General features: G+C 63.7%; 50 protein-coding genes. 31 read left to right on the top strand and 19 right to left on the bottom strand.

Translation table 11 applies throughout. The annotated features are described in order from the left end of the window. Window positions 1–124: 124 nt before the first annotated feature. Window positions 125–496, bottom strand: coding sequence for a helix-turn-helix domain-containing protein (locus tag AC0L3C_RS14920; protein WP_211382658.1), 372 nt, complete (start codon window positions 494–496; stop codon window positions 125–127). A gap of 29 nt (window positions 497–525) precedes the next feature. Beyond that, window positions 526–1,572 carry a LysR family transcriptional regulator gene (locus AC0L3C_RS14915; RefSeq protein ID WP_473263498.1) on the bottom strand — a complete coding sequence of 349 codons (1,047 nt, stop codon included), beginning with the start codon at window positions 1,570–1,572 and terminating at the stop codon, window positions 526–528. A gap of 515 nt (window positions 1,573–2,087) precedes the next feature. Between AC0L3C_RS14915 and AC0L3C_RS14910 the strand changes: the two genes are divergently transcribed. Both AC0L3C_RS14910 and AC0L3C_RS14905 read left to right on the top strand, forming a co-directional pair. Then, window positions 2,088–2,354 carry a hypothetical protein gene (locus tag AC0L3C_RS14910; RefSeq protein WP_007593979.1) on the top strand — a complete coding sequence of 89 codons (267 nt, stop codon included), beginning with the start codon at window positions 2,088–2,090 and terminating at the stop codon, window positions 2,352–2,354. 206 nt (window positions 2,355–2,560) lie between these two features. Continuing rightward, window positions 2,561–3,292: a cytochrome c biogenesis CcdA family protein gene (locus AC0L3C_RS14905; protein ID WP_473263499.1), complete on the top strand. Its 732-nt coding sequence runs from the start codon at window positions 2,561–2,563 to the stop codon at window positions 3,290–3,292. Here the strand turns inward: AC0L3C_RS14905 and AC0L3C_RS14900 are convergent. The 3 genes from AC0L3C_RS14900 to AC0L3C_RS14890 all read right to left on the bottom strand — a co-directional run bounded on the left by AC0L3C_RS14900 (window position 3,289) and on the right by AC0L3C_RS14890 (window position 6,586). Then, entirely contained in the window at window positions 3,289–4,425 is a 1,137-nt protein-coding gene (locus AC0L3C_RS14900) for a mandelate racemase/muconate lactonizing enzyme family protein (RefSeq protein WP_473408335.1), read from the bottom strand. The two genes, AC0L3C_RS14905 and AC0L3C_RS14900, sit on opposite strands and share 4 nt — an antisense overlap. 13 nt (window positions 4,426–4,438) lie before the next feature. Further along, the gene (locus AC0L3C_RS14895; RefSeq protein WP_473408425.1) at window positions 4,439–5,896 is read right to left on the bottom strand and encodes a sensor histidine kinase; all 1,458 of its coding nucleotides are present in this window, start codon (window positions 5,894–5,896) and stop codon (window positions 4,439–4,441) included. Between the two features lie 345 nt (window positions 5,897–6,241). Then, entirely contained in the window at window positions 6,242–6,586 is a 345-nt protein-coding gene (locus tag AC0L3C_RS14890) for a DUF1236 domain-containing protein (RefSeq protein ID WP_085362447.1), read from the bottom strand. 138 nt (window positions 6,587–6,724) lie between these two features. Here AC0L3C_RS14890 and AC0L3C_RS14885 point away from each other — a divergent pair, with 138 nt between their 5' ends. The 4 genes from AC0L3C_RS14885 to AC0L3C_RS14870 all read left to right on the top strand — a co-directional run bounded on the left by AC0L3C_RS14885 (window position 6,725) and on the right by AC0L3C_RS14870 (window position 10,250). Beyond that, a complete protein-coding gene (locus tag AC0L3C_RS14885; protein ID WP_007607722.1) occupies window positions 6,725–6,958 on the top strand; it encodes a hypothetical protein in 234 nt (77 codons plus the stop codon). Between the two features lie 377 nt (window positions 6,959–7,335). Next, window positions 7,336–8,334 carry a TRAP transporter substrate-binding protein gene (locus AC0L3C_RS14880; protein ID WP_473408334.1) on the top strand — a complete coding sequence of 333 codons (999 nt, stop codon included), beginning with the start codon at window positions 7,336–7,338 and terminating at the stop codon, window positions 8,332–8,334. 84 nt (window positions 8,335–8,418) lie between these two features. Next, entirely contained in the window at window positions 8,419–8,934 is a 516-nt protein-coding gene (locus tag AC0L3C_RS14875) for a TRAP transporter small permease (protein ID WP_473408333.1), read from the top strand. Next, window positions 8,931–10,250, top strand: a complete 1,320-nt coding sequence (locus AC0L3C_RS14870; protein ID WP_473263504.1) for a TRAP transporter large permease — start codon at window positions 8,931–8,933, stop codon at window positions 10,248–10,250. The genes AC0L3C_RS14875 and AC0L3C_RS14870 overlap by 4 nt, the downstream gene beginning before the upstream one ends. 49 nt (window positions 10,251–10,299) lie before the next feature. Here the strand turns inward: AC0L3C_RS14870 and AC0L3C_RS14865 are convergent, their stop codons facing one another. Beyond that, window positions 10,300–11,574, bottom strand: a complete 1,275-nt coding sequence (locus AC0L3C_RS14865; RefSeq protein ID WP_473408332.1) for a serine hydrolase domain-containing protein — start codon at window positions 11,572–11,574, stop codon at window positions 10,300–10,302. A gap of 171 nt (window positions 11,575–11,745) precedes the next feature. Here AC0L3C_RS14865 and AC0L3C_RS14860 point away from each other — a divergent pair, with 171 nt between their 5' ends. Further along, complete coding sequence (locus AC0L3C_RS14860; RefSeq protein WP_473408331.1) at window positions 11,746–12,663, top strand: intradiol ring-cleavage dioxygenase; 918 nt, start codon at window positions 11,746–11,748, stop codon at window positions 12,661–12,663. A gap of 21 nt (window positions 12,664–12,684) precedes the next feature. Here the strand turns inward: AC0L3C_RS14860 and AC0L3C_RS14855 are convergent, their stop codons facing one another. Continuing rightward, window positions 12,685–13,578: a LysR family transcriptional regulator gene (locus tag AC0L3C_RS14855; RefSeq protein ID WP_473408330.1), complete on the bottom strand. Its 894-nt coding sequence runs from the start codon at window positions 13,576–13,578 to the stop codon at window positions 12,685–12,687. A gap of 103 nt (window positions 13,579–13,681) precedes the next feature. On the opposite strand from AC0L3C_RS14855, the gene AC0L3C_RS14850 reads away from it, so the two are divergent. Together AC0L3C_RS14850 and AC0L3C_RS14845 are read left to right on the top strand one after the other, a co-directional pair. Then, on the top strand, window positions 13,682–14,551 hold the full coding sequence (locus tag AC0L3C_RS14850; protein ID WP_473281242.1) for an SDR family oxidoreductase: 870 nt from the start codon (window positions 13,682–13,684) through the stop codon (window positions 14,549–14,551). Between the two features lie 42 nt (window positions 14,552–14,593). Next, window positions 14,594–15,268, top strand: a complete 675-nt coding sequence (locus tag AC0L3C_RS14845) for an NAD(P)-dependent oxidoreductase (RefSeq protein WP_473408329.1) — start codon at window positions 14,594–14,596, stop codon at window positions 15,266–15,268. A 24-nt stretch (window positions 15,269–15,292) separates the two neighbouring features. On the opposite strand, the gene AC0L3C_RS14840 is transcribed toward AC0L3C_RS14845, so the two are convergent. The 3 genes from AC0L3C_RS14840 to AC0L3C_RS14830 form a co-directional block, all read right to left on the bottom strand. Beyond that, window positions 15,293–17,029 (bottom strand): bifunctional protein-serine/threonine kinase/phosphatase, encoded by a 1,737-nt coding sequence (locus AC0L3C_RS14840; protein WP_473408328.1) that lies wholly within the window; start codon window positions 17,027–17,029, stop codon window positions 15,293–15,295. 55 nt (window positions 17,030–17,084) lie between these two features. Beyond that, window positions 17,085–17,924 carry a formate/nitrite transporter family protein gene (locus AC0L3C_RS14835; RefSeq protein ID WP_007607755.1) on the bottom strand — a complete coding sequence of 280 codons (840 nt, stop codon included), beginning with the start codon at window positions 17,922–17,924 and terminating at the stop codon, window positions 17,085–17,087. 381 nt (window positions 17,925–18,305) lie between these two features. After that, entirely contained in the window at window positions 18,306–18,476 is a 171-nt protein-coding gene (locus tag AC0L3C_RS14830) for a hypothetical protein (RefSeq protein WP_473408327.1), read from the bottom strand. Between the two features lie 137 nt (window positions 18,477–18,613). Between AC0L3C_RS14830 and AC0L3C_RS14825 the strand changes: the two genes are divergently transcribed. From AC0L3C_RS14825 to AC0L3C_RS14775, 11 genes are all read left to right on the top strand, one after another. Then, window positions 18,614–20,077: a CmpA/NrtA family ABC transporter substrate-binding protein gene (locus tag AC0L3C_RS14825; protein WP_473408326.1), complete on the top strand. Its 1,464-nt coding sequence runs from the start codon at window positions 18,614–18,616 to the stop codon at window positions 20,075–20,077. 79 nt (window positions 20,078–20,156) lie between these two features. Then, the gene (locus AC0L3C_RS14820; RefSeq protein ID WP_007607757.1) at window positions 20,157–21,245 is read left to right on the top strand and encodes an ABC transporter permease; all 1,089 of its coding nucleotides are present in this window, start codon (window positions 20,157–20,159) and stop codon (window positions 21,243–21,245) included. A 7-nt stretch (window positions 21,246–21,252) separates the two neighbouring features. After that, window positions 21,253–22,968, top strand: a complete 1,716-nt coding sequence (locus AC0L3C_RS14815; RefSeq protein WP_473281232.1) for an ABC transporter ATP-binding protein — start codon at window positions 21,253–21,255, stop codon at window positions 22,966–22,968. A gap of 326 nt (window positions 22,969–23,294) precedes the next feature. Beyond that, complete coding sequence (locus AC0L3C_RS14810) at window positions 23,295–24,674, top strand: MFS transporter (RefSeq protein WP_473408325.1); 1,380 nt, start codon at window positions 23,295–23,297, stop codon at window positions 24,672–24,674. A gap of 119 nt (window positions 24,675–24,793) precedes the next feature. Continuing rightward, entirely contained in the window at window positions 24,794–25,222 is a 429-nt protein-coding gene (locus tag AC0L3C_RS14805; RefSeq protein ID WP_354056597.1) for a globin family protein, read from the top strand. A gap of 10 nt (window positions 25,223–25,232) precedes the next feature. Then, entirely contained in the window at window positions 25,233–26,450 is a 1,218-nt protein-coding gene (locus tag AC0L3C_RS14800) for an NAD(P)/FAD-dependent oxidoreductase (protein ID WP_473263520.1), read from the top strand. Between the two features lie 15 nt (window positions 26,451–26,465). After that, the gene (locus AC0L3C_RS14795; protein ID WP_473408324.1) at window positions 26,466–29,171 is read left to right on the top strand and encodes a nitrate reductase; all 2,706 of its coding nucleotides are present in this window, start codon (window positions 26,466–26,468) and stop codon (window positions 29,169–29,171) included. Window positions 29,172–29,403: 232 nt separating this feature from the next. Then, window positions 29,404–30,306: an SMP-30/gluconolactonase/LRE family protein gene (locus AC0L3C_RS14790; RefSeq protein WP_473408424.1), complete on the top strand. Its 903-nt coding sequence runs from the start codon at window positions 29,404–29,406 to the stop codon at window positions 30,304–30,306. A 45-nt stretch (window positions 30,307–30,351) separates the two neighbouring features. Continuing rightward, complete coding sequence (locus AC0L3C_RS14785; RefSeq protein WP_473408323.1) at window positions 30,352–31,191, top strand: aldo/keto reductase; 840 nt, start codon at window positions 30,352–30,354, stop codon at window positions 31,189–31,191. A gap of 185 nt (window positions 31,192–31,376) precedes the next feature. Beyond that, window positions 31,377–32,318, top strand: a complete 942-nt coding sequence (locus AC0L3C_RS14780; protein WP_473408322.1) for a DMT family transporter — start codon at window positions 31,377–31,379, stop codon at window positions 32,316–32,318. A gap of 59 nt (window positions 32,319–32,377) precedes the next feature. Continuing rightward, window positions 32,378–33,457, top strand: coding sequence for a zinc-binding dehydrogenase (locus AC0L3C_RS14775; protein ID WP_473408321.1), 1,080 nt, complete (start codon window positions 32,378–32,380; stop codon window positions 33,455–33,457). A gap of 4 nt (window positions 33,458–33,461) precedes the next feature. Here AC0L3C_RS14775 and AC0L3C_RS14770 read toward each other — a convergent pair whose 3' ends face one another. Beyond that, complete coding sequence (locus AC0L3C_RS14770; protein ID WP_247342718.1) at window positions 33,462–33,923, bottom strand: Lrp/AsnC family transcriptional regulator; 462 nt, start codon at window positions 33,921–33,923, stop codon at window positions 33,462–33,464. Between the two features lie 133 nt (window positions 33,924–34,056). On the opposite strand from AC0L3C_RS14770, the gene AC0L3C_RS14765 reads away from it, so the two are divergent. After that, window positions 34,057–36,420, top strand: coding sequence for a transketolase (locus AC0L3C_RS14765; protein WP_473408320.1), 2,364 nt, complete (start codon window positions 34,057–34,059; stop codon window positions 36,418–36,420). A 203-nt stretch (window positions 36,421–36,623) separates the two neighbouring features. Beyond that, window positions 36,624–38,054: an aldehyde dehydrogenase family protein gene (locus AC0L3C_RS14760; RefSeq protein ID WP_473408319.1), complete on the top strand. Its 1,431-nt coding sequence runs from the start codon at window positions 36,624–36,626 to the stop codon at window positions 38,052–38,054. 154 nt (window positions 38,055–38,208) lie between these two features. Here the strand turns inward: AC0L3C_RS14760 and AC0L3C_RS14755 are convergent, their stop codons facing one another. After that, on the bottom strand, window positions 38,209–39,177 hold the full coding sequence (locus tag AC0L3C_RS14755) for an SMP-30/gluconolactonase/LRE family protein (RefSeq protein WP_473408318.1): 969 nt from the start codon (window positions 39,175–39,177) through the stop codon (window positions 38,209–38,211). Between the two features lie 89 nt (window positions 39,178–39,266). On the opposite strand from AC0L3C_RS14755, the gene AC0L3C_RS14750 reads away from it, so the two are divergent. Further along, window positions 39,267–40,088 carry an NAD-dependent epimerase/dehydratase family protein gene (locus AC0L3C_RS14750; protein WP_473263528.1) on the top strand — a complete coding sequence of 274 codons (822 nt, stop codon included), beginning with the start codon at window positions 39,267–39,269 and terminating at the stop codon, window positions 40,086–40,088. A gap of 34 nt (window positions 40,089–40,122) precedes the next feature. On the opposite strand, the gene AC0L3C_RS14745 is transcribed toward AC0L3C_RS14750, so the two are convergent. Next, on the bottom strand, window positions 40,123–41,394 hold the full coding sequence (locus AC0L3C_RS14745; protein ID WP_473408317.1) for an MFS transporter: 1,272 nt from the start codon (window positions 41,392–41,394) through the stop codon (window positions 40,123–40,125). A 289-nt stretch (window positions 41,395–41,683) separates the two neighbouring features. On the opposite strand from AC0L3C_RS14745, the gene AC0L3C_RS14740 reads away from it, so the two are divergent. After that, entirely contained in the window at window positions 41,684–42,097 is a 414-nt protein-coding gene (locus AC0L3C_RS14740) for a hypothetical protein (RefSeq protein WP_473408423.1), read from the top strand. Between the two features lie 126 nt (window positions 42,098–42,223). On the opposite strand, the gene AC0L3C_RS14735 is transcribed toward AC0L3C_RS14740, so the two are convergent. From AC0L3C_RS14735 to AC0L3C_RS14725, 3 genes are all read right to left on the bottom strand, one after another. Continuing rightward, window positions 42,224–44,518: a PAS domain-containing protein gene (locus tag AC0L3C_RS14735; RefSeq protein ID WP_473408316.1), complete on the bottom strand. Its 2,295-nt coding sequence runs from the start codon at window positions 44,516–44,518 to the stop codon at window positions 42,224–42,226. Window positions 44,519–44,639: 121 nt separating this feature from the next. Beyond that, the gene (locus tag AC0L3C_RS14730) at window positions 44,640–44,813 is read right to left on the bottom strand and encodes a hypothetical protein (RefSeq protein WP_473263531.1); all 174 of its coding nucleotides are present in this window, start codon (window positions 44,811–44,813) and stop codon (window positions 44,640–44,642) included. Window positions 44,814–44,843: 30 nt separating this feature from the next. Beyond that, window positions 44,844–45,548, bottom strand: a complete 705-nt coding sequence (locus AC0L3C_RS14725) for a GntR family transcriptional regulator (protein ID WP_473408315.1) — start codon at window positions 45,546–45,548, stop codon at window positions 44,844–44,846. Window positions 45,549–45,723: 175 nt separating this feature from the next. Here AC0L3C_RS14725 and AC0L3C_RS14720 point away from each other — a divergent pair, with 175 nt between their 5' ends. The 4 genes from AC0L3C_RS14720 to AC0L3C_RS14705 all read left to right on the top strand — a co-directional run bounded on the left by AC0L3C_RS14720 (window position 45,724) and on the right by AC0L3C_RS14705 (window position 50,602). After that, entirely contained in the window at window positions 45,724–47,454 is a 1,731-nt protein-coding gene (locus AC0L3C_RS14720; protein ID WP_473408314.1) for an IlvD/Edd family dehydratase, read from the top strand. 62 nt (window positions 47,455–47,516) lie between these two features. Beyond that, window positions 47,517–48,512, top strand: a complete 996-nt coding sequence (locus tag AC0L3C_RS14715) for a TRAP transporter substrate-binding protein (RefSeq protein ID WP_473263534.1) — start codon at window positions 47,517–47,519, stop codon at window positions 48,510–48,512. Window positions 48,513–48,683: 171 nt separating this feature from the next. Further along, a complete protein-coding gene (locus AC0L3C_RS14710) occupies window positions 48,684–49,265 on the top strand; it encodes a TRAP transporter small permease (protein ID WP_473263535.1) in 582 nt (193 codons plus the stop codon). Then, on the top strand, window positions 49,262–50,602 hold the full coding sequence (locus AC0L3C_RS14705) for a TRAP transporter large permease (RefSeq protein ID WP_473408313.1): 1,341 nt from the start codon (window positions 49,262–49,264) through the stop codon (window positions 50,600–50,602). Before AC0L3C_RS14710 ends, AC0L3C_RS14705 begins: the two co-directional genes overlap by 4 nt. A gap of 3 nt (window positions 50,603–50,605) precedes the next feature. On the opposite strand, the gene AC0L3C_RS14700 is transcribed toward AC0L3C_RS14705, so the two are convergent. Beyond that, the gene (locus AC0L3C_RS14700) at window positions 50,606–51,400 is read right to left on the bottom strand and encodes an enoyl-CoA hydratase/isomerase family protein (protein WP_473263537.1); all 795 of its coding nucleotides are present in this window, start codon (window positions 51,398–51,400) and stop codon (window positions 50,606–50,608) included. A gap of 227 nt (window positions 51,401–51,627) precedes the next feature. Between AC0L3C_RS14700 and AC0L3C_RS14695 the strand changes: the two genes are divergently transcribed. After that, complete coding sequence (locus AC0L3C_RS14695; RefSeq protein ID WP_473408312.1) at window positions 51,628–52,848, top strand: NAD(P)/FAD-dependent oxidoreductase; 1,221 nt, start codon at window positions 51,628–51,630, stop codon at window positions 52,846–52,848. On the opposite strand, the gene rbsK is transcribed toward AC0L3C_RS14695, so the two are convergent. Then, on the bottom strand, window positions 52,849–53,766 hold the full coding sequence (gene rbsK / locus AC0L3C_RS14690; RefSeq protein ID WP_473408311.1) for a ribokinase: 918 nt from the start codon (window positions 53,764–53,766) through the stop codon (window positions 52,849–52,851). 32 nt (window positions 53,767–53,798) lie between these two features. Next, complete coding sequence (locus AC0L3C_RS14685) at window positions 53,799–54,692, bottom strand: sugar kinase (RefSeq protein WP_007593904.1); 894 nt, start codon at window positions 54,690–54,692, stop codon at window positions 53,799–53,801. Window positions 54,693–54,902: 210 nt separating this feature from the next. Between AC0L3C_RS14685 and AC0L3C_RS14680 the strand changes: the two genes are divergently transcribed. Next, entirely contained in the window at window positions 54,903–55,751 is an 849-nt protein-coding gene (locus AC0L3C_RS14680; protein WP_473408310.1) for a VOC family protein, read from the top strand. A 231-nt stretch (window positions 55,752–55,982) separates the two neighbouring features. Further along, window positions 55,983–56,642, top strand: a complete 660-nt coding sequence (locus AC0L3C_RS14675) for a TetR family transcriptional regulator (protein ID WP_473263559.1) — start codon at window positions 55,983–55,985, stop codon at window positions 56,640–56,642. The last annotated feature ends 222 nt before the right edge of the window (window positions 56,643–56,864 follow it).

Raw genomic sequence — 56,864 nt, 5'->3', positions numbered from 1 at the left:
CGCCCCGAGAAGTCCGCGCGAGCGCGCGGGCCGGATATATCTCGTCCGGGTCTCGTCCAATCCAGCCGCGCCCCGTGACGCGGCGGATTGAACATCGGGCGGAAAGGCGCGAACGCCGATCGGCTCAGGCTTCGTTCGCTGCGATCGATTCCATCAGCGAGACGAGCTGACGCTGCACCGTCTGGTCCTTGATCTTGCTGTAGGCGCGCAGCAGGCGGAGGCTGAAGGCCGAGTCCAGGAAGAGCAGGCTCTCGACTTCACGCGCCTTGTTGTCGCCGTCATAGAAGAAGGTCACGGGCACGTCGAGCGAGGTGGCGATCTGCTGAAGCCGAGCCGCGCCGACGCGATTGACGCCCTTCTCGTATTTCTGAACCTGCTGGAAGCTGACGCCGAGCTTCTCGCCGAGCTCGGCCTGCGAGATCTTCATCTCGACGCGCCGCAAACGGATGCGTTTGCCCAGCTCAATGTCCGGCTTGCCGGCACTGCGCTGCTTCATTCTCTTCGCCGCTGTCTTCATCTTTTTTCTCATCGGTCTTCGGTTGAAAACCCCCCGAAGAGCTGGGTCAGGGGTTCGCCCATATACTCGTCCTTGAATTCATGCGGGTGCACGAACTCTTCCTTAAACCACGGGAAACGCGCCGGATTGAAGGCTTCGATCAGCCAGTCAATCATGTGCCGCACTCTCGGGATCCGGCCGCTACCAGGATGGTAGGACAACCAGATATCCAGCGGTCTGTTCAGCTCGACCTCCAGTGGAATCAACTTCCCGCCAAGCGCAATGGCGTAGCTCGGGAACACGCCTATTCCGGCGCCATTCGCGACCGCCCAGTAGTTGGCGCTCGAGACGTTGGTCTTCATGACCAGAAGGTCACGTTCCGGAACGCCGGGGAAGAAGCTCTCGAAAGTTTGCTTGGCGGCGAGCTGGTCGGCGAACTGCAGCACCAGGCGGTGCTTGATCAACTCCGCTGCCGAGCGCGGCGCGCCATGCTTCGAAATGTATTTCTCGGAGGCCCAGAACATCAGATGCATGCGGCCGAGCCGCACCAGCTTGACGTCGAGCGCCGAAGGCCGCGACAGGTGAATGGCGACGTCGGCCTCGTGGCGGGAGACGTCGGCCGAACGCATCGCGCAATGCAGATCGACCAGGATCTTCGGATAGGTCTGCTGGAATTCGACCAGCCGGGGGGCGAGCCAGAATGTGCCCAGTCCCTCGGTCACGGCGACGCGGACCTCGCCGGACAGGGCATTTGCCGTCGAATCGCTGGTGCGCAGCACGTCGAAGGCAGCTGCCTCCATTTGCTCGACGGCGGAGACCACCAGCGCGCCTTCGTCGGTCAGACGGGTACCGTGGACGTCGCGGGTGAACAGGGTGGTGCCGGTCTGGCGTTCGAAATCATCGATCCGGCGGCGGACGGCGTTGATCGACAGGGACAGACGCTCGGCCGCCGAGCGGAAACTTCCGCATCGGACAACTTCCAGGAAAATGCGCGCTGCATCCCAGTCCGACAGGCCGCTGATGTTTGTCTTTGGGCGTTCCTCCAGAGGAACGCCCCTTTCCGCCAAGGAGTGCATACAAGTCCCTTCGGGTCGCTAAACTGGCAGAATCTGGGGCAAACCACAACCACGGCGGGTTGGGGAACGACGAGTTTTGAACGTCATCCTTACTACGCCGAAGGTGGTATTCGGGTGCTGCCAGCGCTGGAACAAGGCTGGGAAACGGGCAAATGATCGCCCGTATGAGGGGTGTGGCGTGAGTTCCGTTGTGAGCCGTGACATGGCTACGGGATCGTCGGCGCTGTCCGCAATGAACGTCCTTGCGCGAGAGCCGGTGCCGTCTTCCGCGATGGATCAATTGCAGCACGCCAGGCGTTTTACGACTGAGCTTTTTACGATCGGGCGCTTTACTCCTGAGCGTTTGGACGGCTGGCGGCGCGACGCGATACGCGCCGGAACCGCGGTTTCAAGGCAGAAACACACTGAAATCATGTACGGGGGCGCAGCGGCCTCGTGTTATCCTCGATGCTTCATGGGGGCCAAAGAGGTCGTCACAATCACGTCTCACAGGCCGAATTAGCGGAAAGAACGCCGTGTCGCATTCAGACGAACAGTTGCAGTCGGTGCTGGAAACGCTCGAAGAGTGCCGCAGGGTGCTGAACGAGAGCAACAGCCGCGAGTCGGCCGAGCTGCTGTCCATTGTCATCCTGGACGTGAGGATGAAACTCAAAGGAATTGACAGTGCCGATCTCAAGGCACTGTGCGACGAAATGCTGCGGACCGCCACGAACGAACCGCAGCCCCCCTCCAAGCAGACGCAGGACCAGCCCCGGCGTCCGCTGCTCCGCGTGGTGAAGTAGCCGCGCCGCCGAGTTTCGCTTTTTGGCGAGATTTGTGCGTGTCCCGGTGCCGCATCTGTGATCACAGACGGCATCGGGAGGAGCCCTGGTTTTGTGCGCCTCTGTTGCGCATTCGCTGACATCGGCTACACCAGAGCCGGTTCGGCTCCGGGCCGCGCGCATTCCCCGCGCGCCGCACCGGCGCCTGAGATGGCTCCGACTGCATCATGCAAAATGTTTCGATCCCGGCGGCGCTGATTGCCGGCCTCGTCAGCTTCCTCTCCCCTTGCGTCCTGCCGCTGGTCCCGCCCTACCTGATCTATCTGACGGGCGCGACGATCGAGCATGTCGAAAGCGAAGAGCCCGCATCGGCCTCCAAACGCGCGATCATGATGTCGGCGCTCCTGTTCGTGCTCGGCTTCTCCACGGTATTCGTGGCGCTCGGCGCCAGCGCCTCGCTGATCGGCGGGCTGATCCGCGCCTGGTCGGCCGAACTCTCGATCCTCGCCGGCATCGTCATCATCGTCATGGGCCTCCACTTCCTCGGCCTGACGCGCATCGGCCTGTTGATGCGCGAGGGACGCTTGACCGCGCCCAAGCCGGTCGGCCTCTGGGGCGCTTATGTGATGGGGCTGGCCTTTGCCTTTGGCTGGACGCCCTGCATCGGTCCGATCCTCGCCGCGATCCTCTCGGTCGCCGCGGCCGAAGCGACGGTGACCAGGGGCGCCGGCCTGCTCGCGGTCTATTCGGCCGGCCTCGGCATTCCCTTCCTGATCGCCGCCCTCATGATCGAGCAGTTTTCCACCCTGTTCGCGCGCATGAAGGGCCATCTCGTCAATGTCGAGCGCGCCATGGGCGTTCTGATGGTGATCACCGGCATTGGATTTCTCACCGGCGCGGTCTCGAATGTGAGCATCTGGCTGCTCGAGACGTTCCCGGCGTTGCAGACGATCGGTTAGGCGTCCGCCGCAAACCGCGCCAGCGCCTCGCGGTCGATCTCGATGCCGAGGCCCGGCCCCTCGGGCACCCGCACGACGCCTCTCTCATGCTCGATCGGCTCCTTCAAAATCGCCTGCCGGATCGGATGTTCGGTGCGGTCGAACTCGAGCATCGGGTCGAGCGACGACAGCGAAGTCGGCGTGTGCGAGGGCAGCACGGCGAGCAGCTGGAGCGAGGCGGCGATCGCAATCCCGGTGCCCCAGACGTGCGGATTGTAGCGGATGCCGAACGCCTCGCTCATGTCGGCGATCTTCTTGCATTCACTCAAGCCACCCGCCGCGCAGGTGTCGGGCTGGGCGATGTCGAGCGCATGCGAGACGAACAGCTCACGGAAGCCGAAGCGCGTGAATTCGCACTCGCCGCCGGCGACCGGAATCGTGAGCGCGGATTTCACCGCGCGATAACCCGCGACGTCCTCCGGCGGCACCGGCTCCTCGAACCATCCGATGTCATGGCGCTCGATCAGGCGGCCGAGCCGGATCGCCGCTACAGCGTCATAGGCGTGGTTCGCATCGACCATCAGCGCGACATCGGGGCCGATCGCCTCGCGCACCGCGCGGGTGACTGCGGCATCCTCCGCGATGCCGAAACCGACCTTCAGCTTCACGGCGCGGAATCCCTCGGCGGCATAACCGGCCGCTTCTTCCGGCAGATATTCGAGCGGATCGCCTGACTTGCGCCGGTAGAGACCGGTCGCATAGGCCGCAACCTCCTTGCGCGCGGCGCCGCCGAGCAGCTGGTGCGCGGGCACGCCAAAATGCTTGCCCTTGATGTCCCACAATGCGATGTCGATGCCGCTCATCCCCTGGATCACGACGCCCTTCTGGCCGTGATCGCGCAAGCGCGCGTAGACCATCTGCCACAGCACGTCGGTGCGCAACGGATCCTCGCCGATCAGCCACGGCGCGATACTCTGCACCACCGCGGCCGTGATACGTGCCGGACCGTAGCATTCGCCCCAGCCGACAAGGCCGTTATCGGTCTCGATCTCGACCAGCATCGCGGTGCGCGTGTCGTACCAGGCGCGCGAATAGGCGAAGGGCTGCGACAGCTTTGCTTCGAGAATGTGCGTGCGAATCCTTGTGATCTTCATTGCCGGCCTCCGTTCATCGCACCTCGTCCAGCGCGCAAATCACCGTGCAGACCACGCCGCGCGGCAGGAAGTCGACCGTTGCCTCGCCGCCGAGCTGGTCGCGCGCGCTGCGCTCGATCAGGCGTGAGCCGAAGCCGCGTTGCACCGGCGCCGTCACCGGCGGTCCGCCGATCTCGGTCCAGATCAGGCGCAGCCGCGGCTTCGGCGCGTCGGCGATGACCCCCCACTCGAGCGTCACCCGGCCGGTCTCGTTGGACAGGGCGCCGTATTTCGCAGCGTTGGTGGCGATCTCGTGCACGATCATCGACAGCACCACGGCGAGCCGCGGCGACAGCGGCACCGCGGCTCCGGCCATGCGGATGCGCTCTGGATTGTTCAGCAGGAACGGCTGGAGCGCGCGGGCGATCACGTCCCGCAGCTCGGAGCCCGCCCATTTCTCCTGGCTCAACAAATTATGCGCCTCGGCCAGCGCGCCGAGCCGACCCTCGAATTTTGCCCGCTCGTCCCGGCTGGCGCTGCGGAAGGTCTGCACCGCGATTGCCTGCATCAAGGCGAGCGTGTTCTTGACGCGATGGTTGAGCTCATCGATCAGGAGATCGTGCAGCATCTCGCCGCGCGCGATCGTGGTTGCCATCCTGACCGCGAAGGTCAGACCGGTCAGCAGCAGGATGCCGCCGATCAGGCTGGTGATCGCGATGTTGCGCCAGAGCGGAGCGATCAGCGAGCTCTCGGCGACGCCGGCCACGATGGTCCAGCCGGTCAGCCGCGACCTCGTATAGACGGTGGACAACGCGACGCCGTCGAGTGAAACGGTCGAGAGTGCGGCCTCCGGCGTGCGCAACATACTCTCATATAGTGCGCCGGTAGCCCGTTTGCCGAAGATCTCCGTAGGGTTCGGCGTGCGCGCGAACACGATGGCCTTGGTGTCGAGCAGGGAAACCGTCCAATCCCGGTCGGGCCGTTGCTTCTCGACCAAATCCTGAAAGATGCTGACCGGCGGGCTGAAGCAGAGGTCGTAGATCACTTCGCCGTCGCGGACCACCGGAACTTCGACCGTGAGCACCGGCCGCCCGTTGATCGCGCCGGTGAACAGATCGGAATATTGCGGTGACCTGGTCGCAAACACCTTCTCGATGATCTCCAGATGACCGCGTGGCGCCAGGCTTGCGGTGTCCTCGGTCGCGGAGGAGAACAGCGGTCGGCCCTTGCGATCGGAGATTAGCACCAGGCCGCCCTTGCCGTACTGATCGACGAAGCCGAGGGCGATGCGCCGAAAATTCTGGAAGTCGTCGTCGCGCAGCGAATTTGTCAGCGCAAGCACTTGCAGGCCGCCGGTCATCCGCTGCACCTCGGAGTCCAGCACGAGGCGCATGCTGCGCACGTTCTCCAGCACGCGGCGGGTCGCGTCGTTGCGGTCCTGCTTGTAATTGTAGACGGCAATCCCGACCGCGAAGACGATCAGCGGCAACATCGTTCCCGTCACCAGAAGAGCGAGCCGGACCGGCAGGGTGAGCTTTGACAAACGCAGGCGTCCCGGTTCCAGCGCAGGGGAGCGCCGGATTTATGATTTTGGGAGACCATAGGGGCGGGACTTGCGCTGCGCCATAATTTTTCGCGTCCGGACGAGCCGCCCAGGGACGAGATTTTGCAGTGCCGTCCGCGGCGCCGCCTCAGCTCATGCTGATTGCGGTCAGTAGGAGACACATGGCGTACACGGCCGCCAGGCTGAGCCCGGCGATCCGGGCCTCTCGATACGATTTCATAATTTCAACTCCCAGAGAGGGAGGCCGCCTTCAGCGGCCCCCGTACGCCTGGATCAATCAATTTCCTGGACGACCGTGCGCGAACCAGGATCGACGAGCATCACGCGATCGCCGGAGTAGACGTAGCGATACTTGGTCAGCGACGGACCCCAGTCTGCCGGAACGGCCTCGAGTTCGACGTCGCTCGGCACCGCCGCACCGACAACGATCTTTTCCTTCGTCGTCACCGGGCGGACGCGGTGCTCGGTGACGTAGGATTTGATCTTGGTTCGGTATTGCGGCTCGATCTGAACGGCCGCCGCGTGGCCCGTCCCGGTCGTCGTCACGACGGTCGATTGCGCGAAAGCACCGGTCGAAATCAGGACCGCGGCGGCGGAAAGCAGGAACAACTTCTTCATCTCGTTCTCCTCGTTTGAATATGCGCCGCAACAACCCCTCATCGCCGACAGCGTTCCCGGCACTGGGAACCAATTGCCGCTTTTTCCCGTTTGTAGCTCACCGGGCTAAACGGCTCGGGTTCTGGAGGAGGACGACTAATGAAGTTGAAGATAGTAACTGCAGCACTGATGCTTGCCGCAATATCCCTGCCGGCATTCGCCGCCGACGAGTTCTACGTCGTGCAGGACGTCAAGACCAAGAAATGCACGATCGTCGACAAGAAGCCGACTGACACGTCCATGACCGTCGTGAGCCCGTCGGGCACGATCTACAAGTCGCGCACCGAGGCTGAAAGCGGCATGAAGACCGTCAAGGTCTGCACGTCCAACTGAGGAGGATGACAAATGCCAGTTCTGATTCTCTGGGCCGTGCCGGCCGTACTGGTGATCGGCGGCGGCATCTATCTGATCGGCCATTTGCATTAAAGCACAGTAGAAGGCGAGCGGGTCTGCGCGTGCAGCGCACAGGTCCGCAAGCCGTCTGCTACGAGAGGAGGGGGGCGCCCCTCGGCCCGCCACGCGTCGCCAGGAGCGCAAGTTGCAGTGCAGCAGTTCGCGAAAGGGGCGCCCTGCGACGAAGAGGATCTCCCGCGCACACGAAATGACTTCCGTCCCGCCGACGTTTTTCATACGCTTCCCACTCGCAAGCCGCATACCGGCTGCGCTCACGGCCCGGCGACAGGGCCGGAGCATCAAAGGGAGGGGAGACGATGAAGCGAAGATCATTTCTCGCTGGGCTCGGCGCGACCACTGCGGCGGCTGCGATTGGCATGCCGTCGATCCTCAGGGCACAGTCGCCGATCACGCTGAACGGCGCGGTCCAGTTCAACGACGACCACGCCTTCAACCGGGCATTGCTCCGGTTCGAAGAGCTGGTGAAGAAGTATTACGGCAAGCCCGTCAACTTCACGCTGCACAGGAACTCCTCGCTCGGCCTCGAAAAGCAGTATTTCGAGTACATGTCGCAGGGCAAAGCCGTCGATTACGGCATCGTCTCGCCGGCTCACATGTCGACCTTCGCCAAGGCGGCCCCGTTCATCGACGCGCCCTTCGTGTTCAAGGGCATCGAACACATGAACAAGGTCGTCGAAGCCAATATCCTGGCGCCGATCGCTGACGAAGTCGCGGCCAAGGCCGAGGTCGTTCTGATCGGCTATTCCGGCGGTGGCATCCGCAACATCTTCGCCAACAAGCCGCTCAAGAATCTTGCCGACCTTAGGGGACTCAAGGTGCGCGTACAGGGCGCGCCGATCTGGTCTAAGACCTTTGCGGCCGTGGGCATGAGCCCGACGGTGATCGCCTATAACGAAATCTACAACGCGATCCAGAACGGCGTGATAGCGGCCGGGGAGAACGAGGCGGCCGGCGTCGAGGCGATGAAGTTCTACGAAGTGGCTCCGCATCTCAACCTGACCCAGCACGCCGTGTCGATCCGGCCGATCTGTTTCTCGGTGAAGACGCTGAAGACCCTGCCGAAGGAGTTGCAGGACGCGATCATGAAAGCCGGCAAGGAGGCCGGCGACTACGGCCGTCAGCTGGAGTCGAGCGAGGAGGTCGTCAAGCTCGACACGCTGGAGAAGGCGGGCAAGCTCAAGCGCGTTCCCTTCGAAGAGCGCGACGCCATGAAGAAGCTCGCCGATCCCGTGATGGCCACCTACGCCAAGGAAATCGGCGCGGAAGGCATTTTCGAGAAGATCAACGTCGTCTGAGAACTGTCGCCGCCCACGCGACCGGACGTCGGGGCAAGCCGGACGGCTTGCCCCATTGCGTGATTGTGATCCCCCGGAGTCGTAATGACCGAAATATCGATGCCACCGAACCCGTCGCCATGGCGCCGAGCAACGACGGCCTACGCAAAATTGCTGGAAATCCTGCTCGCCGCCTCTGTCGGCATTCTGGTCATTCCGGTCACGTTGCAGATCATCTCGCGCTACACGCCTTTGATTCCGTCCTACATCTGGACCGAAGAGATGGCGCGGTTCATGTTCATCTGGACGATCATGATCGGCGCCATGGTCGGCATCAGGGAGTCGCAGCATTTCGAAGTCGACGTCTGGCCTGACCTGTCACGCCGAAGCGAAGCCATGGTGCGGATTCTCGCGCGGCTCGGCGTGCTGGCGCTGGCGCTGGTGTTCGTATCCGCCGGCATCGAGTTCACCCGCTTTGCCTGGAACAGAACTTCGGAGCTGGCCGATCTGCCGCTTTGGCTGATCCACGTCGCCTGGCCGGTTGCCGGCGTGACCTGGATCGTGTTCGCCGGTGAGCAGATTGTCGACGAGTTGCGGATTCTGGTTGGGGCAAATCAATGAGCGGCAATGTTCTTTCTGCCGGACAGGCCGCAATGGTCCTGTTCGGGACTTTCGTTGGCCTGCTCATCATACGCGTCCCGGTCGCCTTCGCGCTTGGCCTTGCCTGCGTGCCGATCCTGCTGATCGAGCCGCATCTGTCGCTGATGACGCTCGCGCAGGAAACCTTCAACGCCTACAATTCGTTCATCCTGCTGGCGGTGCCGTTCTTCCTGCTCACCGCCAATCTGATGAGCATCGGCGGCATCACCGACCGGCTGGTGGCGCTGTCCCGCTCGATGGTCGGACACTGGCCGGGGTCGCTGGCGCAGATCAACGTGGTGCTGTCGGTGTTCTTTGCCGGCATCTCCGGCTCCTCCACCGCGGACGCGGCGAGCCAGTCCAAGATCTTCATCGATGCCCAGACCAAGGAGGGTTACGACCTCTCGTTCTCCATCGCCATCACCGCGGTCTCGGCCGTCCTTGCCGTCGTCATCCCGCCCTCGATCCTGATGATCGTGTGGGGTGGACTGATCTCCACCTCGATCGCTGCGATGTATCTCGCGGGCATCGTGCCGGGATTGCTGATCGCCGGCGCGCAGATGGCGACAGTGCATATCTATGCCGTGCGACGAGGTTACCCGACCTATCCGAAGGACACCTGGAGGGAGATGTGCTGCGCCATCTGGCGCTCGATACCGGCGCTGCTGACGCCGTTCATCATCGTCGGCGGCATCCTGCTGGGGTGGTTCACCGCGACCGAATCCGCCTGCGTCGCGGTGCTTTATTCCGTGGCGCTGTCGACGTTCTTCTACCGTGAAACCGGCGCGCGCGAACTCTACAAGGCTTTGCTCGACACCGGGCGCCTGGCCGGCGTCGCGCTGTTCTGCGTGGGCACCGCGAGCGCGTTCGGCTGGCTGCTGGCTTACTACAGGATTCCGCAGGAACTGCTGGCCAACGTCTCGACCTGGGGCATGGGCGCGATCGGGGCCGGCTTCTTCATCGCGCTCTGCTTTCTGGTGGTGGGCTGCTTCCTCGACGCCATTCCGGCGATCATCATCGTCGGCACCGTTCTCGAACCCCTGGCGAAATCAGTCGACCTCCATCCGGTCCAGTTCGCGATCATCTCCATCATATCGCTGGCCTTCGGGTTGGTGACGCCCCCTTATGGCCTGTGCTTGATGATCGCCTGCTCGATCGCGGGGGTGCGGCTGCGCTATGCCCTGAAGGACACGGTGATCATGCTGATTCCGATGCTGCTCGTGCTGGCGGCCGTCATCGTCTGGCCGAGCGTGTCGCTGTTCCTGCCGCGTCTGATCGTGCCGGAGATGTTGAAATGAGCAGGGGTTGATCCCGCGGCTCTGATGCCGCGGGATCGGTCCAATTTTCCTACAGATTGCTCTCGGTGATCGCGGCGTAGACCATGCTGCGCAGCTCGCGCCGGAGCGGGTAGGCGCTCGACGGCAGCACCTGCGTCATGAAAATGGTGATCAGCTCTTCGGCCGGGTCGATCCAGAACGACGTCGTGGCCGCGCCGCCCCAATTGTATTCACCGGGGCTGCCGGCGACCAGTGTCTCGGCCGGGCGCATGGTCACGGCGAAGCCGAGTCCGAAGCCAATGCCGTTATAGGTCGCTTCGGAGAACAGCGAGCGCGACACCTCGGGGAGGAAGCGGCCGCCCGGAATGTGGTTGGTCGTCATCAGCGCCAGCGTCTTCGGCCCGATCAACCTGACGCCGCCGAGTTCGCCGCCATTGAGCAGCGCACGGCAGAAGGTGAGATAGTCGGCCGTCGTCGAGCACAGCCCGCCGCCACCCGAGATCAAGGACGGCGGCGACAGGAACGAGCTCTTGGTTGGATCGTCCTGCAGGGTCAGGCCCTCGCGCCGCTGGCCGGCATGGAAGGTCATGCCGCCACCCGGGTCGGCCGAGTAACAGGCGGCGAACCGGTGGGCCTTGGAAGCCGGCACGTGGAAATCAGTGTCGGTCATGCCGAGTGGATCGAGGATGCGTTGTTTCAGGAACTGCTCGAAGGGTATGCCGGAGATCTTGCCGACGAGGTAGCCGAGCACGTCGGTCGAGACGGAGTAGTTCCAGGCCTCGCCCGGCGAGAACTCCAGCGGAATTTTCGCAAGGCTCTCGATCATGGTCTGGAGCGTGCCTGATTTCTCGACCTCGCCGATCTTTTCAGCGCGATAGGCAGCGTCGACGTTCGAACGCTGCTGGAAGCCGTAGGTGAGGCCGGAGGTGTGGCGCAGCAGGTCGACGATCAGCATCGGCCGCGACGGCGGACGGGTCAGGAAGGACGGCGCAGTGCCGGCGACGAACACGCCGAGATCCTTCCATTCCGGAATGTACTTGGCGACGGGCTCGTCGATCGCGACGAGGCCTTGCTCGACCAGCATCATGAAGGCGACGCTGGTGAGCGGCTTGGTCATGGAATAGATGCGGTAGATGGTGTCGTCCTTGACCGGCAGCTTGCGCTCGACGTCGGCAAAACCCTGCACCGAGCTGTGGGCTATCTTGCCACGGCGAAAGACCAGGAGATGCGTGCCTGGGAAGCGGCCGGCATCGATGTACCGGCTCTTCAGATGCGCATCGACGCGGTCGAGCGCGGCCTTGGACATGCCCACGGATTCGGGCGAGGCGGGGGTGGGGGCGAGCATCAGTTCCTCCGGGCAGTTTTGTCCGACGTTGATAGCCGAAAAGGCGGTCTCATTCCAAGCCGGTCGCGCTTAACGCCGGCCGGCTGTTTGGTGTAGGCTTCACCTTGGAACGCCTCCAAGCAGCCCAACAGATCCCCAACGGGCCAATGAGAAAACGCAGGCAAACGCACCATGACCCAGTTCAACGAAACCGAACTCACCGAAGCCGTCGTCCGGAGCTTTGACCAGACACCTGACCCGCGCGCGAAATTCCTGCTCCAGGAACTGGTGAAGTCGCTGCACGATTACGTGAGCAAGACCGGCCTCACCTTCGAGGAGTGGGAATACGCCATCGATTTCCTGACCCGCACCGGCCAGAAATGCACGGACACCCGGCAGGAATTCATCCTCCTGTCCGACGTGCTCGGCGTCTCCATGCTGGTCGACGCGGTCAACCATCGCGAGCGCGAGGGCGCCACCCAGACCACCGTGCTCGGGCCGTTCTATGTCGGCGAGCACAAGGTGACGGCGCACGGCACCGACATCTCTCCGAACAATCAAACCGGAGAACGGATGTTCGTGCAGAGCCGTGTTACTGATCTCAATGGCAAGCCGCTCGCGAATGTCCCCGTCGACGTCTGGCATGCCGACGATGATGGCTTCTACGACTCGCAGAAGCCGAACTATGACGAGGTCGGCGCCTCGGCGCGGGCGCGCTTCATCACCGATAGCGATGGCCGCTTCTTCTTCCGCACCATCTTGCCGTGCAGCTACCCGATTCCGACCGATGGTCCGGTCGGCGAGATGATCGTGCAGACCAACCGCCACCCGATGCGCCCGGCGCATGTGCATTTCCTGGTCAATGCCAAGGGCTACGAGCCGCTGATCACCCACGTCTTCATGGATGGCGACAAATATCTGGATTCCGACGTGGTGTTCGGCGTGAAGGACGATCTCGTCGCGAAGGTCGAGCCGCGCAGCGACCCGGAGATGCCCGACGGCACCAAGGCGAACGGGCAGTGGCACCTGATGAGTTACGAATTCCATCTCAAGCCCGGCGGCGGCATGGCGCCGAAACCGCTCGGAGTGAAGGCGGCGGAGCCGGCCTGACGCATCGCGGACGGGCGTACTTCAGCGCCCGATAAAGGCCGCGAGTTCGTCAGGTGCCCCCGTTGGAAAGGCTTCCTTGATGAAGTCGAGGAAGGCGGATACGCGCGCGCTCAGCAGCCGGCGCGATGGATAGAGCGTCCACAATGCGATCTCCGGTCCGTCGATGTCGCCCCAAAGCACCAGCGTGCCGGCAGCCAGGTCTTGACTGACCAGTGATACCGGAAGGCGTGCGGCGCCGACGCCCGCCCGGACCGCATCGCGGACCATGACGAGCGATGACAGGCGAAGGACCGGATCAATCGCGATGCGCGACCTTCCGCTTGGCATCGTGACTTCCCAGCTGGTCAGCTGGTCGCCCGGTCCGCGCATGACAGCCGGCATAGCGATACCGTCCCGCGGTCGTTTCAGATTCGGGCTTGCCACCACCACCAGCCTATCGCGCAGAAAGATTCGTCCGACAAGGCTGTCATCCGGATCGGGATTGACCCGAATGACGAGGTCGTACCCTTCCTCCACCATGTCGACGGAGCGGTCTTCCGTCGTGACCTCGAGACGGACCTCCGGGTATCTGCGTGCGAACCCGGCCGCGAGGTTTCCCATCGCAGTCTGCGAGAACAGCATAGGCGCGCTGATCCGCAAGCGCCCCCGCGGACTGTCCCCACCCGAAGCGATCGCTGCCGCCGTCTCGTCGAGCTCGGTGAGCAGGGCCCCCGTCCGCTCGTAAAGGGCGCGTCCTTCCTCCGTGAGTTTCAAGGCCCGCGCGCCACGCTCGAACAGGCGCAGGTCGAGGGCCGCTTCCAGCTCGGCGACCCGCCGGGACAGGGTGGCTTTCGGGCGGCCGGCGGCCCGTGCGGCCCGTCCGAACCCGCCGTGCCGGGCGACGAGATTGAAATCGGTGAGTGCCAGCAGGTCCATCGTTCCACCAGTGAGACAGTATGTCCAGATATAGCGGCTATCGGTTCGTTTGTGGATCACTAATTTCCGGGGTGTCTTCTGACCCAAACCCGGAGTGATCCCCATGACCATCCTCGTTACCGGCGCAACCGGCACCATCGGCCGCCATGTCGTCGAACAGCTCGTCAAGCGCGGCGCCGATGTCCGTGCTCTCGCCCGCGAGCCTGCCAAGGCAAACCTTCCGGCAGGCGTCACGGTCGTGCAGGGCGACCTGCTCGACGTCGATTCGCTCCGCAGCGCGTTCAAAGGCGTCTCGACCCTGTTCCTGCTCAACGCAGTGGTGCCGGATGAATTCACGCAGGCACTGATCGCGCTCAACGTTGCTCGCGAGGCTGGCGTCGAGCGGGTCGTATACCTCTCGGTGATCCACAGCGATCGCTACGTGAACGTGCCGCACTTCGCGGGCAAGTTCGGTGTCGAGCGGATGATCGAGCAGATGGGCTTCGACGCCACAATCCTGCGCCCGGCGTACTTCATGAACAACGACGTCACGATCAAGGACGTGGTGACCGGATACGGCATCTACCCGATGCCGATCGGCAGCAAGGGGCTCGCCATGATCGATGCGCGCGACATCGGCGAGATCGCGGCCATCGAGCTCATCCGTCGTGAGCGTGCCGCAGCGCCGCTTCCGCTCACGCGCATCAATCTCGTCGGTCCCGATACGCTGACCGGCGCGAAAGCCGCCGCCGTCTGGTCGGAGGTGCTGGGCCGCACGATTGCCTATCCCGGGGACGATACCGCCGGCTTCGAGAAGAATCTCCGGCAGTTCATGCCGAGCTGGATGGCCTACGACATGCGGCTGATGAGCGAGCGTTTCCTCACCGAAGGAATGGTCCCCGAGTCCGGTGACGTCGAGCGGCTGACAGCGCTGTTGGGCCGTCCGCTGCGCTCCTACCGCGACTTCGTCTCCGAGATCGCGGCCACTGCTTGACGGCACGGGCACGTCCCCATCACGACAACGAGGAATGCTATCATGATCTCTTCAACCGCCACTTCTCCGGCGGATCCGGAAGGCGCAACGAAGATATTGGTGCTTGGAGCGACCGGTGCCACCGGTCGCCTGATCGTCAACCAGGCGGTGGCGCGAGGCTACGACGTCACCGTGCTGGTGCGTTCCGCCGAGAAGGCACGTGACATCACGGGGGCGAAGCTGATCGTCGGAGACGCCCGCGATGAAACAGCCCTGCGCGAAGCCCTCAAAGGCCGTGATGCCGTGGTCAGTGCGCTGGGTACGCCGGTAAGCCCGTTCCGCGAGGTGACGCTTCTCTCGACCGCGACGCGCGCGCTCGTGAGCGCGATGAAGGCCGAGCAGGTCTCGCGGCTGGTTTGCATCACGGGAATGGGCGCCGGCGACAGTGCAGGGCACGGCGGCTTTGTCGCCGACCATGTGATCTTTCCGCTTCTCCTGAAGAAGGTGTACGCCGACAAGAACCGACAGGAAGCGATCGTCAGGGACAGCGGGCTGGACTGGGTCCTGGTTCGCCCCTCGATCCTGAATAACAAGCCCGGCCGCGGCTCGGTCCGGGCCCTGACGGATCTTTCGGGCTTCCATGGCGGCAGCATTGCGCGCGAAGACGTCGCGACATTCGTGCTCGATCAGGTGCGCGCCGATACCTCGCTGCATCGCTCTCCGCTCATCACGTGGTGACGCTTTGCGTGGCTACACTCCTGATCAGCGCGCGTGCAACATCGCAAGCAGGACCACGACGACGCAGGCGAGCGCCGCCGTGGTCAATTTCCAGAACATCAGCGGGCTGCGTTCCAAAAGCGGCGTAATCCGCGTGTCGAGATAGGCCGGATTGGGCGTGCGAAGCTCGAAGACGAATTCGGACAGTTCCTCGTGCCGCTTGTAGGGATCCGGATGGAGCGCACGTCTGAGCGCCCCGTCGATCCAGGCAGGCACGTTGCTGTCGTCGTCGGCCGGGCGATATTTGAGCCTCCGCACGTCCGCCTTGCGCCGGATCCTCGCGATTTGGGTGCCGTAGGGAAGCTTTCCCGTCAGCATCTGGTAGCAGATCACGGCGAGTGAAAACATGTCTGAGCGCGGCGAGCCGCCTTGCCCAAGAAAATATTCCGGCGCCGTGTACTGGACCGTTCCGAGAATTTCATCGGTCTCGTCCAGCGGGGCGGCCTCCGCGACGCCTGCCACCTTGACCGATCCGAAGTCGATGATCTTCGCGGTACCGGTCTTGTCGATCAGGATGTTGTCGGGCCTCAGGTCCTGATGCAGCATTTCCATGCGGTGGAAGGCGCGCAGGCCCGCGGCGATCTGCTCGACCAGTCCGCGGACGGTTTCCAGATCGGGGCGTGGATTGTCCGTCATCCACTGCCGCAAGGTCTGACCTTCGACGAATTCGGTCGCGACATAGAGATAGCCGCGCCGTTTCGACTGTGACAGCGGCTTCAGCACGTGCGGGCTGTCGATCCGGCGCGCGATCCACTCCTCCATCAGGAAGCGCTTCAGGTAGGCGGCATTGTCGCGCAGATCGATCGACGGAAGCTTCAGCGCGACCGGCTCCTCGGTCACCGCGTCGACGGCAAGGTAGATATGGCTGCGGCTGCTGGCGTGGATTTCGCGGACGATCCTGTAGCCGTCGAAGATGGCCCGCGGCTCCGGCAGCGGGGGAAGCGGCAGCTGGGAGGTCTGATTGAAGATCCCGGCCGGCTCACGCTGCGGCAACGCATCGATGCGGAGTATCTGGACGGTGATGTTGTCGTCGCTGCCGCGCCGGTAGGCTTCCTCGACGATCGCCTTCGCCGCCCCGTCGAGCTCGGCTGCATGCTCGCTGAGCGCGCTGGTGACGAAACGCGCGTCGACGAATTCATAGGCGCCGTCGGTCGCCAGCAGGAACGTGTCGCCAGTCTCGATCTCGAAATTCTGGTAGTCGATCTCGAGCTGTGGATTGATGCCGAGCGCACGGCCAAGATAAGTCTGCTCCGAGGACACGATGATCCGGTGATCGTCGGTCAGCTGCTCGAGCGCCTTGCCCGCCACGCGGTAGACGCGACAGTCGCCGACGTGGAAGATGTGCGCGGTGGTCGCCTTGATGACCATGGCGCTCAGCGTGCAGACATAACCCTTGTCGCGGTCATAGGCATATTGGCTCTTGCGCGTCTGCGCGTGGAGCCAGGAATTGGTCGCGTCGAGCACGCGGCGGGCGGAGGTCTTTACCGTCCAGGATTCCGACGTGCAGTAATAGTCCATCAGGAAGCTCTTGACCGCCGACTCGCTGGCGATCTGGCTCACCGTGCTGCTGGAGATGCCGTCGGCGAGGACCGCCGCAATGCCCTTCAGACTGAGCATCGGCTCGTCCGGAACGAGGACGCCGTGAAAATCCTGGTTGATGGGCTTGCGACCCTTGTCGGAATGCTGGCCGACCGAGATCTGAAGTCCGCGGGTCATCGTCATCACCGGCAAAGGGGAGCCTCACCCTGATCGGGCGAGGCTCTCCTGTCGAGACGTATCAGGCCGCAATGCGGGGCGACGAGGCCTTGCTCGCCTGGCGCTTCGGCTGGGTCAGGACGTGCGTGGCGTAGAGGGTCATGCCGGTGAAGGCGAGGCCGCCGACGAGATTGCCGAGCACGGTCGGGATCTCGTTCCAGATCAAATAGTCCATGATCGAGAATTTCGCGTGCAGCATCAGGCCGGACGGGAACAGGAACATGTTCACGACGGAATGCTCGAACACCATGTAGAAGAACACCAGGATCGGCATCCACATCGCGATGACCTTGCCGGGGACCGAGGTGGAGATCATGGCGCCGACGACGCCGGTCGAGACCATCCAGTTGCAGAGCATGCCGCGGATGAACAGCGTCGCCATGCCGGCCGCGCCGTGCGCGGCATAGCCGAGCGTGCGGCCTTCGCCGATATTGCCGATCGCCGTGCCGACCTTGTCCGGATCCTGCGTGAAGCCGAAAGTCGTGACGAAGGCCATCATGAAGGCCACCGTAAGGGCGCCTGCGAAATTGCCGACGAAGACGAGGCTCCAGTTCCGCAGCACGCCGCCGAAGGTTACGCCGGGGCGCTTGTCGATCAGCGCCAGCGGCGCCAGCACGAACACGCCGGTCAAAAGGTCGAAGCCCAACAAATAGAGCATCGAGAATCCGACGGGGAACAGCAGCGCGCCGATCAGCGGCTGCCCCGTGTTCACGTTGATGGTGACGGCGAACCACGCCGCGAGCGCCAGGATGGCGCCGGCCATATAGGCGCGGATGATGGTGTCGCGGGTGGACATGAAGATCTTGGATTCGCCCGCATCCACCATCTTGGTGACGAATTCCGAAGGCGCGAGATACGACATCAATGGTTCCTTTTGCTCGTGTGAGAATAGCGTGGCGGTTTCGGACGGTACCGTTGTCAAGACGCTGCCTCCGCACGAGCCGGTGAACCGGCAATCTGCGGACCAAAGGAATTCGGAATCTCGCTTGGGATCGCGTGACGACGACTGTGCCCCGATGGGCCCAGCGAAGCAATATTGCTCTCCCCGAGTTTCAGCCTTTGGAGGCCTCAACATGTCGGCGGACCGCAGTCGTCGTTGACTGAGTGGTTACTGTGCAAGCAATCCATGTGCCAGATGACAGGCCACGTATCGTGGCCAACTGCTGGCGCGGTTACGGTGCGTTTTGCGCCTTTCCGTGACGAGCGGACCATCAATGGACCAAGGGTCCGAGAGGTGCGAAAGTCAGCCTGCCCATTTTTTGTGCGACGCACAAGAACTGGGCTGGTCGCCGAATTTGACAGCGCGCCGAGATTTGCCACCAAAGGGTCGTTTCGGCGCAACGCTTTGTTTTTGCTTGGCATTGCCGAATTGTTCGCTCTGGCACGCTTCTTGTTTGAGAATGCGCGACGCCATCGATGCCGTCCCTCGAAGATCTCCATCCGAATTGTGACTTCTGCCATCCGGGGCTTCCCCGGAGACGTGCCGCCGTGCGCGTCGTGCGGTCGGCATGTGCGGATGGTCGCTCCGGTCACAAAGGATCATCACATTCAATGACGAAGCCAATTGATCAGTCCTCGCGCAGCGGTCGTCGCGGCCACCATCTTGGCGGAGCCAGCGCGAACGCGCTCATGCTCCTGGACCGCCGCACGTTCCTCGCCGCAGGCACCATCGCCGCGGCGTTTGCGGTCGCTCCCGGCGGCGTCCGCGCCGCCGCGCTCAAACCCGAGAAGGAAGAATTGAAGCTCGGCTTCATCAAGCTCACCGACATGGCGCCGCTCGCAGTTGCCAAGGAGAACGGGTATTTCGAGGACGAAGGTCTGTTCGTTACGCTGGAGGCGCAGGCCAACTGGAAAGTTCTGTTGGACCGCGTCATCAGTGGCGAGCTGGACGGCGCGCACATGCTGGCGGGCCAGCCATTGGCGGCCACGATCGGCTTTGGCACGAAGGCGCACATCATCACGCCGTTCTCGATGGACCTCAATGGAAACGCCATCACGGTCTCGAACGAGATATTCGCGATGATGAAGCCGAACATCCCGAAGGATGCGAGCGGCAAGCTCGTGCATCCGATCAAGGCCGATACGTTGCGTCCGGCGATCGAGAAGCTGAAGGCCGACGGCAAGTCTTTCAAGATGGGCATGGTCTTCCCGGTGTCTACCCATAATTACGAGCTGCGCTACTGGCTCGCTTCGGGCGGCATCAACCCCGGCTATTATTCGTCCGGCGACGTGACCGGAACGGTCGGGGCCGAAGCGCTGCTGTCGGTGACGCCGCCGCCACAGATGCCAGCGACGCTCGAAGCCGGCACCATCAACGGCTACTGCGTCGGCGAGCCCTGGAACCAGGCCGCGGTGTTCAAGGGCATCGGCGTGCCCGTGATCACCGACTATGAGATATGGAAGAACAATCCGGAGAAGGTGTTCGGCATCACCGCGGCCTTTGCCGACAAGAATCCAAACACCGTGCTGGCCCTGACCAAAGCGCTGATCCGCGCCGCGATGTGGCTGGACGAGAATGCCAACGCCAATCGCGCCAAGGCCGTTGAGCTGTTGTCGAAGCCCGAGTATGTCGGCGCCGACAAGGCAGTCATCGCCAACTCGATGACCGGCACTTTCGAATACGAGAAAGGCGACAAGCGCTCCATCCCGGACTTCAACGTGTTCTTCCGCTATTTCGCGACCTATCCCTACTATTCCGACGCGGTCTGGTATCTGACGCAGATGCGCCGCTGGGGGCAGATCGCGGAGGCCAGGGACGACGCCTGGTACGAGGCGACGGCCAAGAGCGTGTATCGTCCGGATATCTATCTTTCCGCGGCCAAGCTTCTGATCGCCGACGGCAAAGCGAACAAGGACGACTTCCCTTGGGAGAGCGAGGGTTATCGTGCGCCGACCTCGGAATTCATCGATGGCGTCACTTACGATGGTCGCAAGCCCAACGCCTACATCGATAGCCTGAAGATCGGTCTAAAGGGCAAGCAGAAGATCGACGGTGCCAAGGTCATCGACGGCTGACGCGCATGAGCCGGGCCGCCGTCAGGCCGGCCCGGTCTCCTCACTCGAAGTCGGGCGATGAACGCCGAGGGATAAGACTATGGCAGCGGTTACCGACTACATCGACCTCAGCGCAGAGGAGCGCAAGCGTGCCCGCCGGGAGCGGGTGTTTGCGCGCATCAATGCAGCAGCGATTTATCTCAACATCCTCGGATTGGGATGGCTCGTGCCACTGGCCCGTATTGCGGCCGGCGACAGCGTCAAGCCGCAGTTGAAGGAGCTACGCCAGGGATTGCTGGTGCCGCTGATTGGCATCGGAGTCTTCCTTCTGGCATGGGCCTGGGCAGCGCCGCGGGTCAAGACGTCGCTCGGCGCCATCCCGGGGCCCGCCGAGGTCTGGACGCAGGCCGGAAACCTGTACGCCGACCATCTGGCCGAACGCGCCAAGCGGGCGGCTTTCTACGAACGCCAAGATCAACGTAACGCCAAAGTCGTCGCTGACGGTCATCCCGAGGATGTCCGGCATCGTGGCTATGCAGGCAAGCCAACTTATTTCGACCAAATACTAACCAGTCTGATGACGGTGGCGCTCGGCTTTGCCGTGGCGACGCTTGTTGCCGTGCCGCTCGGTATCCTGTGCGGCCTCTCCCGGACCATGAACAGTGCTCTCAACCCGCTGATCCAGATATTCAAGCCGGTATCGCCGCTTGCGTGGCTCCCGATCGTGACCATGGTGGTCTCGGCGCTTTATGTGAACCCGTCGGAATTGCTACCGAAGTCGCTGGTCATCTCCGCCATCACGGTGACGCTGTGTTCATTGTGGCCGACGTTGATAAACACTGCGCTTGGAGTGGCTTCGATCGACAAGGACCTGCTCAACGTCGGCCGCGTCCTGCAGCTGCCGACATGGCGCACCGTCACCAAGCTGGTCCTGCCAAGTTCGCTGCCACTGATCTTCACCGGATTGAGACTCTCTCTCGGCGTGGGCTGGATGGTGCTGATCGCGGCGGAAATGCTCGCGCAGAATCCAGGCCTTGGGAAATTCGTCTGGGACGAGTTTCAGAACGGCTCGTCGCAGTCGCTGGCCCGGATCATCCTGGCTGTGCTGACGATCGGAATCATCGGCTTTCTGCTCGATCGCGTGATGTACGCGCTCCAGTCCGCTTTCACCTTTTCCAGCCAGCGCTGAGGCCCTGATGTCGTTCCTGTCGCTGAAGGGGCTCCGCAAGGGCTACGGTACCGGCGCCAAGCGCACCGACGTGCTGTCGAATGTCAATCTTGAGGTTGCCGAGGGCGAGTTCATCGCCATCGTGGGCTTCTCGGGCAGCGGCAAGACGACTCTGATCTCGGCGATCGCCGGGCTGGTGCAGCCGGATGCCGGCGAGATCACGCTCAAGGGCAAACCGGTCGCGGGGCCCGGCCCGGACCGCGGCATCGTCTTTCAGTCGTACTCGCTGATGCCGTGGTTGACGGTACGCGGCAACATCGCTCTCGCTGTCGATCAGGTGTTTGCCCGTGAAAGCAAGACTCAGCGCGCCGGCCGCGTCGACCGCTACATAGACATGGTCGGGCTGTCGCACGCGGCGACCCGCCTGCCGGCCGAGCTGTCCGGTGGCATGCGCCAGCGCGTCGCCGTTGCCCGTGCGCTTGCAACTAGCCCCGAGATCTTGCTGCTCGACGAGCCGCTATCGGCACTCGACGCGTTGACCCGCGCCAAGCTCCAGGACGAGATCGTCGACATCTGGTCGCGCGACAAGCGCACCGTGGTGCTGGTTACCAATGACGTCGACGAAGCGATCCTGCTCGCCGATCGCATCATTCCGTTGTTGCCGGGCCCGAACGCGACGCTCGGGCAGCAGTTCAAAGTCGACATCCCGCGCCCGCGCGACCGGTCCTCGATCAACGAGGATCCGCATTTCAAGCGGCTGCGGCAGGCCGTCACCGGCTATCTCCTTGACGTCGCGAAAGAGCGCTCGGCCGAAGCCGATGCGACGGTTCGTACCCTGCCCAACGTCATACCCATCACGCAGATGGACAAGCCGCCGACGGCCTATCAGAAAGCGGCTGCTACGGTGACCTTCAACACAGATCGTTATCTCGAATTCTCCCAGCTCTCGAAGGTCTATCCGACGCCGACGGGGCCGCTGACCATCGTGGAGAACTTCGACCTCAAGGTTCGCAAGGGCGAGTTCATCACGGTGATCGGTCATTCCGGCTGCGGCAAGTCGACGGTGCTGTCGATGACTGCAGGTCTCAACGAGGTCTCCCTCGGGGGCATCATTCTCGACGGCCGCGAGGTAACGACGGCCGGTCCCGACCGTGCGGTCGTATTCCAGGCACCTTCATTGTTTCCCTGGCTGACGGCACGCGAGAACGTTGCGCTCGGTGTCGACCGCGTCTATCCGCACGCTACGCGGCGACAGCGCGACGAGATCGTCGACTATTACCTCGAGCGGGTGGGGCTTGCGGATTCTTTCGACAAGTCGGCTGCGGCAATGTCGAACGGCATGCGCCAACGAGTCGGCATCGCGCGTGCCTTCGCGCTGTCGCCAAAATTGCTGTTGCTGGACGAGCCGTTCGGCATGCTGGACAGCCTCACCCGCTGGGACCTCCAGGAGGTACTGATGGAGGTCTGGAAGCGCACGCAAGTGACGGCGATGTGCGTGACCCATGATGTCGACGAGGCGATCCTGCTTGCCGACCGCGTGGTGATGATGACCAACGGACCGTACGCCCGGATCGGTCACATCATGGAGGTCGACATCCCTCGGCCGCGCACGCGAAAGGCTCTGCTCGAGCACCCCAATTACTACCGATATCGCCGCGAGTTGCTCGATTTTCTCGAAGCTTACGAGCATGGAGCCGTGTCGAAGGCGCCGCCGAAACCAGCGGTCAATCCGGAAGCGGCGTGAGCAGGCGCGCATGCACGTTCAAATCGGTTGCATCAAGCTCAATCCTTGTGCGTCGCACAGGGATTGAGCGAATCGCAAAATTTGCGTGCGGAATAGTCCTGCGAAAAATCGGAGCACTCCGAACAAGCTCCTGAATTTCCAGCGTTTCCGGAATGCGCGCAGTTGGCACGGAAATTGAAGCACCAATTGCGACGCCAACGACGACGTCCCTCAACATCATCAATCAGCATCGTAACTCGCCACCGGGGGTGAAGCCTCGGAACGCGCCTCCGTGGCCGGAGGCTGAGCCTGCAACGACGCAGCGGTGAGCCTGGAAGGGATACTCAATGACGAAGAATCCAACTTGGATTTCAGACTGGCGCCCCGAAGATGAGGCGTTCTGGAATGCGGGCGGCAAGACGATCGCCCGACGCAACCTGATCTGGTCGATCGTGGCCGAGCATATCGGCTTCTCGGTCTGGCTGATCTGGAGCATCGTCACTACCAAGCTGCCGCAGGCGGGCTTCCACTACACCACCGACCAGCTGTTCCAGCTCGTCGCGGTGCCCGGGCTGATCGGCGCGTTGATGCGCTTTCCCTACACTTTTGCGGTGACGACGTTCGGCGGCCGCAACTGGACCATCTTCAGTGCGGCGATCCTGTTCATTCCGACGCTCTCGCTGGCCTATTTCGTCGGCCAGCCCGATACGCCGTTCTGGCTGATGCTGCTGATTGCCTCGACCGCCGGTCTCGGCGGCGGCAATTTTGCCTCCAGCATGACCAACATCTCGTTCTTCTTCCCCGACCGGATGAAGGGGTGGGCGCTGGGACTGAATGCGGCCGGTGGCAATATCGGCGTCTCCAGCGTGCAGCTCTTGACCCCGATCCTGATGACGCTCGCCGTCATCAACCTGTTCCAGGCAACCCCTGTCGACGGTGTTTTCCTGCAAAACGCCGGTCTGATGTGGGTGCTGCCGATCGCGATCGCGGTCTTCGGCGCAGTGTTCTTCATGAACAATCTGACCACGGCCAAGTCGTCGATCAAGAACCAGCTCGCCGTGGTCAAGCGCAAGCACACCTGGATCATGGCGTATCTCTATATCGGCACGTTCGGCTCCTTCATCGGCTACTCGGCTGCATTTCCGCTGCTGATCAAGACTCAGTTCCCGCAAGTCACGATCGCGATCGCGTTCCTGGGGCCGCTGGTCGGTTCGCTGTCGCGGCCGCTCGGCGGTTGGCTTGCCGACAGGATCGGCGGCTCGGTGATCACGTTCTGGAATTTCATCGTGATGGCAGGCGCGACGATCGGCGTGCTCTACTTCGTCGGGCACAAGGATTTCATCGGCTTCCTGTCGATGTTCCTGGTCCTGTTCGTGACGACGGGCATCGGCAACGGCTCGACCTACCGCATGATCCCCTCGATCTTCCGCGAGCAGAATTTGTTCAGGGTGCGCGGCAAGGGCGATGCGGAGCGCGCGGCCGCCTTGAAGACGGCGAGCATCGAGAGCGGTGCTGCGGTCGGCTTCATCGGCGCGGTCGGCGCCGTTGGCGGCTATCTGATCCCGACCGGGTTCGGCAAGTCGATCGCGCTGACCGGTGGGCCGCAGCTCGCGCTCGCGATCTATCTCGGCTTCTACGCCTCCTGTCTCGCGCTGACCTGGTGGTTCTATCTGCGTCGCAGCCCGCAGGGCGAAGGCGCGTCAACCCTCGCCGGCGCGCGTGTCTAATACTTGGTACGAATCTCGCTTCTCCCCGTACGCGGGGAGAAGCATTGCCCGACAGTTTGACAATGAACCTGGTTCGCAATGGCGCGCACCAAGGCAAACCCAACAGGCAGGAGAACATCATGACGCCAGAACAGATCACCCTCGTCCAACAGAGCTTTGCCAAGGTCGCGCCGATTTCCGCGCAAGCCGCGGTGCTGTTCTACGATCGCCTGTTCGAGGTCGCGCCATCCGTGCGCGCGATGTTTCCCGAGGACATGACCGAGCAGCGCAAGAAGCTGATGGGCATGCTCGCTGCCGTCGTCGGCGGTCTGTCGAACCTGGACTCGATTCTTCCCGCGGCCTCGGCGCTTGCGAAGCGTCACGTCGCCTACGGCGCCAAGGCCGAGCACTACCCCGTGGTCGGCGCGACCTTGCTGTGGACCTTGGAGAAGGGCCTCGGCGAAGCCTGGACGCCCGAACTCGCTACCGCCTGGACTGACGCCTACGGCGTGTTGTCCGGCTACATGATTTCCGAGGCCTACGGCGCACAGCCGCAGGCCGCCGAATAGGAGATGCGTTGTGAGCGAACCGCTGGTCATCGTCGGTAACGGTATGGCGGCCGCGCGTCTGGTCGACGAGCTCGCCAAGACCTCGCTCGGCCGCTACGCGGTCGCCGTGATCGGCGAAGAGCCGCGGCTCGCTTACAACCGCGTTCTGCTCTCCTCCGTGCTGGCCGGGGAGACCGGCTCGCACGAGATCGAACTGCGGCCTGCCGACTGGTGGCGCCATCGCGGCGTCACGGTGCGCTACGGCTATCGCGTCACCGAGATCGACACCGGCCGACGCGAGCTCAAGATCGAGGGCGAAGAGAGCATGGAATATTCCAAGCTCGTGCTCGCCGTCGGCTCGACGCCGCTGCGGCTCAACGTGCCCGGCGCCGATCTCGCCGGCGTGCACACCTTTCGCGACACCCGGGACGTCGATCTGCTGCTGACCCTTGCCGCGGCTAAGAAACGCGTCGTCGTGGTCGGCGGTGGTCTGCTCGGACTCGAAGCGGCTTACGGCCTCGCCAAGGCCGGAGCGCCCGTGACGCTGCTGCACCTGATGGACCGGCTGATGGAGCGCCAGCTCGATGCCCCCGCCGCCGACCTGCTCAAGACGCTGGTCGAGCGCAAGGGCATTCGCATCCTGCTCAATGCATCCACAGCCCGCATTCACGGCGAGGGCCATGTCGAAGCGGTCGAGCTTGCCGACGGCAGCCGCATCGAGGCCGATGCGGTGATCTTCGCCGCCGGCATCAGGCCCAACATTGCGCTCGCAAAAGACGCCGGCATCGCAGTCAACCGCGGCATCGTCGTCAACGACGAGATGCAGACGGCGTCACCCGATATCTACGCGCTCGGCGAATGCGCCGAGCATCGCGGCACCTGCTACGGCCTCGTCGAGCCTGCCTACGAGCAGGCGCGCGTGCTGGCGCGGCATCTCTCCGGCCGTCCCGCGGCCTATCAGGGCAGCGTGGTCTCGACCAATTTGAAGGTGTCGGGCGTCAGCGTGTTCTCCGCCGGCGACTTCATGGGCGGGGAGGGCAGCGAGAGCCTCGTGCTGTCAGACCGCAGGCGTGGCACCTACAAGAAGCTCGTGATCGCCGAGGGCCGGCTGACCGGCGCCCTGCTGATCGGCGATACCGTCGATGCGCTCTGGTATCTCGAACTGATCCGCAATCGCGAAAAGGTGGCGGCGATCCGCGCAGACATGATGTTCGGCCGCGCGCTCGCGCGTCCCTCCAAGGCGGCTTGATAGAGGCGGCTTGATATGACGGCGATCGATCCCACGCTCCGCGCCACCAAGACGACCTGTCCGTATTGCGGCGTCGGCTGCGGCGTGCTGGCCACGCCGGACGGCAAGGGCGGCGCGGCGATCGCGGGCGATCCCGATCATCCTGCCAATTTCGGCCGGCTGTGCTCCAAGGGTTCGGCGCTCGGCGAGACCGTCGGGCTGGAAAGCCGGCTGCTCTATCCGATGATCCGCTGCAAGGGCGTGCTCGAACGCGTGGCCTGGAGCGATGCGCTCGATCACGTCGCTCACCGCATGCAGCACATCGTCGCGCGCGACGGCGCCGACGCGGTCGCATTCTATCTCTCGGGCCAATTGCTGACCGAGGATTATTACGTCGCCAACAAGCTGATGAAGGGCTTTGTCGGCACCGCCAACGTCGACACCAATTCGCGGCTCTGCATGTCGTCTTCGGTCGCCGGTCACCGTCGCGCCTTCGGCGCCGACACCGTGCCCGGCTGCTACGAGGATCTCGATCAGGCTGATCTGCTCGTCTTCGTCGGCTCGAATGCCGCCTGGTGCCATCCCGTGCTGTTCCAGCGCATGCTGAAGAACAGGCAGGAGCGCGGCGCCCGCATGATCGTGATCGATCCGCGCCGCACCGACACCGCGACCGACGTCGATCTGTTCCTGGGCCTCAAGCCCGGCACCGACACGGCGCTGTTCTCCGGCCTGTTCGTTCACCTCGCCGACAATGGTGCGCTCGATCAGGACTATATCGCGCAAAACACGTCGGGCTTTGACGACGCGCTGGCGCGCGCACGCAGCATCGCCGGCGGCGTCACCGCGACCGCACTGGCGACCGGCCTTTCCGAGCCGGACGTTGCTACCTTCTTCAAGATGTTCCGTGACACGCCCCGCGTCGTCACGCTGTACTCGCAAGGCGTCAACCAGTCGGCGCAGGGCACCGACAAGGTCAACGCGATCCTGAACTGCCATCTTGCCACGGGCCGCATCGGCAAGCCCGGTGCCTCGCCGTTCTCGCTCACCGGCCAGCCCAACGCGATGGGTGGTCGCGAGGTCGGCGGCCTCGCCAACCAGCTCGCCGCGCACATGAACTTCACGCCGCCGGACATCGATCGCGTGCGGCGGTTCTGGAAGGCGCCGCGCATTGCCACCCATGAAGGGTTGAAGGCGGTGCAGCTGTTCGAAGCCATCAACCGCGGCGAGGTCAAGGCCCTGTGGGTGATGGGCACCAACCCCGCGGTCTCGCTGCCCGATGCCGACTTCGTGCGCGAGGCGCTGAAGAAGCTCGAGCTGTTCGTGGTGTCCGAGAACGTGCTCTCCAACGACACCGTCGAGGCCGCACCGCACGTGCTGCTGCCCGCGCTCGCCTGGGGCGAGAAGTCGGGCACCGTGACCAATTCCGAGCGCCGTATCTCGCGCCAGCGCTCGTTCCTGCCGGCGCCAGGCGAGGCGCGGCCGGACTGGTGGATCCTGAGCGAAACCGCAAAACGCCTCGGCTTCGGCGACAGTTTTAATTACAAATCCGTTGCCGACATCTTTCGCGAGCACGCCGCGCTCTCGGCGTTCGAGAACGATGGCAGCCGCGATTTCGACATCGGCGCGCTGACCTCGCTATCCGACGAGGGCTTCGACGCCTTGAAGCCCGTGCAGTGGCCTGCGCGCGAAGGCGAGGCGCCCGGCGAGCGGTTTTTCGCGGCTGGCGGCTTCTTCACCAATGACGGCAAGGGTCGCTTCGTCGCGACGGAGGTGCCGGCGCTGCGCGGCGAGACCGGGCCGTCGCGGCCGCTGCGGCTCAATACCGGGCGCATCCGCGACCAGTGGCACACCATGACCCGTACGGGCCTCAGCCAGCGGCTCGGTGCGCATCGGCCCGAGCCGTTCGTCGAGATTCATCCCGACGACGCCAACAAATACAACATCGTCCACGACGGCTATGCCCGCATCACGAGCGACTATGGCCAGTGCATTCTGAAGGCCGTCGTCAGCGACCGGCAGCAGCGCGGCACGCTGTTCGCGCCAATCCACTGGAGTGCGATGAACGCCTCGCACGGTCGCGTCGGGGCGCTGGTTGCACCGTTCACCGATCCGTTCTCGGGACAGCCGGAGTCCAAGGCGACACCAGCTGCGATCGTGCCTTATGAATACGTCTTCCGCGGCTTTGCGTTGTCGCGCAAGCAGCTGGAGCTGCCGCCGAATCTGATGTGGACCCGCGTCACTGTCACGGGCGGCTTCGGCTATCTCTTCGCCGACAATGCGGATCTGTCGCGCTGGCCGGCCTGGCTCGGTGGCGTTGCCGGCGAGGACGTCGCCGACTATCGCGACTTCGGCGGCGGCGTTTATCGCGCGGCGTCGTTTGTGGGCGACCGCATCGAAACCTGCCTGTTCGTCGGCCCCGCGCATGATGCCGGCGACTGGGAGGTGGTGAAGAGCCTGTTCGTCGCCGACCACGTCACCGACGAGCAGCGGCGCATGCTGCTGTCCGGCAAGTCCAGCGAGGGCGCGGCTTCGACCGGGCCTGTCGTCTGCGCCTGCTTCGGCGTTGGCCGCGGCACCATCTGCGACACTATCGCCGCAGGCGCGCGCACGGCCGCCGAGATCGGCGCAAAGCTCAAGGCCGGCACCAATTGCGGCTCCTGCATCCCCGAGCTGAAGCGCCTGATCGCGACCACCGAGGTGGCACCGGCGATGCAGGCCAAGCGCGCGGGCGCGGCGGGGTAGAGGTCTCTCCTGATCGTCGTCCTGGCGAAAGCCAGGACCCATTACCCCGGTCAGCGTTTGTCGAAGCCCGTTGTGGCCACTATCCGCAACAATATGTCCCTGTGGTAATGGGTCCTGGCTTTCGCCAGGACGACCCCGAGAGTGTGGTGAAGCTGTCGCACCAATCGACGACCCCTCCGTTGTGCCCTATGCTGCCGCGCATTCCGCCAGTTCAACAAAGATAACAACAATGATGTACCTGGAAACGCCGCCGCGCCTGATCGAGACCAGGCTCTTCTCCGCCATGCCCGACAAATTCCGCCGCAAGGGCGAGCGGACGGATTGGGCCGATGCCAACCGGCCGGGTGTGCCGACGGACTCCTTCATCGAGGGGCCGTCGTTCGACAACAATGGAAATCTCTACATCGTCGACATTCCCTTCGGCCGCATCTTCCGCATTGCGCCTGACGGCGAGTGGTCGCTCGCGATTGAATATGAGGGCTGGCCGAACGGGCTGAAGATCGCGGCCGACGGCCGCATCCTGGTCGCCGACTACAGGCACGGCATCATGGAATTCGACGCCGAGGCAGGCCGCATCAAGCCTGTGCTGACCGCGCGCAATTCGGAATCATTCCGCGGCTGCAACGATTTGCATCTCGCTTCCAACGGCGACATCTATTTCACCGACCAGGGACAGACCGGCCTGCATGACGCAAGCGGCCGTGTCTATCGCCTGGCGCAAAGCGGCCGGCTGGATTGCCTGGTCGACACTGGCATCAGTCCGAATGGTCTGGTGCTCGATCCAACCGAGACCGTGCTGTTCGTCGCGATGACGCGCGACAACGCGGTGTGGCGGTTGCCGTTCATGAAGGACGGCAGCGTGTCGAAGGTCGGCCGCTTCTGCTCGCTGTTCGGCACCAGCGGTCCTGACGGGATGACCATGGATGCCAAGGGCCGCCTGTTCGTCGGTCACGCCTCGCTCGGCCATGTCTTCGTGTTCGCGCCCAACGGCGAATTGATCGCGCGGGTGAAATCGTGTGCCGGACCGAATTGCACTAATGTCGCGATTGGTGGCGCGAACAAAGATCGGCTCTACATCACGGAGTCTGCAACCGGTAGCGTATTGGTCGCTGACATCGGCGGATTGAACTCTTGAGCTCGATGGCGGTTGCCTGAGCGAACGAGTTGTATCGGAGCAAATATGAACACGAAACCCTTCGGCAAAACCGGCGCCAACGTTCCCGTTATCGGGCAGGGCACTTGGTATCTCGACCATGGCAATCGCAAGCGCGCGATCGCCGCGCTTCAGCGCGGGCTCGATCTCGGCATGACCCACATCGACACCGCCGAGATGTATGGCGATGCCGAACTCGTCATTGCCGATGCGATCGCGGGCCGACGCGACGAGGTGTTCCTCGTGTCAAAGGTGCTGCCAAGCAACGCCTCGCGCCGCGGAACCATCACCGCCTGTGAGCGCTCGCTGAAGCGGCTGAAGACGGATCGGCTCGACTGCTATCTGCTGCATTGGCGCGGCTCGTATCCGCTGGAGGACACTGTGGCCGCGTTCGAGGAACTGGTGAAGGCCGGCAAGATCAAATCCTGGGGTGTCTCCAATTTCGATGCCGATGATCTCGACGAGATGCTCGACGCCGCCGGCGAAGGGCGCATCGCCTGCAATCAGGTGCTCTATCATCTGAGGGAACGCGCGATCGAGCACGCGGTGATCCCGTGGTGCGAGCAGCATGGTGTTGCCGTGGTCGCCTATTCGCCGTTCGGCCACGACGATTTCCCTGCGAGCAGCAGCAAGGGCGGCGCGGTGCTGGTGCGCATCGCGGAGGCGCGTCGCGCGACGCCGCGCCAGGTCGCGCTGAGCTTCCTCACCCGTGCGACTACGGTGTTCGCGATCCCGAAGGCGTCGTCCGCGGAACATGCAGGCGAAAATGCCGCGGCCGGCGATCTCGTGCTGACGAAAGACGAGATTGCGGCGCTCGATGCGGCGTTTCCGCGCGGTCCGAAGCCGCGCGGGCTGCCCATGCTGTAGTGCACAAACGCCCATTATTAATGGAGTCTTGACGCGCGCGGACGTGAGCGCATATCGGCATCCTGTTTTCGGAAGTTGTGAAAGCGGCGCAATTATCGTTTTTTACGATCATTCCCGATTCGCATTCCTAGGTTCCAGCCGTGACCCCGCCGCCCGCCGCAGCCGCAAGGCTCGACAGTATTCCCATGCCTATGCCGGAAAAGAAGCCGCAGGCGCGCCGCGCGCCCGCGCGCGTCGATCATCCTTTCAAGGGCATCGCGCTGGTGCTGCTGTCGACGATCTTTCTCGGTTGCTCCGATGTCACCGCGAAATATTTGTCGTCGAGCCTCCCGTCGATCGAGATCACCTGGATCCGCTTCGTGACGTTCGCGCTGATGTTCACGCCGGTGATGCTGCCGGGCTCGCCGCTTCATGCCATGCGCACCGAGCGCCTCGGCCTGCAGCTGATGCGCGGCGCGGCATTGCTGGGCTCTTCGCTGTTCTTCATCACCGGCCTGAGCTTCCTGCCGATCGCGGAAGCGTCCGCGACCGGGTTCGTCTCGCCACTGTTCGTCACCGCTCTCTCGATCGTGTTCCTGAGCGAGAAGGTGGGCATGCGCCGCTGGATCGCCACCGCGATCGGCTTGACGGGCGTGATGATCATCCTGCGCCCGGGCTCCAGCGCGTTTCACGCCGCCGCGTTCTTCCCGATCGTCTCGGCGTTCTGCTGGGCTGCGGCGCTGATCTTGACGCGCATGATGAGCGGGCGCGAAGCCGTCCTCACCACCATGGCCTATTCGGCGCTGACGGGCGTTGCGATCCTCTCTCTGATGGTACCGTTCGTCTGGGTCGCGCCGACGTGGGCCGCGATCGGGCTTGGCATCGTGATCGGCGTCGCCTCCACGGTCGGCCAGTGGATCATCGTGCTGGCCTATCGCTACGGCGATGCCTCGGTGCTGGCGCCGTTTTCCTACACGCAGTTGCTGTGGGTCAGCATTCTCGGCTTCTTCCTGTTCGGCGAAGTTCCGGATGTCTGGACCGTCACCGGCGCGGCCTTCATCGTCGCCAGCGGCCTCTACATCGCCCATCGCGAGCGCATCCGCCGCGCCCAGCTCCTGATCATGGAAGAGCGTTCCCCGAACCCCTGACGCAAGATCGCGCGTCCGCTTCGTGCTATCAATGGCTCCAACAAGACGGGAGGAGCCGGATGCGCGCTGCGATTTTCAGGAACGGTGAGATTGTCGTCGACCGGATCGCCGAGCCAAAGCCGGGCTCCGGCCAGGTGCTGGTCAAGACGCTCGCCTGCGGCATCTGCGGTTCCGACCTGCACGCGCGCCAGCACGCCCACCGCATGGTGGAGATGGCGCGAAAGACCGGCCGCAAGCCGATGGACCTCGCCCGTGACGTCGTGTTCGGCCACGAGTTCTGCTGCGAGATCGTCGACTTCGGCCCGGGGACTGTGCGCAAGCTCAAGCCGGGCACGCGCGTCTGCTCGCTGCCGGCCCTCGTGACTCCGCTGGGCATCGAGGGCATCGGCTATTCCAATGACAATATTGGCGGCTATGCCGAGGCGATGCTGCTGAGCGAAGCGCTGCTGCTCGAGGTGCCCAACGGTCTCGCGCCGGAGCATGCCGCGCTCACCGAACCGCTCGCGGTCGGCGTTCATGCCGTCGCCAAGGCCAACATCCGAGGCGGCGAGGTGCCGCTCGTGATCGGCTGCGGGCCGGTCGGGCTCGCGGTGATTGCGGCGCTGAAGCTCAAAGGCCTGCATCCGATCGTCGCGGCCGATTATTCGCCGGCGCGGCGCGCGCTTGCGGCAAAACTCGGCGCCGATGTCGTCGTGGATCCAAGGGTGTCGGAGCCCTATGCGACCTGGGCCGAGCATGCGCAGATGTCGGATGCGGAGAAGGCCGCGCGGCCGGCGTTGCAGGCGATGCTGCCCGCGTTGAAGCCCGCGATCATCTTCGAATGCGTCGGCGTGCCCGGTCTGTTGCAACAGGTGTTCGAAGGCGCGCCGCGCGATGCCAGGATCGTCGTGGTCGGTGTCTGCATGGAGACCGACAGGAGCGAGCCCATGCTCGGCATCATGAAGGAGCTCAACGTCCAGTACGTGCTCGGCTACACGCCGGACGAGTTTGCAGCCTCACTGCGCTTGATCGCGGAAGGGCAGGTGGATGCGGCGGCGATGGTCACCGCCGAGATCGGCATCGACGGCGTCGCAAAGGCTTTCGCCGACCTCGCCAACCCTGAAGCGCACACCAAGATCATCGTACAGCCGTGGCGGTGATGCCTTACACCGGCAGCGCGATCGAATATTTCACCTGGCTGAGCGCGAAGCTCGACTCGATCGAGGCGATGCCGTCGAGCCGGGTCAGCTTGGTCTTCAGGAAAGTTTCGTAGGAGGCGAGGTCGGCCGCGACAACGCGCAGGAGATAGTCGCGGTTGCCGGTCATCAGATAGCACTCCAGCACCTCGTCCCATTTCGAGATCGCCCGCGCGAAGCGGTTGAGATCCTCCTCCTTCTGCCGCGCCAGCTTGATCGAGATGAAAACGCTGACATGCAGCCCCAGCGCCTTCTGGTCCACGGTCGCGATGTAGCGCGAGATGACGCCGCGTTCCTCCAGCAGCTTGACCCGGCGATGGCAGGGCGACACCGACAGCCCGACCTTGTCGGCCAGCTCCTGCATGGTCAACCGGCTGTCGTTCTGGAGCAGAGCGAGGATTTTTCGGTCGATGGCGTCGAGGGCGGGCATTGGGATGAACCTGTCGTTTTTACCGATCGATTGGTAAGCTATCCCAACATTAGTTGCTATTGCGCGAAAAATTGAGAAGTTTAGCGCTTCCTGCAGGGGTATCATCGGGCACCTGTTTTCCGGGAGCATTGCCATGCCCGTTGATACCACCCGCCTCGACACGTTGACCGCACTCGCCCGCAAGGCGCTGTGGCTGTCGTCATGGACCATTCATCACGCCAACCACATCCGCCCGAATGCGGACGGCCTGAAGGTCGGGGGACATCAGGCCTCGTCGGCCTCGCTCGCCACCATCATGTCGGCGCTGTATTTCCACGTGCTGAAACCCGAAGATCGCGTCGCGGTGAAGCCGCATGCAAGCCCGGTGTTCCACGCCATCCAATATCTGTTCGGCCGGCAGAGCCGCGACAAGCTGGAGAATTTTCGTGGCTTCAAAGGCGCGCAGTCCTATCCTTCGCGCACCAAGGACGTCGACGACGTCGATTTCTCCACCGGCTCGGTCGGCCTCGGCGTTGCGCAGACGCTGTTCGCCTCGCTGGTGCAGGACTATGTCAAGGCACATGGCTGGATGAAGGATCGCCGCGAAGGGCGAATGATTGCGCTGGTCGGCGACGCCGAGATGGACGAGGGCAACATCTTCGAGGCGCTGGCGGAAGGCTGGAAGCACGGCCTGCGCAACACCTGGTGGGTGGTCGACTACAACAGGCAGTCGCTGGACGCCGTCGTCCGCGAAGGCCTCTGGGAGAAGTTCGAGACCGTGTTCCGCAATTTCGGCTGGGACGTGGTGATCGTGAAATACGGCCGCCTGATGCGCGAGGCCTTTGCGGAAGCTGGCGGCGAGGCGCTGAAGCGCTGGATCGACAATTGCCCGAACGCGCTCTACGCCGCCTTGTGTTTTCAGGGCGGCGCGGCGTTCCGCAAACACCTCCACGACGAGATCGGCGATCAGGGTCCCATCACCAAGCTGATCGATAAGCGCAGCGACGACGAATTGCTGGCGCTGATGTCGAACCTCGGCGGCCATGACATGGCGAGCATGCTGGACGCCTTTGAATCCATCGATCACGATCGCCCGGTCTGCTTCATCGCCTACACCATCAAGGGCGTCGGCCTGCCGTTCCAGGGTCACAAGGACAATCACGCCGGCCTGATGACGGTTGCGCAGATGGAGAAATATCGCGACAGCCAGAACATCCGGCCAGGACACGAATGGGACAGATACGAGGGTCTCGCCCAAAGTGCCGCCGAGCTCGACGCCTTCCTCGCGGGCGTGCCGTTCAACCAGGACGGCCGCCGGCTTACCGCGCCTGTGATCGAGGTGCCGTCGCAACTCGCCTTCAAGCCGGCGCCGCAGATGTCGACCCAGCAGGGTTTTGGTCTCGTGCTGAACGAGATCGCGCGCGGCGACAGCGAGCTTGCCAGGCGCATCGTGACGACTTCGCCTGACGTCACCGTCTCGACCAATCTCGGTCCGTGGGTGAACCGGCGCGGCCTGTTTGCGCGCGGCGAGAAGGCAGACTTATTCCGCAGCGAGAAAATTCCATCCACCTTCAACTGGGATTTCTCGCCCAAGGGCCAGCATCTCGAACTCGGCATCGCCGAGATGAACCTGTTCATCATGCTCTCGGCGTTAGGCTTGTCGCACCAGATCAACGGCGAGCGGCTGCTGCCGGTCGGCACGTTGTACGATCCCTTCATCGAGCGCGGTCTCGATGCGCTGAACTATGCCTGCTACCAGGACGCCCGCTTCATGGTGGCGGCAACCCCGTCAGGTATCACGCTGGCACCCGAAGGCGGCGCGCACCAGTCGATCGCAACGCCTTTGATCGGCATGGCGCAGGATGGGCTTGCCTCGTTCGAGCCGGCCTTCGTCGACGAGCTCGCCGTGATCATGGCCTTCGGCTTCAACCACATGCAGCGCGATCCGGGCGAGGGCGGCTCGGTCTATTTGCGGCTCTCGACGCGCTCGATCGAGCAGGCGCAGCGGATCATGACACCCGAGCTTGCACAGGGCATCACCGACGGCGCCTATTGGCTGCGCAAGCCGGGCCCCAATGCAGAGGCCGTCATCGCCTATACCGGCGCCGTTGCGCCGGAAGCGATCGAGGCGACCGGCTTCATCGGCGAGAGCCGGCGCGACATCGGCCTGCTCGCGATCACGTCCGCGGATCGCCTGCATGCGGGATGGACCGCCGCGCGGAAATTGCGCCGCGATCGGCGCGGCGTGCAGCATCTCAGCCACATCGAAAAACTGCTCGCGCCGCTGCCGCGCGACTGCGGCATCGTGACCGTGATCGACGGCCATCCGGCGGCGCTCGGATGGCTCGGCAGCGTCCGCGGCCACCGCGTCGAGGCGCTCGGCGTCGAGCAGTTCGGCCAGACCGGCACCATCGCCGACCTCTATCGTCACCACGGCATCGACGCCAACGCCATCATCGATGCGGCCGAAAGCCTCACCACCGGCGCGCCGGTGCTGCATCGGAAGATGGCGGTGTAGTTCTCCGCCGTCCTGGCCCCCGTGCGCAATGGCGCACTAGGCCAGGACGACGGCAATCGAGACCTTGCCACCCCTCCGCCATCGGCTCATATAACCTCAGTCCGCCGCAATGCTGGCCCCGCACATGGCGGGTTCAATTGCCGGCGCTTTCGTGCAAGGATGCCTGCCGAAACGCCCCCAAGCCCCCCAAGAAGAGGTTCACTATGGTCAATCGCATGCAGTTCTACATCGACGGCGCCTGGGTCGATCCCGCCGTCAAGAAGTCCACCGCCGTGGTCAATCCGGCGACGGAAGAGGCGATGTACGAGGTTGCGCTGGGCTCCAAGGCCGACGTTGATAAAGCCGTCGCAGCCGCCAAGCGCGCGTTCGTGACGTTCTCCCGGACCAGCCGTGACGAGCGCGTTGCGCTGCTGGCGAAGGTCATCGAGATCTACAAGGGCCGCCTCAAGGAGATCGGCGCCGCCGTCTCCGACGAGATGGGCGCGCCGCTGCCGATGGCCGAAAAGCTTCAGGCCGGCGCCGGCCTCGGCCACCTCATGACCACGCTCGACGTGCTCAAGAACTACCACTTCGAGGAACCGGTCGGCACCGCCATGGTGCTGCGCGAGCCGGTCGGTGTGGTCGGCATGATCACGCCCTGGAACTGGCCGCTCAACCAGATCGCCTGCAAGGTCGCGCCCGCGCTCGCCGCCGGCTGCACCATGATCCTGAAGCCGTCGGAGTTCACCCCGACCTCGGCCTTGATCTTTGCGGAAATCCTCCATGAAGCCGGCGTGCCGAAGGGCGTGTTCAACCTCGTCAACGGTCTCGGCCCCGAGGTCGGCGCCGCCATGAGCGAGCACCCCGACATCGACATGATCTCGTTCACCGGCTCGACCCGCGCCGGCATCGACGTGGCCAAGCGTGCGGCACCGACCGTGAAGCGCGTCAGCCAGGAGCTCGGTGGCAAGTCGCCGAACGTCATCCTCGAAGGCGCCGACCTCACGAAGGCGGTGACCGGCGGCGTGATGCACATGTTCAACAACTCCGGCCAGTCCTGCAACGCGCCCTCGCGCATGATCGTGCCGCTCTCGAAGATGAAGGAAGTCGCCGCGATCGCGAAGGCCGTCGCCGACAAGACCAAGGCCGGCGATCCGCGCGCCGAAGGCACCACCATCGGTCCCGTGGTTAACCGCGGCCAGTGGGACAAGATCCAGGGCCTGATCAAGAAGGGCATCGACGAGGGCGCAACGCTCGTCGCCGGCGGTCCGGGCCTGCCCGAAGGCGTCAACAAGGGCTTCTATGTCCGTCCGACCATCTTCGCCGACGTCACCCCCGACATGACGATCGCTCGCGAAGAAATCTTCGGACCGGTGCTCACCATCATCGGCGCCAAGGACGAAGCCGAAGCCGTGCACATCGCCAACGACACGCCCTATGGACTTGCCGGCTACGTCACGGGCGCGTCCGTCGAGGACGCCAAGCGCGTCGGCCGTCAGATCCGCGCCGGCAACGTCAACCTGCAAGGCGTGCCGAACGATCGCACCGCACCGTTCGGCGGCTACAAGCAGTCCGGCAACGGCCGCGAGTGGGGCAAGTACGGCCTCGAGGACTTCCTCGAAGTGAAGGCCGTCGCCGGCTTCAACGCGGCATAGGTTTCGTCGCCTGAACGAACAAAGCGCCGGGGCAGGAAACCGCTCCGGCGTTTTGTTTTTTCGTAGCCCGCATGGAGCGAAGCGGAATGCGGGGAATGTCCCGGATTGCGCTTCGCTCCATCCGGGCTACGAGCTCACAAAAACGGCGGAGAAACTATCCCCCGACCGCGCCCTGCGTGTTCACATACAACGCGTAGATCGACTGGCTCGCCGCCATGAACAGGCGGTTGCGCTTGACACCGCCGAAGCAGAGGTTGGCGCAGCGCTCGGGCAGCGCGATGCGGCCGATCATGACGCCGTCGGGCGCGAACACCACGACCCCGTCGAGTTCGGGATCGCCCATGCCCCAGCCGCACCAGAGATTGCCGTCGATGTCGCAGCGCATGCCATCAGGCGTGCCCGGGCCTGCGTCGATGTGGACGCGCTTGTTCGAGATCGTGGTGCCGTCCGCCGAGACGTCATAGGCGAGGATCTTTCGGTTTGGCACGCCGCGCGATTCCACAACATAAAGAATTTTCTCGTCCGGCGAGAAGCACAGCCCGTTCGGACCCAGGACGCCTTCGGCGACGATGGTCGCCTTGCCGGTTGTGGGATCGAACCTGTAGACGTTCGGCTCGATCTCGGGCTCGGCCTTGTAGCCCTCGTAATTGCCGAGCAGGCCGAAGGTGGGATCGGTGAACCAGACCGCGCCGTCGGATTTCACCACGACGTCGTTTGGCGAGTTGAGCTTCTTGCCGCCGAACGAGTCCATCAGCACGGTGATGCTGCCGTCATATTCGGTGCGGGTCACGCGTCGCCCGCCATGCTCGCAGGTGACCAGCCGGCCCTGGCGATCCCTGGTGTTGCCGTTGGCGAAATTGGAGGGCTTGCGGAACACGCTGACGGCGCCGGTCTCCTCTTCCCATTTGATAATGCGCTGGTTCGGAATGTCGCTGCACAAGAGATAACGACCATCGCCGAACCACACCGGACCCTCGGCCCAGCGCAGGCCGGTCGTCAACCGCTCCACGGCCGAGAGTTTCAGCCAGTATTTTTCGAAGCGGGGATCCAGTGCTTTTATCGCGGGATCGGGGTAATAGGTCGCTGGCCGCCAGCCTTGAGTGTGGGACGATGCCTCATTCATGTCGGTTCTCTCGTTTCGTTCCCTCTGGACAATCCAGCTATCATTAGAGACACGTGACGGCAAATCGGTCGCCAAAGACGAGGAATGACATGCGCATCTTGATGACGGGAGCTTCGGGTGGAATCGGCACGCGGCTGCGGACATTGCTGCCGCCGATCTATCCCGACCTGCTGCTCAGCGACATCCGCCCGCCGGCCGATCTCGGCCCCAACGAGCAATTCAAGGCGGCGGACCTCTCTGACCTGGCGCAGTGCGAGGCGATCTGCGAGGGCGTTGACGGCATCATCCATTTCGGCGGCTATTCGGTCGAAGGTCCCTGGAACGACATCCTCCAGGCCAACATCATCGGCGGCTACAATCTGTTCGAGGCCGCGTACCGCAAGGGCGTCAAGCGCGTGGTGTTCGCCTCCTCGAACCATGCCGTCGGATTCTATCCGCGCCACCACAAGATCGGCACCGACGTGACCCCGCGCCCCGATGGCCGCTACGGCGTCAGCAAGGTGTTCGGCGAAGCGGTCGGCGCGCTCTATGCCGACAAGCATGGCCTGAAGGTGACTTGCCTTCGCATTGGCAATTTCGGGGACGTACCGCTGGACCTTCGCCGGATCTCGATCTGGCTGAAGCCGGAAGATCTGGTGCAGCTCTGTCAGATCGGGCTCGAGCATCCCGATATTCATTTCGAGATCTTCTACGGCGTGTCCCTGAACGAGCGCGCCTGGTGGGACAATCACCGCGCCTACGAGTTCGGCTACCGTCCCACGGGGCGCTCCGAGGACCACGTGGCGCATGCGATGGCCGAGCAGGCCAAGCTGAAGCCCGATCCGATCGGCGATCACTATCAGGGCGGCGCGTTCTGCAGCAACGAGTTCGACGGCGACACAAGTCGGATCATCGATTGGACCAAGCGGTAGGAGCGTTCCAATCTAGGGTGTCAGAATCGACGCCCTAGACCACGCGCTTGCCGGCCTGGGCCGCGATGGGCCTCTGCACGAAATACATCAGGATCAGGGATATCACCGCCGTCGTCACGACGACGTATCCCAACCGGTCGAAATGCCGGAGCGTACCGTCGGGGTCCTGCGCGATCAGCGCGGCGGCGAGCACGGAGCCGAGCCCGCCGGAGAGCTGTTGCAGCGACGCGCCGACCGCGCTGAAGGAGCCGCGTTGCGCCGGCTCTGGGATTGCGGAAATCAGCGCCTGCGACGGAATCATGCGGGAGAAGATGCCGACGAACATCAGCACGTTGACCAGGATCGCGACCGTCAGGCTCACCTCGCCGAGATGGGTGTAGATCAGCACCATGACGATGGACATGGCGCTGCCGAAGACGAAGGTGGGGTATTTGCCGAAAGTATCGCTCGCGCGTCCCACTAGCGGGCCGATGACAATGCTGAACAGGCCGGAGACGAGATAGATCGTCGGCAGATGCACGATGTCGATGCCGAGATTGTGCACGGTGTAAGCGCTGCCGAACGGCATCAGCATGTAGCCGCCGGTCGCCAGTAGGGTCGTCACCGAGAACGCCATCCAATAACGCGGCTGCGAGACCGTTGCGATCAGATGCCGGAACGGGTTTCGATCCTGCTTCAGCCCGAGATGGCCGTTCACCGGCTTCATCAGGAGCATCACGGCGGCCATCCCGATCACCGACAGGCCGACCAGTGCGCCGAACGCGACGTGCCAATTCCACTGATTGGCGAGGAAAAGACCGGCCGGGATGCCCAGCACCTGGCTTGCGGCGAAGGCGGTTTGCACGAAACCCATGACGCGGCCGCGCAATTGCAGAGTGAACAGATCGGTGACGATGGCGAGCACGACCGAGCCGATCACGCCGCCGAACAGGCCCGTCACGATCCGCCCCAGCAGCAACAGATGATAGTTGGGCGCGATCGCGCACAGCGCCGTGCCAAGGGTGAAGCCGGCATAGAAGAACAACAGCAGCCGTTTGCGATCGAACCGATCGGCAAAGCCGGCCGCCAGGATGCCGGAAATTCCCGCGCTGAACGCGTAGGCCGACACCGCCACGCCGAACTGGGCGGCCGAAATATCGAGCGCCGGCATCATGATGGCGCCGAGCGGCGACATGATCATGAAATCGATGATGATCGTGAACTGGACCAGCGCCAGCAGCGCAACGAGGATCGTCTGGTAGCGCGTAAAGCCGCGGGATCGCTCCTGCGACTCGACGATCGGCTCGGTCAGGGTTTGTTCGGTCATGGGATTTCATTCGGGAGGGAATACGGGGAAGAACGTGCGATTCGCGACTGGACGCCGGTCCTATCTATTTCCGACGGCGCGCTATTTCGATGGGTTGACAAAAGGTTTTGATGCCAATCTCGACGCCGTGCCTCGGTTCACTGAGAGCGAGCGCATGCAAGGGCCGAGCTTTGGCCTGGCCGCCCTGCCCATTGATCCAGGTCAACCATGCCTTTGGCATTTGGTTCTCGATCTGCGCGATCGCATTTCGGCAACTGGCGCCTGGATCACGGCCGCTCGAGTCAGGACAATGAAATTCAAATTGCCAGCCGTCGTACTGCTCGCGCTGATCATGTCGGGACCGGCGCGAGCCGCGATGCTCAGCGACGCCGAGGCGACGTTTCTCGACCAGCTCGTCACCGCGTCCGCGGTGCTCGAACAACGATGCGTCGGCTACGAGGTCAATGGTGCGGGCAGCATCCAGCTCGGCGCCCGACTTCTCGGCAGCACGGATGCCGCGATGGCGATGATCGACGCCTATGCGGCGGCCATCAAGGCCCGCGATGGCGAAACCTCCGATCCCGGTAAATTCCGCATCGAGGTGTCCGACGCGGCCGCCAAAACGTTCAGGCGTGTTCGTGGAGACTTGATCAGAGACCCGAAAGGGGCCTGCGCTGGTTATGGCGATACCAGCGTGGAGCGCGGCCTGCTGAGGCGGTATTGAACGCGCGTTCTGGCCTGCCGTGGCCTGACGGGAATGGGCGCGAGAGTGGGCCCGTGGGAGCGACGTCTGGGTATGACGGCGGGGCGCAATGTAGTCCCTTGCGCAGAACCGGTGCGCTCTCGCTGGCTAGCCGTCCAGCACCTCTCGCACCTTCACTGCGAGTTCCTCGACGGTGAAAGGCTTGCTGAGCACGGCCACGCCGGGCCTTGCCACACGATTTTGGAGCATCGCGTTGGGCGTATAGCCCGTCGTGAAAAGAACCTTCAGATCCGCTCGGCGTCGAAGCGCTTCTTCAGAGAGCTTCGCCCCGTTGATGTCCGGCATGACGATGTCTGTGAATAGCAGGCTGACGTCCGGGGTTTCGTCCAAAAGCTGCAGCGCCGCTTCTGCGCTTTCTGCCTCCACCACGCGGTAGCCCAGTTCAATCAATGCATCGACACTATACTGGCGCACTGCGGGCTCGTCTTCGACCACCAGTATAAGTTCGTGATTGTCGTCGGTAGGCAGGAACGCGGCTGTTTTTTCCTTGAAAACGGGCTCGGTCGCATCCACGAGCCTCGGCAGGTAGACCTTGAATGTTGTCCCTTCGCCGGGCTCCGAGTAGATCTTGACGTGGCCGCCCGACTGTTTGACGAAGCCGTATACCTGGCTGAGACCTAGGCCAGTGCCTTTGCCCACAGCCTTGGTGGTGAAGAAGGGGTCGAAGGCTTTGGCCATTACGTCCGCAGGCATGCCGGAGCCGGTGTCCGTCACCGCGATTAATACATATTGCCCTGCCAGGACGCCTGGTTCGCTTGCCAGATAGCGGTCGTCCAAATCAGCGTTGTGAGTTTCGATGGTGAGCCGGCCGCCCTCCGGCATTGCGTCGCGGGCATTCACTGCAAGGTTCAGGAGCACATTTTCAAGTTGATTTGCATCGGCTGAGATGCGCCAGACGTTTGAATCCAGCACAGTCTCTAACCTGACATCGCTGCCGAGTGAGCCGCGTATGAACCCGGACATCCCCGAGACGAGCTTGTTGATATCGATGGGTTGGGGCTTCAACGGCTGTTGCCGGGAGAACGCAAGGAGGCGCTGCGTAAGCAAGGCAGCGCGGCGCGCTCCGTCCATGGCAGCTTCGAGATAGCGCTTGGCGCGGGGGTCGATCTCGACCGTTCGGCGCTTCAGAAGATCGAGTGAGCCCATCACGATCGACAACATGTTGTTGAAGTCGTGCGCGATGCCGCCCGTGAGATGCCCGACGGCTTCCATTTTTTGCGCCTGGCGGAGGGCCTCTTCGGCGGCTCTCAGAGCTTCGGCCTGCTCTTTCTGACGATGGATGTCACGACCGATACAGTGAAAAGCTCCCTTGCTGGCGGTGACCGACCAGGCGATCCAACGATAGGCTCCGTCTTTGCATAGGTAACGGTTCTCGAATTCGCCGGATTCATCGTTAGCCGCGAGTTCGTTGGCCCAGAGGCGCGATCCTTCGATGTCGTCGGGGTGGATGAACTGCGTATAGGGTCGTCCCACGATCTCAGCTTGCGACCAGCCGAGCAGCGCTGGCCAGGCCGGATTGACCTCTCGTATGGTCGAGTCGAAAGCAACCACCGCGACCAAGAGGTTGGTCCCACTCCAGAGCTGATTGCGCTCCTCCGTGCGCTCCTGAACAAGGTGTTCGAGCTGTTCGCGCGATCGGGCCAGGATCTCCCGAGCGGCGACCATGTCCTCAATGTCTGTACAGGTCCCGTACCAACGCAAGATCACGCCATTGGCGTCGCGCACTGGCTGCGCACGTCCAAGCACCCACCGGTACTGTCCGGATCGATGACGGAGACGATACTCAATCTGATACGGTTCGCCGGTTTCCAGGGAGTGACGCCAAGCGGACCATGCGGCCTCACGATCTTCCGGGTGGAACATTCCGTTCCAAGCTTCGCCGTCTGTGGAACCTTGCGGTACGCCGGTGAACTCGTACCAACGCTGATTGTAGAAGTCGTGGAACCCGTCAGGTCGCGTTGACCAGATCATCTGGTCGATGGAGTTCGTGATCGCCGCGGCCCTGGCTTCGCTTTCGCGCAGCGCCGCTTCTGCAAGCACCTGCCCCGTGGTCTCCGCGACGGCGCAGAACATCCCCATCACTTCGCCTGTGGGCTCGCGAACCGCCGAATATGAGAAGGTAAACCAGGTCTGCTCATCGTAGCCGCGCCGGTTCATGATGAGCGGCAGGTTCTCCTGCCAAGTTGCCTCGCCAGCCATGGCTTTTTGGATCAGAGGCCAGATATCGTCCCAGATCTCGGCCCAAATGTCTTGGAAGCGAGCGCCGAAAGCAGCCGGATGCTTGTCGGCGAGGATCTCAGCGTAGGCGTCGTTGTAAATAAAACCGAGTTCCGGGCCCCAAGCCACGAACATCGGAAACTTCGAGTCGATCGCCAGACTCACGACTGACCGAAGCGTCGGTGACCACCCCTGCGGTGGGCCGAGCGGTGACTTGGTCCAATCGCAGCTGTGCAAGAGCGCCTGGACCGGCGGGCCTCTCTCCGGCGGTTGCGCGCTAGGCAGGTCAATCATCGATATTCTCGCAGCTCTGCGCCGCCGTACGGTCGATCATGGGCATGAGCAACTCAACCAGTGCGCCAGCTGTTTGTTGCCAACATACAGTTGAAACCGTCTCGGCCAAAGGTGCAAGATCGGGTTCGGAACGCGAGGCGGAAGCCGAAATCGCGGCTTTGTCCAAACGAATCTCAGCGCTGTAAGTGGACGTCTTTCACTTATTCGGCGCGTCCCGACGTTCGACCTCGCCACCCGCAATCCGCGCCAGGTAGTCTCTCTTGCTGAACTGCATGTGGTCCACGCAGAGCTGCGCCAGCGCCCAGCTGTCACGGCCCTTCAACAGCTCGATCATCAGCTCGTGCTGGCGCCGTGATTGCGCGAGGCCGTCTCGGTCGGCAAGGTTCTTGGCGCGCATCGGCAGCGTCAGGATCATGTAGTCCTGCAGCGAGCGCACCAGATACGGATTTCCGCAGGCCGAGAACAGCGCGAGGTGGAAGGCGTCGTTGGCTTCATGGATGCCGCGCAGGTCCTGCAAATCCGCTCGCGCGCAATATTGCCGCTGCAATGCTGAGAGCTCGTCGATCAGGCCTTGCTGTGCGGGCAGGGGGATCATCAGCGCGGCCTGCCGAGTCAGCATCTCCCGGACCTCGTAGATCTGCCGGACCTCTTCGGCCGAGTAGAACCGCACGGTGGCGCCGACATTCTTTTCGCGGCGGACGATGCCGCGGCGCTGGGCATCCACCAGTGCCTGGCGCACGAAGTGGCGCGAGGTGCCGTAAGCCGACATCAGCGCGTCTTCCGTGAGGCGCGCGCCTGGCGCGAGCCGGCCGAAGATGATGTCCTCCTCGAGCCGCGCGACGATGTCGTCCGGATCGTCGCGCCGGACCGTCATGGCGTCTGCGGTGTGAATGTCGGACATGCCCTCGGCCTCCCGGCGCCTGGCCGATCCGTCCTGTGGAGCAGGGAAAGCTCGGATTGTCAATAATCCGGTCGTCTACCAGTACTTCAATGCGGAAATGGCAGGTTTGGCGTCTGTCTTATTGACAATCAAGGGACAGGCTGTACGACAATGACCCGGTAATGGGAGTGGTATGATGACGAGTGGGTTGCGCAAAGGGCTGACGAGCTATGGCGATGCCGGCTTCTCGCTGTTCCTGCGCAAGGCGTTCATCAAGGCCATGGGCTATTCCGATGACGCGCTGGAGCGCCCGATCGTCGGCATCACCAATACATACAGCGACTACAATTCCTGCCACGGCAATGTCCCGCAGATCATCGAGGCCGCCAAGCGTGGCGTGATGCTGTCGGGCGCGATGCCGTTCGTGTTCCCGACCATCTCGATCGCTGAGAGCTTTGCGCATCCGACCTCGATGTATCTGCGCAATCTGATGGCGATGGACACCGAGGAGATGATCCGCGCGCAGCCGATGGATTCGGTGATCGTGATCGGCGGCTGCGACAAGACACTGCCGGCGCAGGTGATGGCCGCAATCAGCGCCGACCTGCCGACGGTGGTCATTCCCGTTGGCCCCATGGTGGTTGGTCATCACAAAGGCGAGGTGCTGGGCGCCTGCACCGATTGCCGCCGTCTGTGGGGCAAGTATCGCGCCGGCGAAATGGACGATGTCGAGATCGAGGCGGTCAACGGCCGCCTCGCGCCGTCGGTCGGCACCTGCATGGTGATGGGCACGGCCTCCACCATGGCCTGCATGATCGAGGCCATGGGCCTGTCGCTGCCGATGAGCGCGACGATTCCTGCGCCGCATGCGGAGCGTTTTCGGCTTGCCGAGGCGAGCGGCAGGGTGGCCGCCGAGATGGCCAAGACCAAGGGGCCGAAGCCGAGCGAGGTGCTGACGCCGGCATCTTTTAGGAATGCCCAGGTCGTGCTCCAGGCGATCGGCGGCTCAACCAACGGCCTGATCCATCTGACCGCGATGGCCCATCGCTCGCCGCACCGGCTCGACCTCGAGGTGTTCGACCAGATCGGCCGCGAGGTGCCCGTGCTGATCGATCTCAAGCCGTCGGGCGAGCATTACATGGAGCATTTCCATCACGCCGGCGGCGTGCCGAAATTGCTGGCGCAGCTTGGCGACCTCGTTGATCTCGATGCGAAGACGATCACGGGCGAGAGCCTGCGAGATATCGCGGCAAACGCGGAAGACGTGCCCGGCCAGGACGCGATCCGCCCGCGCGACAATCCGATCAAGAAGGAAGGCGGCCTCGCCGTCCTGCACGGTAACCTCGCCCCGCGCGGCGCGGTCATCAAGCAATCCGCCGCGAGCCCAAAGCTGTTGCAGCACACCGGACGTGCCGTGGTGTTCGAATCCGTCGAGGATATGACGCTGCGGGTTGACGATCCCGATCTCGACGTCACCGCCGATGACGTGCTGGTGCTGCGCAACGCCGGCCCGAAGGGCGCGCCCGGCATGCCCGAGGCGGGCTATCTGCCGATCCCGAAGAAGCTCGCGCGCGCCGGCACCAAGGACATGGTGCGCATTTCGGACGCGCGCATGAGCGGCACGGCGTTCGGCACCATCGTGCTGCACATCACGCCGGAATCCGCCGTCGGCGGGCCGCTGGCGCTGGTGAAGAACGGCGACATGATCCGGCTCGACGTCGCCAAGCGCAGCATCGAGCTGCTGGTCGATGCCGCCGAGCTGGAACGGCGGCGCGGCGCGTTGAAACCCGCGGCTACGCCGGACGAGGCGCGGCGCGGCTATGCCTGGCTGTTCAACGAGACCATCATGCAGGCCGACGAGGGCTGCGACTTCGATTTCATGCAGAGGACCGGGAAGAAGACTGAGCAGAAAACTAAGAGAGGGTGACCAACCACCCGGAAGCGTAGCCCAGACCGCACAAGCGGCGGGCGTTAAAACAGGGGGAAACGATGATTGCACGATCCAAGCTTGGGCTGGCGGCAACGGCCGCGATCCTGTTCGTCACGGGCGCGTCGGCGCAGGAGGTGAAGCATTATCGCTTTGCCTACGACCAGCCGCGCAACACCGGCTATTCCATCGCGGGCGACCTCTTTGCCGAAAAGCTCAAGGAATTGAGCAAAGGCACCATGATCATCGATCAATATCCGGGCGCGCAGCTCGGACAGGAGCCGCAGGTGCTCCAGCTCGTGAAGGCGGGCGACGTCGAATTTGCGATCATCTCCTCGGCGAACACCGCGACGATCTCGCCGCAAGCGGGCGTGATGTCGTTGCACTTCCTCTTCCGCGACGAGAACCACGTGGTCAAGGGCCTGGCCGATCCAAAAGTGTTTGCGGCGCTCAAGACCATGATCGACGAGACCACGCAGGGTCTGCATGTGATCGCGACCGGCTCGCAGGGCGTGCGCCACATGTACTCCAAGAAGGAGATCCACAATGTCGGCGACATCAAGGGCCTGAAGATCCGGGTGCAGGCGACCGCGACCGAGGACACCATGTTCCCGGCCTATGGCGCCCAGACCGTGCACATGCCGTTCGGCAGCGTCTATACCAGCCTGCAGACCGGCGTGGTCGACGTCGCCGAGAACAGCATCAACGTCTACCTCGTCAACAAGCATTACGAGGTCGCGCCGGTCCTGAACATCACCGAGCACGAGGCCAACAACGCGCTGGTCTTCATCTCCGACAAGCTCTGGCAGAGCCTGTCGGCCGAGCAGAAGGGCTGGGTGCAGGCAGCGGGGAACGAGGTCAGCTCCAAGGAGCCGCAGAAAGCCTTCGACCTCGAACGCACCGCGGCAGAGAAGCTGAAGAAGATGGGCGTGAAGATCGTCGACAACGTCGACAAGAAGAGCTTCACGGCGATCGCCGATCCCTATCTCGACAAGCTCGCCAAGGAGCTCGGCCCGCACGCCGAGAAGATCAAGGATTTGATCCGCTCGATCAACTAGGCCGCCGGCGAAATGTCCGTGCCTCCACGAGTCGTCCCGGCGAAAGCCGGGACCCATACGCCGCGGCGGAGCTTGGGGCAGGGTAGCCGCCAGCTTGCTTTGACCACACGCAGCTGGGGCTATGGGTCCCGGCCCCCGTGCGCAGTAGCGCACTAGGCAGGGACGACACTAATGGCCATCGCCGACAAACTGCTGGTGCAACGCCAACGCCACCTCAAATGGCGCGGGCTCGACTGGCTCGAGCTCGCGCTGATGATCCTCTGCGGCGTGCTCTGCTTCGGCTTCTCGCTGTCGGTGACCGCCGACATCGTCACCCGCACCATCGGCCATCCATGGCTATGGCTCCAGGAAGTGACCTCGACCCTGTTCATCTATGCGATTTTCGTCGGCACCGCGGCTGCGACCCGGCGCAACGACCACCTCTATCTCACCGCGATCTCCGAGGCGATGCACGGCACGCCGCGTCTGATCGTCGAGATCATCATCCGGATCGTGGTGCTTGGCGTCGCCTTCTGCCTGATCGTGTACGGCTATCAGAACTATCTCCGCGGCTTCGGCAGTTTTCGCCTGCCGTCGGGCACGCCGATCGCCTCGCTCTACGCGATCATTCCGCTGTCGGGCGTGCTGGTCGGCCTGTTCACCATCGAGCAGCTCGTCAACGGCCTGCGCAACGGCTTTGACCACCCCGAGCCGCCCGAAGAGGATGGCGGGTCGCCTGTCATCACCGACGCGCAGATGAGGGCGCAGCCGTGAGCGCACCCATTGTTCTGGCGTTGATGACGGTCTGCTTCCTGTCCTTCGGCTATCTCGGCGTGCCCGTGCCGTTCTCGCTGATGGCCGGCGTCTTCATCGGCGCGCTGCTGTCGGACGTCTCGCTCGCCGCGATCATCCAGAAGATCTTCGACGGCGTCGATTCCGAGGCGCTGCTGGCGATCCCCTTTTTCCTGTTGGTCGGCGAACTCATGAGCTCGGCCAATGTGGTGGTCCGGATAGCCAACCTCTCGGTGTCGCTCGTTGGGCATATCAGAGGCGGCCTGTCGCAGGTCGTGGTCGTCTTCAGCATGTTCTTCTCGGAAATGTCGGGCTCGACCACGGCCGACGTCGCCGTGATGAGCCGCGCGCTGGGCGGCCCGATGAAGCGCGAGGGTTACGAGCCCGCCTTCATCGCGGCGATCATCGCATCCGCCTCAACGATTGCGGCGCTGGTGCCGCCGAGCATTACCGCGGTGGTCTATGGCGCCGTCGGCAACGTCTCGATCGCCGGCCTGTTCATGGCAGGCGTCGTGCCGGGCCTGATGATCGGCTTCGGCTTGATGATCTATTGCTATTTCTTCGGCCCGTCCGGCCTGCGCAAGCCGCGCGCGCCGCTGCGGCAGGTGGTGTTCGCGGCCGGCGATGCGGCGATGCCGCTGATGATCCCCGTGATCCTGTTGGGGGGCATTCTGACTGGCTGGTTCACGCCGACGGAAGCCGGCGTCGTTGCCGTGGTCTGGATTGTCGCGGTCGTGATCCCCGCGCTCAATCGCGGGCATATCAGGAAAATTCCGTATGATTTCTGCCTTGCGGGCCTGATCTTCTCGCTGCCGCTGATCACGATCGGCGCCGCCAATGCGTTCGGCTGGATGCTCGCGTACTTGCGCGGTGCAAGCTACATCGCGGAGGTGATCACCTCGATCGCCGGCAACGATCCGCATCTCATCATGCTGCTGATGGTGCTGCTCTTCACCGTGGTCGGCGATTTCATTGAGCCGGTGCCGACCATCATCATCTTCATGCCGCTGGTCAACACGCTGACGGAAGCCGGCGACATCAACGCCGTTCACATGGGCGTGGTGCTGATCGCGACGCTCGCCTTCGGCCTGATCACGCCGCCTTATGGCCTGGTGCTGCTGATGGCCTCCAAATTCGTCGGCGTCAGTTTCGCAAAGGCGCTACGTGCCGCGTTGCCGATCTATCTGGTGTTCCTCGGGACAATCGCGTTCGCGATCTACTTCCCGAGCGTGGTGCTGTGGCTGCCGCGGCAGGTGCTCCCCGAGTCGGTCGGCTGCTTCAAGTCGCCGGCGGGGACGGGGTACATCTGTCCGCAGTGAGAGCTACTTGCTCTTGCTCGTGAATTTCCTGACGGCGGTTCGAAACTCCTCCGTGTTCATCGCCATGATGATCTTGTGCTCCTCGGCGTCGAGCTGCTGCTTCACCGGCGTCGTGGCGGCTTGGTAGACCAGTGATTTGGTGCCGGCGATCGCGGCCGGCGGGTTCTGGGCGAGACGCTCGGCGAGGGTTCGCGTTGCCGCCTTCAACTCGGCCGCGGGAACGACCTTCGCAACCAGGCCCCATTCATGGGCCTGCTGCGCGGTGAAATTGTCCTCGGCCAGGAAAATCTGCAGCGCGCGGCGGGGGCCGACCGTGTTGACGATGCCGACCGTAGAGCCGCCATCCGGCGACACGCCGATCTTGGCGTAGGCCGGCGTGAATTTGGCATCCTCCGCGGCGATGCAGAGATCGGTGACGAAGGCGAGGCCCATGCCGGCGCCGGCCGCCGAGCCGTGCACGCTCGACAGCGAGATTTTCGGCATGCGCCGGATGATCTCGATGAAGGCATGATAATGCTTCAACAGCTCGCCGACGACAGGCGTTACCGTGCCCGCTTCGGCGGCGGCACCGATCGTCTGCAGATCGCCGCCGGCTGAGAAGGCGCGGCCTTCGCCTTCGAGGACCACGACCCGGATATCGTCGGCGCCCTCAATGTAGGCCGCGAGCTGTTCGAGCTTTTGCGCAATCGCCAGATTGATCGAATTGAACGCGGCGGGGCGGTTGAGCGTGATGGTCGCGATCGGGCCGCCGATCCGCAGCAAGGCGGGATCATCGGGTCGGGAGACGGGAGCGGTCATTGGAAAATCCCCGGCATGAGGTCGTTCGTGCGACTAAATCGCAGAAGGCGAGGGGTGACAATCCCCGCCAGCCGCCCTTGCGCAAGCCGGAACGATAGGCTCAAATGGGCCTGCCTTCGCCAAAGGGACGGACACGAGCGCCGGCTCCTCCTGGGCAAGCAAGCCAAAATCAGCGCGAGAGGAGACGACATGGGTGACGCTCGTGTCTTGCGGAAATGGGCTGTCCGATGACGGATGGTCCGGTGATCATTATCGGTGCCGGCCATGGCGGCTATCAGGTCGCGGCATCGCTGCGTCAGGCAGGCTTTTCCGCTCCCATCTGCCTGATCAATGACGAGGCGCATCTGCCCTATCAGCGGCCGCCGCTCTCCAAAGGCTACATCAAGGGTGCGGCCGGGCCGGAGAGCCTGATGTTCCGGCCGGAGAAATTCTACCAGGACCAGACCATCGAGCTGCTCGCGGGCCGCGCCGTGTCGATCGACCGCGCGGGGCGCAAGGTGCTGCTCGCCTCGGGCGAAACGCGGTCCTACGGCCACCTCGTGCTGGCGACCGGCGCGCGCAACCGGCTCCTCGATCTGCCCAATGCGAACCTCCCCGACGTGAAATATCTGCGGATCCTCGACGACAGCGAGGCGCTGCGGCAGATTATGCCGTCCAAGACGCGGGTCGTGGTGATCGGCGCGGGCTTCATCGGCCTCGAATTCGCGTCCACCGCGCGCATCAAGGGCCTCGAGGTCGACGTGCTCGAACTCGCGCCCCGCGTGATGGCGCGGGCGGTGACGGCGGAGGTCTCGGAGTATTTTCAGGCGCGGCATCGCGAGGCCGGCATCCGCATTCACCTCGGCGTGCAGGCGACCGCGATCGAGGCTGAGGGCGGCAAGGTCACCGGCGTCTCCTTGAGCGACGGGAGGCATTTGCCGGCGGATCTCGTCGTGGTCGGCGTCGGCGTGCTGCCGAACATCGAGCTTGCGGCGGAGGCGGGGCTGCCGGTCGCGGCCGGGATCATCGTCGACGAATATCTCGCGACCGCCGATCCCGATATCTCGGCAATCGGCGATTGCGCGCTGTTCAAGAGCCCGCGCTTCGGCGGATCGCAGCGGCTGGAATCGGTGCAGAATGCCACTGATCACGCGCGCTGCCTCGCGGCGCGGCTCACTGGCGACCGCAAGGCCTATGACAGCCATCCCTGGTTCTGGAGCGACCAGGGCGAAGACAAGCTCCAGATCGCGGGCCTCACGACCGGCTACGACCGCGTCGTGCTGCGCGGCAGCCCGGCGAACAAGGCGTTCTCGGCGTTCTGCTACAAGGGCGATAGTCTGCTCGGCATCGAATCGATCAACCGTGCCGGCGACCACATGTTCGGCCGCCGCCTGTTCGGCCGGGATCGCTCGATCACGCCGGAGCAGGCCGCCGACGAAAGTTTTGACCTGAAAGGCGCGCTGGCGTGATCAGCCGGCGTTGAGGACGGCGGCGACTTCCGCCGCCGTCGGCATCGACGGCCCCGCGCCCATGCGCTGCACGGAGATCGAGGCGGCGGCATTGGCGAAGGCGAGGGCCGCGCGCAAGTCGACGCCGTCGGCAAGTTGCGCCGCGAGTGCTCCCACGAAACAATCGCCCGCGCCTGTGGTGTCGATCGCCTTCACCACGCGGCCTCGCACCGAAATCTCCTCGCGTCCGGCGAGTGCCAGCACGCCGCGCTTGCCAAGCGTCACACAGATGGTCTGGTCCCCGCGCGCCTGAAGTTTTCGCGCGACGTCGAGGATCCGCGCGGCCTCGTCGCTGTCGGACAACTCCATGCCGGCGAGGAGACCGAGCTCGGTCTCGTTCAGCACGAGGATATCGACGAGCGCGAGCAATTCGCTCGACATGGTTTGTGCCGGGGCCGGATTGAGCAGCGTCGTGGCGCCGGCGTCGCGAGCCCGCCGGAAGAACGCGGCGATCGTCGGCAGCGGGATCTCGAATTGACTGACCGCGACATCGCCCTTTGCCAGCGGGACGGCCGCGACGTCGTCGACGCCGACGAGCGCATTGCTGCCGGGAATGACGACGATGGTGTTGTCGGCCTCCGCCACCGTGATGATGGCGGTGCCGGTATGCGCCTCGGCGGCGTCACCGACAAAATCGAGCGCGATGCCTTGCGCGCCGAGAAATGTCCTCAGCTCACCGCCGAACGAATCCTTGCCCAGCCGGCCGATCAGCGTGGTCCGCGCGCCAAGTCGCGACGCCGCCACCGCCTGGTTGGCGCCCTTGCCGCCCGGAAAATACAGCACCTGCTTGCCCGCGACGGTCTCGCCGACCCGGGGATGGCGATCGGCCGTCGCCACGACGTCCATGTTGATGCTGCCGGCGACGAAGACGCGCCCCATAAGAAACCTCGGATGAGAGACCTCGGCGAACGCTAGACCCTGACCTCGAACTCGTGCCTGACCTTGGCGATGTCGACAAGGGTCGGCAGGCCGGCTTCGTTGCCGAGACGCTGGATCTTGAAGGTCGAGGCTGCCCGGGCAAAATCGAAATGCTCGCGCCAGCTTTTGCCGGGATGGGCGAGATAAGAATAGACATAAGCGCCGTGAAAGACGTCGCCGGCGCCATTGGTGTCGATCACGCGCTCGCGCGGAATCGGCATCGCCGGCATCACCTGCACCGTTCCGGTCTCGTCATACCAGAGCAGGCCCTTCTCGCCCATGGTGATGCCGCCGATCTTGCAGCCGCGGCTCTTGAGATAGTCCAGCATCTTCTCCGGCGTCAGATCCATCTGCTCGCACAGGCGCTCGGCAACGATGGCGACGTCGATGAATTCCAATAGCTCATGCGTGTTGGTGCGCAGGCCGCCACCGTCGAGCGAGGTCAGGATGCCGGCCTCGCGGCAGACTTTCGCGTAATGGATCGCGGCATCGGGCTGATGGCCGTCGACATGCAGCGCGCGGCAGCCGCCGAGATTGAGCATCGGAAACGGATGGATGTGGTCGTCGTCGCGGCAGCGGACGATGGCGCGCTTGCCGTCCTTCGGCATGATGAAGGACAGCGAGGACTGGTTGACCTTCCGCCCATGCAGCGAGATTGCATATTTCGCGCACATGTCCATGAACATGCGGCCGAGCCAGTCATTGGCCGCGGTAGCGATGAGATCGGGTACGATGCCGAGCTTGGCGCAGCAGAACGCCGCGGTCACCGCATTGCCGCCAAAGGAAACCGCGTAGTCGGAGGCCACGTGCTTCTCGTCGCCGGTCGGCATGTGGTCGGTAATGAAGACGACGTCGATATAGGTCTGTCCGATGAAGAGAGCCTGCATTGCTTGTCCGTGATGCGCTTTGTGGTCCCGGCCGGCGTGCTTACTGTAACACCGGTTCCGCCGCGGGACCGCTGAAATTATTCGCAAAACCGCCGCTCGGAGTGCTTGAGGTCGGCATGCGGCCGGAATACGACCATCACCGGGCAATGCCAAGTCCGGACAAACGCCGTCTCTCGGTCCATGGTTCCGGGCCGGTCAATAGGGGGAAACATGATCACCGGCCTCGATCACGTCGTCGCACTGGTCAGGGATATCGGTGCGGCCAGCGCGGCCTATCAGACGCTGCTCGGGCGCGCGCCGGCCTGGCAGAATTCGGGCGAGGGCGCCGACCGGGTGCTGTTCACTCTCGCGAACATGACGATCGAATTGATGGCGCCGAACGGCTTCAGCGTGACAGCCGACCGCATGCGCGCGCTGCTCGGCGACCAGGAAGGCGTGCTCGCCAGCCTGTGCTTTCGTGTCGCGGACATGAGCAAAATGCACCGGCGGCTGGAGCGGGTGGCGCTCAAGCCGGATCCGGTTGCCGAGGTCGAAAGCAGCGACTCGGAGAGCGGCGCGGTCTTGCACTGGAAGCGGACGCGCGCCGCCACGGAGCTCACGCGCGGCGTGCGCATGTTTTTCCTCGAACTGGCTGATGGGCGCCCGCTTTCGAAGACGACTGATATCGGGCCGATCGATGCGCTCGACCACGTCGCGATCACCACCGAGGATTCCGATCGCGCCGCCGCGCTCTATGGCGCGCGGCTCGGGCTCGATCTGGCGCTCGACCGCTCGCATCAGGATTGGGGCCAGCTGATGTTCTTCCGCTGCGGCGATCTCGTCGTCGAGGTGGTCCGCCGTCCCGTCGCGGGCGGCGATCCCCTGCATGACCGCCTCTGGGGCCTGAGCTGGCGGGTGACCGACATCGATGCTACGCGCGCCCGCCTGATCGCCGCCGGCCTCGACGTCAGCGAAGTGCGCAACGGCCGCAAGCCGGGCACGCGGATCATGACGGTGCGGACCGGCACCTGCGGCATCCAGACGGTGCTGCTGGAGCGCTCGCCGAAGCCGGTGGATTGAGGGAGTCATTCCGGGGCGTCGCGAAGCGACGAGCCCGGAATCCATTCCTCCACTTGCCCTGTCGCACGATGGATTCCGGGCTCGCGCCCAAGAGGGCGCGCCCCGGAATGACCACGTTTCTCAAACGCGCGCTCCCGTGTTACACGGCATCCTGAGACCACCCAGCGAGCAACCGGTTTGGCGAAAGCAGCGGCAAAGCGAACTCTGAAATGGCAGCGCGATCCCGAGGGGATGCGGCTGCGCATTCTCGAAGCCGCCAAGCAGGAATTCTCGGCCCATGGGCTCGCCGGTGCGCGCGTCGACCGGATTGCGGCCAACGCCGGCGCCAACAAGCGGATGCTCTATTATCACGTCGGCAACAAGGACGAGCTCTATCTCGCGGTGCTCGAAGGCGCCTATGACAAGATCCGCAGCGAGGAGCGCGGGCTCGATCTCGAGCACCTCGACCCGCCCGAAGCCATCAGGCGCCTGATCGAGTTCACCTGGAATTATTTCCTGCGCAATCCCGAATTCCTGTCGTTGCTCCAGACCGAGAACCTTGCGCGCGCCAAGCACCTGAAGCGCTCGACCAAGGTCAAGTCGATGCACTCGCCCTTCGTCGAGATGATCGGCACCGTGGTGCGGCGCGGTGTCTCCGGCGGCGACTTCAAGGTCGCGGTCGATCCTGTCCAGCTCTACATCTCGATCGCGGGACTGTGCTTCTTCTATCTGTCGAACTCGGCGACGCTCAGCGTGATCTTCGGCCGCGATTTGCTGGCCAAGGACGCCAAGGACGAGCGGCTGGACCACATGGTCGGCCTCGTGCTGGCGGCGCTGACGGGACAGTCGGCCGCGCTGTTAGCCATGACGAAGGCGCTGAAGTCGCGTGCCGCGGTGGCGCAGACGGTTTAGCACTGCTGCCGCTCGTCTCCTTGTTTGACGCGATCTGCCTCTCCATCGTCGTCCTGGCGAAGGCCAGGACCCATACCGCGTGATCCATCGATCGCGCGTGGTGCCAATCCCGAACGACCAGCCTTCGCCAAACTTCACCCTGTGGTTATGGGTCCTGGCCTTCGCCCGCACGACCCCTAATGTTTGCAGGGCCGGCACGCCCGGGCGCCCCCCGCCCCCCCC

The organism is Bradyrhizobium sp. WSM4872, from assembly GCF_055811715.1.
This window is presented reverse-complemented; position numbering and strand designations above follow the sequence as displayed.

Excerpts from the sequence above, each read along its gene's own strand:
- AC0L3C_RS14920 (WP_211382658.1), bottom strand. The coding sequence starts at position 496 with ATGAAGCAGCGCAGTGCCGGCAAGCCGGACATTGAGCTGGGCAAACGC.
- AC0L3C_RS14775 (WP_473408321.1), top strand. The coding sequence starts at position 32,378 with ATGCGCGCTGCGATTTTCAGGAACGGTGAGATTGTCGTCGACCGGATC.
- AC0L3C_RS14805 (WP_354056597.1), top strand. The coding sequence starts at position 24,794 with ATGACGCCAGAACAGATCACCCTCGTCCAACAGAGCTTTGCCAAGGTC.
- AC0L3C_RS14875 (WP_473408333.1), top strand. The coding sequence starts at position 8,419 with ATGACCGAAATATCGATGCCACCGAACCCGTCGCCATGGCGCCGAGCA.
- AC0L3C_RS14900 (WP_473408335.1), bottom strand. The coding sequence starts at position 4,425 with ATGAAGATCACAAGGATTCGCACGCACATTCTCGAAGCAAAGCTGTCG.
- AC0L3C_RS14880 (WP_473408334.1), top strand. The coding sequence starts at position 7,336 with ATGAAGCGAAGATCATTTCTCGCTGGGCTCGGCGCGACCACTGCGGCG.
- AC0L3C_RS14755 (WP_473408318.1), bottom strand. The coding sequence starts at position 39,177 with ATGAATGAGGCATCGTCCCACACTCAAGGCTGGCGGCCAGCGACCTAT.
- AC0L3C_RS14830 (WP_473408327.1), bottom strand. The coding sequence starts at position 18,476 with ATGGCGTCGCGCATTCTCAAACAAGAAGCGTGCCAGAGCGAACAATTC.
- AC0L3C_RS14760 (WP_473408319.1), top strand. The coding sequence starts at position 36,624 with ATGGTCAATCGCATGCAGTTCTACATCGACGGCGCCTGGGTCGATCCC.
- AC0L3C_RS14895 (WP_473408425.1), bottom strand. The coding sequence starts at position 5,896 with ATGTTGCCGCTGATCGTCTTCGCGGTCGGGATTGCCGTCTACAATTAC.
- AC0L3C_RS14740 (WP_473408423.1), top strand. The coding sequence starts at position 41,684 with ATGAAATTCAAATTGCCAGCCGTCGTACTGCTCGCGCTGATCATGTCG.
- AC0L3C_RS14780 (WP_473408322.1), top strand. The coding sequence starts at position 31,377 with ATGCCTATGCCGGAAAAGAAGCCGCAGGCGCGCCGCGCGCCCGCGCGC.
- AC0L3C_RS14815 (WP_473281232.1), top strand. The coding sequence starts at position 21,253 with ATGTCGTTCCTGTCGCTGAAGGGGCTCCGCAAGGGCTACGGTACCGGC.
- AC0L3C_RS14915 (WP_473263498.1), bottom strand. The coding sequence starts at position 1,572 with ATGCACTCCTTGGCGGAAAGGGGCGTTCCTCTGGAGGAACGCCCAAAG.
- AC0L3C_RS14725 (WP_473408315.1), bottom strand. The coding sequence starts at position 45,548 with ATGTCCGACATTCACACCGCAGACGCCATGACGGTCCGGCGCGACGAT.
- AC0L3C_RS14810 (WP_473408325.1), top strand. The coding sequence starts at position 23,295 with ATGACGAAGAATCCAACTTGGATTTCAGACTGGCGCCCCGAAGATGAG.
- AC0L3C_RS14770 (WP_247342718.1), bottom strand. The coding sequence starts at position 33,923 with ATGCCCGCCCTCGACGCCATCGACCGAAAAATCCTCGCTCTGCTCCAG.
- AC0L3C_RS14845 (WP_473408329.1), top strand. The coding sequence starts at position 14,594 with ATGATCTCTTCAACCGCCACTTCTCCGGCGGATCCGGAAGGCGCAACG.
- AC0L3C_RS14825 (WP_473408326.1), top strand. The coding sequence starts at position 18,614 with ATGACGAAGCCAATTGATCAGTCCTCGCGCAGCGGTCGTCGCGGCCAC.
- AC0L3C_RS14720 (WP_473408314.1), top strand. The coding sequence starts at position 45,724 with ATGACGAGTGGGTTGCGCAAAGGGCTGACGAGCTATGGCGATGCCGGC.
- AC0L3C_RS14790 (WP_473408424.1), top strand. The coding sequence starts at position 29,404 with ATGTACCTGGAAACGCCGCCGCGCCTGATCGAGACCAGGCTCTTCTCC.
- AC0L3C_RS14850 (WP_473281242.1), top strand. The coding sequence starts at position 13,682 with ATGACCATCCTCGTTACCGGCGCAACCGGCACCATCGGCCGCCATGTC.
- AC0L3C_RS14840 (WP_473408328.1), bottom strand. The coding sequence starts at position 17,029 with ATGACGATGACCCGCGGACTTCAGATCTCGGTCGGCCAGCATTCCGAC.
- AC0L3C_RS14680 (WP_473408310.1), top strand. The coding sequence starts at position 54,903 with ATGATCACCGGCCTCGATCACGTCGTCGCACTGGTCAGGGATATCGGT.
- AC0L3C_RS14870 (WP_473263504.1), top strand. The coding sequence starts at position 8,931 with ATGAGCGGCAATGTTCTTTCTGCCGGACAGGCCGCAATGGTCCTGTTC.
- AC0L3C_RS14860 (WP_473408331.1), top strand. The coding sequence starts at position 11,746 with ATGACCCAGTTCAACGAAACCGAACTCACCGAAGCCGTCGTCCGGAGC.
- AC0L3C_RS14865 (WP_473408332.1), bottom strand. The coding sequence starts at position 11,574 with ATGCTCGCCCCCACCCCCGCCTCGCCCGAATCCGTGGGCATGTCCAAG.
- AC0L3C_RS14750 (WP_473263528.1), top strand. The coding sequence starts at position 39,267 with ATGCGCATCTTGATGACGGGAGCTTCGGGTGGAATCGGCACGCGGCTG.
- AC0L3C_RS14715 (WP_473263534.1), top strand. The coding sequence starts at position 47,517 with ATGATTGCACGATCCAAGCTTGGGCTGGCGGCAACGGCCGCGATCCTG.
- AC0L3C_RS14905 (WP_473263499.1), top strand. The coding sequence starts at position 2,561 with ATGCAAAATGTTTCGATCCCGGCGGCGCTGATTGCCGGCCTCGTCAGC.
- AC0L3C_RS14710 (WP_473263535.1), top strand. The coding sequence starts at position 48,684 with ATGGCCATCGCCGACAAACTGCTGGTGCAACGCCAACGCCACCTCAAA.
- AC0L3C_RS14765 (WP_473408320.1), top strand. The coding sequence starts at position 34,057 with ATGCCCGTTGATACCACCCGCCTCGACACGTTGACCGCACTCGCCCGC.
- AC0L3C_RS14885 (WP_007607722.1), top strand. The coding sequence starts at position 6,725 with ATGAAGTTGAAGATAGTAACTGCAGCACTGATGCTTGCCGCAATATCC.
- AC0L3C_RS14700 (WP_473263537.1), bottom strand. The coding sequence starts at position 51,400 with ATGACCGCTCCCGTCTCCCGACCCGATGATCCCGCCTTGCTGCGGATC.
- rbsK (WP_473408311.1), bottom strand. The coding sequence starts at position 53,766 with ATGGGGCGCGTCTTCGTCGCCGGCAGCATCAACATGGACGTCGTGGCG.
- AC0L3C_RS14820 (WP_007607757.1), top strand. The coding sequence starts at position 20,157 with ATGGCAGCGGTTACCGACTACATCGACCTCAGCGCAGAGGAGCGCAAG.
- AC0L3C_RS14695 (WP_473408312.1), top strand. The coding sequence starts at position 51,628 with ATGACGGATGGTCCGGTGATCATTATCGGTGCCGGCCATGGCGGCTAT.
- AC0L3C_RS14890 (WP_085362447.1), bottom strand. The coding sequence starts at position 6,586 with ATGAAGAAGTTGTTCCTGCTTTCCGCCGCCGCGGTCCTGATTTCGACC.
- AC0L3C_RS14835 (WP_007607755.1), bottom strand. The coding sequence starts at position 17,924 with ATGTCGTATCTCGCGCCTTCGGAATTCGTCACCAAGATGGTGGATGCG.
- AC0L3C_RS14675 (WP_473263559.1), top strand. The coding sequence starts at position 55,983 with ATGCGGCTGCGCATTCTCGAAGCCGCCAAGCAGGAATTCTCGGCCCAT.
- AC0L3C_RS14685 (WP_007593904.1), bottom strand. The coding sequence starts at position 54,692 with ATGCAGGCTCTCTTCATCGGACAGACCTATATCGACGTCGTCTTCATT.
- AC0L3C_RS14855 (WP_473408330.1), bottom strand. The coding sequence starts at position 13,578 with ATGGACCTGCTGGCACTCACCGATTTCAATCTCGTCGCCCGGCACGGC.
- AC0L3C_RS14745 (WP_473408317.1), bottom strand. The coding sequence starts at position 41,394 with ATGACCGAACAAACCCTGACCGAGCCGATCGTCGAGTCGCAGGAGCGA.
- AC0L3C_RS14795 (WP_473408324.1), top strand. The coding sequence starts at position 26,466 with ATGACGGCGATCGATCCCACGCTCCGCGCCACCAAGACGACCTGTCCG.
- AC0L3C_RS14785 (WP_473408323.1), top strand. The coding sequence starts at position 30,352 with ATGAACACGAAACCCTTCGGCAAAACCGGCGCCAACGTTCCCGTTATC.